Source organism: Streptomyces sp. NBC_01635 (assembly GCF_045209715.1).
GTDB classification, from domain to species: domain Bacteria; phylum Actinomycetota; class Actinomycetes; order Streptomycetales; family Streptomycetaceae; genus Streptomyces; species Streptomyces hirsutus.
In genome coordinates, this window is record NZ_CP109277.1 from 5,073,146 (window position 1) to 5,122,500 (window position 49,355).

Annotated in this window: 46 protein-coding genes (1 of these 46 cut by a window edge); 28 read left to right on the forward strand and 18 right to left on the reverse strand. The window is 72.2% G+C overall.

The features are described 5' to 3' along the window. On the reverse strand, window positions 1-573 hold the 5' portion of the coding sequence (locus OHB56_RS23680; RefSeq protein WP_406355523.1) for a PH domain-containing protein. 762 nt of this gene lie to the left of the window's left edge; only the first 573 of its 1,335 coding nucleotides appear in the window; it begins with the start codon at window positions 571-573; its stop codon lies off the left edge, out of view. Then, window positions 570-980, reverse strand: coding sequence for a PH domain-containing protein (locus OHB56_RS23685; RefSeq protein ID WP_326757110.1), 411 nt, complete (start codon window positions 978-980; stop codon window positions 570-572). The genes OHB56_RS23680 and OHB56_RS23685 overlap by 4 nt, the downstream gene beginning before the upstream one ends. A 280-nt stretch (window positions 981-1,260) precedes the next feature. Here OHB56_RS23685 and OHB56_RS23690 point away from each other — a divergent pair, with 280 nt between their 5' ends. Then, window positions 1,261-2,412, forward strand: coding sequence for an NADH-quinone oxidoreductase subunit D (locus tag OHB56_RS23690; RefSeq protein ID WP_326754039.1), 1,152 nt, complete (start codon window positions 1,261-1,263; stop codon window positions 2,410-2,412). Window positions 2,413-2,483: 71 nt separating this feature from the next. On the opposite strand, the gene OHB56_RS23695 is transcribed toward OHB56_RS23690, so the two are convergent. Further along, a complete protein-coding gene (locus OHB56_RS23695) occupies window positions 2,484-3,611 on the reverse strand; it encodes an SAM-dependent methyltransferase (RefSeq protein ID WP_406355525.1) in 1,128 nt (375 codons plus the stop codon). A gap of 190 nt (window positions 3,612-3,801) precedes the next feature. Between OHB56_RS23695 and OHB56_RS23700 the strand changes: the two genes are divergently transcribed. The 3 genes from OHB56_RS23700 (at window position 3,802) to OHB56_RS23710 (ending at window position 6,453) form a co-directional block, all read left to right on the forward strand. Then, window positions 3,802-5,004, forward strand: a complete 1,203-nt coding sequence (locus OHB56_RS23700) for a sensor histidine kinase (RefSeq protein WP_326754041.1) — start codon at window positions 3,802-3,804, stop codon at window positions 5,002-5,004. A 68-nt stretch (window positions 5,005-5,072) separates the two neighbouring features. Further along, window positions 5,073-5,744, forward strand: a complete 672-nt coding sequence (locus OHB56_RS23705) for a response regulator transcription factor (protein ID WP_326754042.1) — start codon at window positions 5,073-5,075, stop codon at window positions 5,742-5,744. A gap of 49 nt (window positions 5,745-5,793) precedes the next feature. After that, window positions 5,794-6,453 carry an AAA family ATPase gene (locus OHB56_RS23710; protein WP_406355527.1) on the forward strand — a complete coding sequence of 220 codons (660 nt, stop codon included), beginning with the start codon at window positions 5,794-5,796 and terminating at the stop codon, window positions 6,451-6,453. Between the two features lie 61 nt (window positions 6,454-6,514). On the opposite strand, the gene OHB56_RS23715 is transcribed toward OHB56_RS23710, so the two are convergent. Both OHB56_RS23715 and OHB56_RS23720 read right to left on the reverse strand, forming a co-directional pair. Beyond that, window positions 6,515-7,657, reverse strand: a complete 1,143-nt coding sequence (locus OHB56_RS23715) for a DUF5937 family protein (RefSeq protein ID WP_406355529.1) — start codon at window positions 7,655-7,657, stop codon at window positions 6,515-6,517. A gap of 201 nt (window positions 7,658-7,858) precedes the next feature. Continuing rightward, a complete protein-coding gene (locus tag OHB56_RS23720; protein WP_406355531.1) occupies window positions 7,859-9,190 on the reverse strand; it encodes a threonine aldolase family protein in 1,332 nt (443 codons plus the stop codon). Window positions 9,191-9,356: 166 nt separating this feature from the next. On the opposite strand from OHB56_RS23720, the gene OHB56_RS23725 reads away from it, so the two are divergent. From OHB56_RS23725 to OHB56_RS23770, 10 genes are all read left to right on the forward strand, one after another. Continuing rightward, a complete protein-coding gene (locus tag OHB56_RS23725; RefSeq protein WP_406355533.1) occupies window positions 9,357-10,370 on the forward strand; it encodes a Rossmann-like and DUF2520 domain-containing protein in 1,014 nt (337 codons plus the stop codon). Further along, entirely contained in the window at window positions 10,367-11,362 is a 996-nt protein-coding gene (panC, locus tag OHB56_RS23730; RefSeq protein WP_326754047.1) for a pantoate--beta-alanine ligase, read from the forward strand. The genes OHB56_RS23725 and panC overlap by 4 nt, the downstream gene beginning before the upstream one ends. Next, window positions 11,359-13,146, forward strand: a complete 1,788-nt coding sequence (locus OHB56_RS23735; RefSeq protein WP_326754048.1) for an L-aspartate oxidase — start codon at window positions 11,359-11,361, stop codon at window positions 13,144-13,146. Before panC ends, OHB56_RS23735 begins: the two co-directional genes overlap by 4 nt. A 52-nt stretch (window positions 13,147-13,198) precedes the next feature. Then, window positions 13,199-14,188: a carboxylating nicotinate-nucleotide diphosphorylase gene (gene nadC / locus OHB56_RS23740; RefSeq protein WP_406355535.1), complete on the forward strand. Its 990-nt coding sequence runs from the start codon at window positions 13,199-13,201 to the stop codon at window positions 14,186-14,188. A 9-nt stretch (window positions 14,189-14,197) separates the two neighbouring features. Beyond that, window positions 14,198-14,995: a type III pantothenate kinase gene (locus tag OHB56_RS23745; RefSeq protein ID WP_055598097.1), complete on the forward strand. Its 798-nt coding sequence runs from the start codon at window positions 14,198-14,200 to the stop codon at window positions 14,993-14,995. Between the two features lie 463 nt (window positions 14,996-15,458). Further along, window positions 15,459-16,130: a hypothetical protein gene (locus tag OHB56_RS23750; protein ID WP_406359201.1), complete on the forward strand. Its 672-nt coding sequence runs from the start codon at window positions 15,459-15,461 to the stop codon at window positions 16,128-16,130. A 101-nt stretch (window positions 16,131-16,231) separates the two neighbouring features. Then, on the forward strand, window positions 16,232-16,411 hold the full coding sequence (locus tag OHB56_RS23755; RefSeq protein WP_326754050.1) for a hypothetical protein: 180 nt from the start codon (window positions 16,232-16,234) through the stop codon (window positions 16,409-16,411). Between the two features lie 151 nt (window positions 16,412-16,562). After that, complete coding sequence (locus OHB56_RS23760; protein WP_326754051.1) at window positions 16,563-17,072, forward strand: BlaI/MecI/CopY family transcriptional regulator; 510 nt, start codon at window positions 16,563-16,565, stop codon at window positions 17,070-17,072. A 9-nt stretch (window positions 17,073-17,081) separates the two neighbouring features. After that, entirely contained in the window at window positions 17,082-17,615 is a 534-nt protein-coding gene (locus OHB56_RS23765) for an amino-acid N-acetyltransferase (RefSeq protein ID WP_055595396.1), read from the forward strand. A 284-nt stretch (window positions 17,616-17,899) separates the two neighbouring features. Beyond that, window positions 17,900-18,235, forward strand: a complete 336-nt coding sequence (locus OHB56_RS23770; RefSeq protein WP_326754052.1) for an Lsr2 family protein — start codon at window positions 17,900-17,902, stop codon at window positions 18,233-18,235. On the opposite strand, the gene OHB56_RS23775 is transcribed toward OHB56_RS23770, so the two are convergent. Further along, window positions 18,214-18,987, reverse strand: a complete 774-nt coding sequence (locus OHB56_RS23775) for an SCO3374 family protein (protein WP_406355538.1) — start codon at window positions 18,985-18,987, stop codon at window positions 18,214-18,216. The two genes, OHB56_RS23770 and OHB56_RS23775, sit on opposite strands and share 22 nt — an antisense overlap. Before the next feature lie 429 nt (window positions 18,988-19,416). Between OHB56_RS23775 and OHB56_RS23780 the strand changes: the two genes are divergently transcribed. After that, window positions 19,417-21,942, forward strand: coding sequence for an ATP-dependent Clp protease ATP-binding subunit (locus tag OHB56_RS23780; protein ID WP_326754054.1), 2,526 nt, complete (start codon window positions 19,417-19,419; stop codon window positions 21,940-21,942). A gap of 84 nt (window positions 21,943-22,026) precedes the next feature. On the opposite strand, the gene OHB56_RS23785 is transcribed toward OHB56_RS23780, so the two are convergent. Further along, window positions 22,027-22,677, reverse strand: a complete 651-nt coding sequence (locus tag OHB56_RS23785; protein ID WP_326754055.1) for an HAD family acid phosphatase — start codon at window positions 22,675-22,677, stop codon at window positions 22,027-22,029. A gap of 445 nt (window positions 22,678-23,122) precedes the next feature. On the opposite strand from OHB56_RS23785, the gene OHB56_RS23790 reads away from it, so the two are divergent. Continuing rightward, window positions 23,123-23,821: a M23 family metallopeptidase gene (locus OHB56_RS23790; RefSeq protein WP_326754056.1), complete on the forward strand. Its 699-nt coding sequence runs from the start codon at window positions 23,123-23,125 to the stop codon at window positions 23,819-23,821. Between the two features lie 52 nt (window positions 23,822-23,873). Here the strand turns inward: OHB56_RS23790 and OHB56_RS23795 are convergent, their stop codons facing one another. From OHB56_RS23795 to OHB56_RS23815, 5 genes are all read right to left on the reverse strand, one after another. Beyond that, entirely contained in the window at window positions 23,874-25,400 is a 1,527-nt protein-coding gene (locus OHB56_RS23795; protein WP_406359202.1) for an ATP-binding protein, read from the reverse strand. Continuing rightward, a complete protein-coding gene (gene cseB, locus OHB56_RS23800) occupies window positions 25,397-26,095 on the reverse strand; it encodes a two-component system response regulator CseB (protein ID WP_406355541.1) in 699 nt (232 codons plus the stop codon). The genes OHB56_RS23795 and cseB overlap by 4 nt, the downstream gene beginning before the upstream one ends. A gap of 210 nt (window positions 26,096-26,305) precedes the next feature. After that, the gene (locus OHB56_RS23805; RefSeq protein WP_406355542.1) at window positions 26,306-26,968 is read right to left on the reverse strand and encodes a hypothetical protein; all 663 of its coding nucleotides are present in this window, start codon (window positions 26,966-26,968) and stop codon (window positions 26,306-26,308) included. After that, window positions 26,956-27,495, reverse strand: a complete 540-nt coding sequence (locus tag OHB56_RS23810; RefSeq protein WP_326754060.1) for a SigE family RNA polymerase sigma factor — start codon at window positions 27,493-27,495, stop codon at window positions 26,956-26,958. The genes OHB56_RS23805 and OHB56_RS23810 overlap by 13 nt, the downstream gene beginning before the upstream one ends. 380 nt (window positions 27,496-27,875) lie before the next feature. Next, window positions 27,876-28,811, reverse strand: coding sequence for an A/G-specific adenine glycosylase (locus OHB56_RS23815; protein WP_406355544.1), 936 nt, complete (start codon window positions 28,809-28,811; stop codon window positions 27,876-27,878). 339 nt (window positions 28,812-29,150) lie between these two features. Here OHB56_RS23815 and OHB56_RS23820 point away from each other — a divergent pair, with 339 nt between their 5' ends. Beyond that, the gene (locus OHB56_RS23820) at window positions 29,151-29,999 is read left to right on the forward strand and encodes a hypothetical protein (RefSeq protein ID WP_326754062.1); all 849 of its coding nucleotides are present in this window, start codon (window positions 29,151-29,153) and stop codon (window positions 29,997-29,999) included. Window positions 30,000-30,093: 94 nt separating this feature from the next. On the opposite strand, the gene disA is transcribed toward OHB56_RS23820, so the two are convergent. Further along, window positions 30,094-31,218: a DNA integrity scanning diadenylate cyclase DisA gene (gene disA / locus OHB56_RS23825; RefSeq protein WP_326754063.1), complete on the reverse strand. Its 1,125-nt coding sequence runs from the start codon at window positions 31,216-31,218 to the stop codon at window positions 30,094-30,096. Window positions 31,219-31,460: 242 nt separating this feature from the next. Beyond that, complete coding sequence (radA, locus tag OHB56_RS23830; RefSeq protein ID WP_326754064.1) at window positions 31,461-32,870, reverse strand: DNA repair protein RadA; 1,410 nt, start codon at window positions 32,868-32,870, stop codon at window positions 31,461-31,463. A 196-nt stretch (window positions 32,871-33,066) separates the two neighbouring features. Here radA and OHB56_RS23835 point away from each other — a divergent pair, with 196 nt between their 5' ends. Next, window positions 33,067-34,917: a BACON domain-containing protein gene (locus OHB56_RS23835; RefSeq protein ID WP_326754065.1), complete on the forward strand. Its 1,851-nt coding sequence runs from the start codon at window positions 33,067-33,069 to the stop codon at window positions 34,915-34,917. An 87-nt stretch (window positions 34,918-35,004) separates the two neighbouring features. Here OHB56_RS23835 and OHB56_RS23840 read toward each other — a convergent pair whose 3' ends face one another. Beyond that, window positions 35,005-35,850, reverse strand: coding sequence for a hypothetical protein (locus tag OHB56_RS23840; protein WP_326754066.1), 846 nt, complete (start codon window positions 35,848-35,850; stop codon window positions 35,005-35,007). A 95-nt stretch (window positions 35,851-35,945) separates the two neighbouring features. Here OHB56_RS23840 and OHB56_RS23845 point away from each other — a divergent pair, with 95 nt between their 5' ends. The 4 genes from OHB56_RS23845 (at window position 35,946) to ilvD (ending at window position 40,860) form a co-directional block, all read left to right on the forward strand. Next, window positions 35,946-36,878 (forward strand): Ppx/GppA phosphatase family protein, encoded by a 933-nt coding sequence (locus OHB56_RS23845; RefSeq protein ID WP_326754067.1) that lies wholly within the window; start codon window positions 35,946-35,948, stop codon window positions 36,876-36,878. A gap of 371 nt (window positions 36,879-37,249) precedes the next feature. After that, a complete protein-coding gene (locus OHB56_RS23850) occupies window positions 37,250-38,113 on the forward strand; it encodes a sugar phosphate isomerase/epimerase (RefSeq protein WP_326754068.1) in 864 nt (287 codons plus the stop codon). Then, window positions 38,110-38,838, forward strand: coding sequence for a TetR family transcriptional regulator (locus OHB56_RS23855; RefSeq protein ID WP_326754069.1), 729 nt, complete (start codon window positions 38,110-38,112; stop codon window positions 38,836-38,838). Before OHB56_RS23850 ends, OHB56_RS23855 begins: the two co-directional genes overlap by 4 nt. Window positions 38,839-39,006: 168 nt before the next feature. Next, complete coding sequence (gene ilvD, locus OHB56_RS23860; protein ID WP_055597192.1) at window positions 39,007-40,860, forward strand: dihydroxy-acid dehydratase; 1,854 nt, start codon at window positions 39,007-39,009, stop codon at window positions 40,858-40,860. An 84-nt stretch (window positions 40,861-40,944) separates the two neighbouring features. On the opposite strand, the gene OHB56_RS23865 is transcribed toward ilvD, so the two are convergent. Then, window positions 40,945-43,035, reverse strand: coding sequence for a protein kinase domain-containing protein (locus OHB56_RS23865; RefSeq protein WP_406355550.1), 2,091 nt, complete (start codon window positions 43,033-43,035; stop codon window positions 40,945-40,947). 182 nt (window positions 43,036-43,217) lie between these two features. On the opposite strand from OHB56_RS23865, the gene OHB56_RS23870 reads away from it, so the two are divergent. The 6 genes from OHB56_RS23870 to proC all read left to right on the forward strand — a co-directional run bounded on the left by OHB56_RS23870 (window position 43,218) and on the right by proC (window position 47,404). Continuing rightward, the gene (locus OHB56_RS23870; protein WP_326754071.1) at window positions 43,218-43,538 is read left to right on the forward strand and encodes an SH3 domain-containing protein; all 321 of its coding nucleotides are present in this window, start codon (window positions 43,218-43,220) and stop codon (window positions 43,536-43,538) included. 85 nt (window positions 43,539-43,623) lie between these two features. Beyond that, window positions 43,624-43,905 (forward strand): SH3 domain-containing protein, encoded by a 282-nt coding sequence (locus OHB56_RS23875; RefSeq protein WP_406355552.1) that lies wholly within the window; start codon window positions 43,624-43,626, stop codon window positions 43,903-43,905. 93 nt (window positions 43,906-43,998) lie between these two features. Then, a complete protein-coding gene (locus tag OHB56_RS23880) occupies window positions 43,999-44,514 on the forward strand; it encodes an EamA/RhaT family transporter (RefSeq protein ID WP_326754073.1) in 516 nt (171 codons plus the stop codon). A gap of 351 nt (window positions 44,515-44,865) precedes the next feature. Beyond that, entirely contained in the window at window positions 44,866-45,678 is an 813-nt protein-coding gene (locus OHB56_RS23885; protein WP_406355554.1) for an ABC transporter ATP-binding protein, read from the forward strand. Continuing rightward, the gene (locus tag OHB56_RS23890; RefSeq protein ID WP_055598005.1) at window positions 45,675-46,460 is read left to right on the forward strand and encodes an ABC transporter permease; all 786 of its coding nucleotides are present in this window, start codon (window positions 45,675-45,677) and stop codon (window positions 46,458-46,460) included. Before OHB56_RS23885 ends, OHB56_RS23890 begins: the two co-directional genes overlap by 4 nt. Window positions 46,461-46,591: 131 nt before the next feature. Then, entirely contained in the window at window positions 46,592-47,404 is an 813-nt protein-coding gene (proC, locus tag OHB56_RS23895) for a pyrroline-5-carboxylate reductase (protein ID WP_055596064.1), read from the forward strand. A gap of 54 nt (window positions 47,405-47,458) precedes the next feature. Here the strand turns inward: proC and OHB56_RS23900 are convergent, their stop codons facing one another. Both OHB56_RS23900 and trpS read right to left on the reverse strand, forming a co-directional pair. Continuing rightward, the gene (locus OHB56_RS23900) at window positions 47,459-48,046 is read right to left on the reverse strand and encodes a cysteine hydrolase family protein (RefSeq protein WP_326754075.1); all 588 of its coding nucleotides are present in this window, start codon (window positions 48,044-48,046) and stop codon (window positions 47,459-47,461) included. A gap of 134 nt (window positions 48,047-48,180) precedes the next feature. Beyond that, a complete protein-coding gene (gene trpS, locus OHB56_RS23905; RefSeq protein ID WP_326754076.1) occupies window positions 48,181-49,203 on the reverse strand; it encodes a tryptophan--tRNA ligase in 1,023 nt (340 codons plus the stop codon). Window positions 49,204-49,355 lie beyond the last annotated feature (152 nt).

Sequence of the window (49,355 nt, forward strand, 5' to 3'; positions counted from 1 at the left end):
GGAGAGAGCGAGGACGCCGGGCGGCACGCGCAGCAGCTGCCGGGACGGGGCCTCACCCACCTCGTGCGCTGTCTCGGGTGCGAAACCGGCCGCCCGCGCGAGCAGTTCGGCACGCAGCGCGCGGGCGTCGTCGGCGCCCAGGAAGGCCAGCTCGTCCTTCTTGTCGGTCCCTATGACGTCGAGTTTGAGCTTGGACACGCCCGCGACCCGCGCGAGCAGCGGCTGGGTGACGTCGACGGCCTGGATCCGCTCCAGCCGGATGTGCGCGGTACGCCGGAACAACAGCCCGGTGCGGATGCGCAGTTCGCTGTCGGTCACCGCGAAGTGGGTGAACCACCAGGTCAGGAAGCCGTAGAGGGCGGCGGCCGGGATGAGGACGCCGAGACCGATCAGCAGGGTGGTCGTCGTCAGCCGGGTCAGCTGGCGCTGCGCCTGGTCCGGGTCGTGCAGCGCCCACCCGATGACGACCGCGACGGGCGCCCACGCCCGCCTGAGCGGCGTGACGGGGTGCAGCCGCCGCTCGATCACGGGCCGCCGCTCGCGTACGGCCCCGGGAGCCTGCGGGGCGGTCACAGCCCCGCCGATCGGGCTTCGCCCAGCTCGGTGAGCCGGTCGCGCAGTCGTTCCGCCTCGGCCGGGACGAGACCGGGGATGGTGGCGTCGGTCGCCGCGGCCGCCGTGTGCAGTTGCACGCTGGCCAGCCCGAAGTGCCGTTCCAAGGGCCCGGACGTCACCTCGACCAGCTGCATCCGCCCGTACGGCACGACCGTCTCCTCACGCCACAGGACACCCCGGCTGATCAGCAGGTCGTCGGAGCGCTCGGCGTACCGCCAAGAGCGCCAGTTGCGCTCCAGCATCACCCAGCCCCAGACCAGCAGGGCCAGCGGCAGCAGGGCGAACGCGGCCCATCCGGGCCCGGCCAGCAGGCCCGGGACCAGCCCGGCGGCCAGCGTGAGCAGCCCCAGCCACACCACCAGCATCAGCCGGCGCACCTTCAGCAGCCCCGGCGGCAGCGCGATCCACTTCGGCTCGCCCCCGGGGGCCGCCGGCGCGCCGGAAGGGACCACCGGCTCCACCGCTTCCGTCGTCGCGGCCGGTCCCGCGGCCGGTCCCGCCGCCGGTCCCGCCGCCGGTCCCGCCGTCGTCCCGGTGATCGCCGTGGCCGCCGTCGCCTCAGCGGGCCGTTCCTGCCCCGCTGTACCCGCGTCGTGCGGGTTCCCCGTCTCCATGGCCCCAGCGTACGTAGGGGAGACTGTGTTCATGACTCCCACGACGGAGACCATGGTCGGCATCGGCGGCGCCGCGGAGAGCACCGACATGGTGCTCAACATCGGGCCCCAGCATCCGTCCACGCACGGTGTGCTGCGGCTGAAGCTCGTCCTGGACGGCGAGCTCATCACCCGTGCCGAGCCCGTGATCGGTTACATGCACCGGGGCGCGGAGAAGCTGTTCGAGGCGCGGGACTACCGGCAGATCATCATGCTGGCCAACCGCCACGACTGGCTGTCGGCGTTCTCCAACGAACTGGGCGTGGTCCTCGCCGTGGAGCGGATGCTCGGCATGGAGGTCCCCGAGCGCGCGGTGTGGCTGCGCACGCTGCTCGCGGAGCTGAACCGGGTGCTGAACCACCTGATGTTCCTCGGTTCCTATCCGCTGGAACTCGGCGGCATCACACCGGTGTTCTACGCCTTCACCGAGCGCGAGGAGCTCCAGCACGTCATGGAGGAGGTCTCCGGCGGGCGCATGCACTACATGTTCAACCGCGTGGGCGGCCTCAAGGAGGACCTTCCGGCGGGATGGACCACACGCGCGCGCGGCGCCGTCGCCGACGTGCGCTCCCGCATGGACCGCTTCGACGACCTGGTGCTCGGCAACGAGATCTTCCGCGGCCGCACGCGCGGTGTCGGCGTCCTCTCCCCGGCGGCCGTGCACGCGTACGGGGTGAGCGGGCCGATCGCCCGGGCCTCGGGCGTCGACCTCGACCTGCGCCGCGACGAGCCGTATCTCGCGTACGGCGAGCTGGCGGACGTCCTGAAGGTCGTGACCCGCGAGGAGGGCGACTGCCTCGCCCGCTTCGAATGCCTCCTGGAGCAGACGTACCACGCCCTCGACCTCGCCGAGGCCTGCCTCGACCGGCTCGCCGACCTGCCCCCGGGCCCCGTCAACCAGCGGCTTCCGAAGGTGCTCAAGGCGCCCGAGGGACACACGTACGCGTGGACCGAGAACCCGCTCGGCATCAACGGGTACTACCTGGTCAGCAAGGGCGAGAAGACGCCGTACCGGCTGAAGCTGCGCTCGGCGTCGTACAACAACGTCCAGGTGCTCACCGAACTGCTGCCGGGGACGCTGGTCTCGGACATGGTGGCGATCCTGGGGTCGATGTTCTTCGTGGTGGGGGACATCGACAAGTAGGGCGGCAGGCGAGCGGGGCAGCGGGGCAGTAGGGCAGCGGGGCAGCGGGAGAAGGCAGTGGGGGAGCCGTCTCAGGCGGCGTCCGCGAGCACGTCCGGGATCCCGACCGGCTGCAGCAGCCACCCGAAATCACCGAGCCCGCCCGGCGCGACGAGCTCGGCGGCCTCCGAGGCGGCGGCCAGGGCCCGTACGTAGCCGGCGGGGTCGGTGGACGCGAGGGCGAGCGGGGGGCGCGAGCCGGTGAGGCCCAGGGCGCGCAGGGCGGCCCGCTGGGGGAGCAGCCGGGTGCCGGGGAGCGGGCAGGCCGCCGCGCAGGCGTCCAGGGCGACGTGCGCGGTGATGTCGCACGACCCGTCCGGTACGGGCGTCGTCCCGCGCCCCTCCCGGAAGCCCGTGAGCGTCCCGAACGGCGGGCGCGCGCCCGCCGTGTGCGCGTAGTCCACGGCGACCGCGAGCCCCCGCGCGAGCGTCCCGACCGCCGACGCCCAGGCCAGGTCCCGGGGCAGCCCGATCTCCGCCCGCAGTCCCGCTCCGCTCGCGGCCTCCGGGGCGGATCCCGGGGTGGCCTCCCCCTCCGTCACGGCCTCCCCCTCCGTCACGGCCTCCCCGCCGTCCGTCACGGCCTCCCCGCCGTCCGTCACGGGTCGCTCGCCCGCCAGGGGCCACCACCGTGCCAGCCACTCCGCCTCCGGGCCCGTGACCGGCGGCCCGAGCCGTTCCGTTCCGTCGTCGCCCACCAGGACCAGCCGGGGGACGCCCTCCGGGTCGACCTCGGCGACCTCCAGGGGCACGTTGTCCAGCCACTCGTTGGCGAACAGCAGCCCCGTGGTCCGCTCCGGGGGCTCGGCCCGCCACTCGATCCGCCGGTCGAGACCGCCGGGACGGCCGGCGAGTTCGACGGCGCACGCCCGCGTGCGCGCCGCCACGTCGGCGGGCAGCGCGGCGAGCACACCGGCGGCCAGTTCGCCCCGTCCCGCCGCCATGTCCACGAAGTCGAGCACCGCGGGCCGGCCCAGCGCCTCGTCGACCCGGCACAGCAGACGCGCCACGGCCTCCGCGAACAGCGGTGAGGCGTGCACCGACGTGCGGAAGTGCCCGGCGGGGCCCTCCGGCCCGCGGTAGAACCCGTCCGGCCCGTACAGAGCCGCCCGGGTCGCCGCCCGCCACCCGCGCGGGCCGCCTTCCGTCCCTGCCGTCACCGGTTCCCCCGCCCGTTGTCGCCCATGTCACCGGCGCCGCCGGCTCGTCGCCGCCGCCGCTGCCGTCGTCATCGGCCCAGGTTACGTGCGGGGACACGCCGGGCCTCCACCTTGCGGAGTACGCGTACGGACCGGGGATCGGCCCTCCGGTTGACCCCTGCACGCAGTTCGCTTCCCTACGCTGGGCCACGTGCACCGCCTCTACGATTTTCTCCGCAGACACCCGGCATGGGTCGACGGCTTCTGGGCCGTGGTCCTGTTCGGGATTTCGTTGCTCAGCGGAGCACCCGTCGAGGAGGGCCACGGGACCCCGCCGACGGCCGTGGCCGTACCGGTCATGCTGCTGCTGTCCCTGGTCGTCGCGCTGCGCCGCCGGATGCCGGAGCGGATGCTGGTGCTGGCCCTCGTGGTGGCCCTGCTCCAGGTGGTCCTGAACGTGGCGACGGTCCCGGCCGACTTCGCCCTGCTGGTGATCGTCTACACGGTCGCCGCCGTCGGCGCCCGCTGGGCCTCCCGTCTCGCGCTCGGCGCCGGCCTGTGCGCGGCGCCGGTGGCGCAGGCGCGCTGGCCGATCGAGGACGTGAGCGCGGCGGGCAACATCGCCATGGTGATATTCCTGACCGTGCCCTTCGTCCTCGCCTGGGTGCTCGGCGACTCCATGCGCACCCGGCGTGCCTACTTCGCCCAGCTCGAGGAGCGCGCCGCGCGGCTCGAGAAGGAGCGCGAGGCACAGTCGAAGGTCGCGGTCGCCGCCGAGCGCGCCCGCATCGCGCGCGAACTGCACGACGTCGTCGCGCACAACGTGTCGGTGATGGTGGTGCAGGCCGACGGCGCCGCCTACGTCCTCGACGCGGCGCCCGACCAGGCCAGGAAGGCGCTGGAGACGATCTCCTCCACCGGCCGCCAGGCGCTCGCCGAGATGCGCCGCCTGCTCGGCGTGCTGCGCACCGGCGAGCACCAGGAGGCCGGGGAGTACGTGCCGCAGCCCGACGTGCGGCAGATCGAGGACCTCGTCGAACAGTGCCGGGAAGCCGGGCTGCCGGTGGACTTCAAGGTCGAGGGCACCCCGCGTTCCCTGCCCAGCGGCCTCGAACTCACCGCGTACCGCATCGTGCAGGAAGCGCTCACCAACACCCGCAAGCACGGCGGGCCCAACACGGGGGCCAGTGTGCGCCTGGTGTACTTCGACGACGGTCTCGGCCTGCTCGTCGAGGACGACGGCAAGGGCGCCCCGCACGAGCTGTACGAGGAGGGCGGGTTCGACGGCCAGGGGCACGGTCTGATCGGCATGCGCGAGCGGGTCGGTATGGTCGGCGGCACCCTGGACGCGGGTCCGAGGCCGGGCGGAGGATTCCGCATCAGCGTCCTGTTGCCCCTCAAACCCGCTCATTGACACCTGAACGTTTGCGCACGCCCTTTATTGACACCTGTAACACCTTCTGGATGAGGGAAGAGGCCCCGATGGCGATCCGTGTGATGCTCGTCGACGACCAGGTGCTGCTGCGCACCGGGTTCCGGATGGTGCTCGACGCCCAGCCGGACATGGAGGTCGTGGCGGAGGCGGGCGACGGCGTGGAGGCCCTCCAGGTGCTGCGCTCCACCGCCGTCGACGTGGTGCTCATGGACGTCCGGATGCCGAAGCTGGACGGGGTGGAGACGACCCGCCGGATCTGCGAGGACACCGACCCTCCCAAGGTGCTGATCCTGACCACCTTCGACCTCGACGAGTACGCCTTCTCCGGGCTGAAGGCGGGCGCCTCCGGCTTCATGCTCAAGGACGTGCCGCCCGGCGAACTGCTCACCGCGATCCGCGCGGTGCACAGCGGCGACGCTGTGGTCGCACCCTCCACCACCCGCCGGCTCCTGGACCGCTTCGCCCCCATGCTGCCGAGCACCACCAAGCAGCCCCAGCACAAGGAGCTGGAGCGGCTCACCGAGCGGGAACGGGAGGTCATGGTGCTGGTCGCGCAGGGCCTGTCCAACGGTGAGATCGCGGCCCGCCTGGTGCTGTCGGAGGCCACCGTGAAGACCCACGTGGGCCGCATCCTGACCAAACTGGGGCTGCGGGACCGGGTGCAGGTGGTGGTCCTCGCCTACGAGACGGGGCTGGTACGGGCCGGCGGACAGAGCTGACCGTGCGCACAGGGCTGACCGGGCGTCCTCGCGTCGGTAGGGTCTGCGCATGCTGCTGTGGATCAACGGTCCCTTCGGGGGCGGCAAGACGCAGACCGCACACGAGATACGGCGCCGGCTGCCCGGCAGCGTCATCTGCGACCCCGAGCACGTCGGCTTCGGCCTGCACCGGATGCTCCCGCCGGAACTCCGGGGAGCCCGCGGCCGGAGGCCGCTGATAGACGACTTCCAGGATTTGGCCTCCTGGCGGCAGGGTGTCGTCGAGGTCCTCGACCTCGCCCTGAACCGGCACGACGGCGTCGTGATCGTGCCCATGACGGTCACGGACCCGGGCTGCTTCGCCGAGACCGTCGGCCGGCTGCGCGAACTCGGCCACGACGTACGTCACTTCGCCCTGCTCGCCGAACGGGAGACGGTGCTGCGGCGGTTGCGCGAACGCGGCTTCGGGCGCCTCCTGAAGTACGTCGGCGGGAAGAACGCGGGCCTGCGCGGGGAGAGCTGGGCGGTGCGGCGGCTCGACCACTGCCTGGAGCGGCTGGGCGAGCCGGAGTTCGCCGAGCACCTGTGGACCGACCACACGACCGTCCCGAAGACGGCGGACCGCATCGCCGTCCTGGCCGGACTGACCCTGCGCCCCAACCACGAGGGCCCGCTGCGGACCCGGCTGCGGCAGGCGGGCGTCGGCATCCGCCACATCCGCTTCGACTGACCCGCTGCACCACCTCCGCTCCGGCCGGTCGGCGCCGTCCGGCCCGTGTCCGGGGCCGCCGTCAGCGCAGAATGCCCTCCAGGAAGTCGCTGCCGAGCCGGGCCACGACCGTCACGTCCAGCTGGTGCAGTACGTACCGGCCGCGGCGGCGCGTGGTGAGCAGGCCCGCCTTCTTCAGCACGCCGAGGTGACGGGATATCTCCGGGGCCGTCATGCCGTGCACCTGGGCCAGCTCACCGGTGGTGTACGCGCTGCGCGCGAGGTGACGGCACAACCGCATGCGGACGGGGTGGGACAACGCCGTCATCCGCAGGGCCAGCTGCTCGACCGTCGGCGGCGCGGCGAGCTCGGGGGAGCCGACCGGGTAGTGCAGCACCGGCTGCCAGCCGTACCGGTGCAGGACCATCAGGTGCGGCCGGCCCAGGCTCGTCGGGATCAGCAGCAGGCCGGTGTCGGCCGTGGCCGTACGGGTGTCACCGAGTTTGTCGACCGTGACCAGGCCGGCGTCCAGGTCGACGGTGACCGCGGGGGACACCGCGGCCAGTGCCTCGGCCAGCCCTTTGTGCCGCAGCAGGTCCGTCTTGAGCCGGGTGTCGGCGGCGAGCTGATGACGCAGCCGGGACCAGGCCTCGGCGAAGAACGCCTCGTCGCAGTCCTGGAGGAACTCCCTCAGCCAGGCCCGGATCCGGGGCGGCTCGGCCAGCAGTCCTTCCGCGAACCGCACCTGCCGGGGCCCCCGCGCGGCGGCCAGTTCCAGCGCCCGGTGGCGCATCCTCTCGTCGGTGAGCGGGCCGGGGCCCGGCGTGCCGTAGGGGAACGCGCAGGTGAACTCCAGCGCGGCGGCCACGAACTGCTCGTCCGACAGTTTGTCCAGCAGCTCCAGCTCCTCGGCGAGGTCCGCGCCGGGGAGCGCGCCGCCGGGGACGCCCGCGCACGCCAGGAACAGGTCCGAGAACGTCGTACGCCACAGGAAGTCGGCCTCGCACATCCGGTCCGCCAGATGCGGGTCCAGGCGTGCGGTCACGCCCGTCACCCAGCTCTGGAGCCCGGGGTGGTGGGCCGGCTCGGACAGCGCGTGCAGCGCCATGCCGAGCTCGGCCAGCGGGGACGGCACGACGGCGATCCTCTCCCGGGCTCCCGGCTCCGCCCGGGCAGGGGCCGGCCCCGTCGGTCTCAGCCCCGAGATGTCGATGCGCACACTCATGCCCTCATCGTGCACTCCGCCGCTGACGGCGCCGCCCCGATTGACGGCCGCCGTCAATCGGGGCGGCGCTCGGGAGCCCCTGCCCCCGCGACGCCCCTGCCCCCGCGACGCCCCTCGGCCCCGCGACGCCCCGCGGCTCCTCGGCCCTGCGACGCCCCGCGGCTCCTCGGCCTCTACGCCTCTACGCCGGTCTCCGTGCCCCTACGCCTGCGCTTCCGGCGGCAGCCGCCGTACGAAGTCCGCGGCCGCGGTCCGTACGTCGTCGGCCGTCCACTCCAGGCCCGCCGCCCGCACGTACACCTCGGTGAGGGCCAGACCCGGTCCCTTCGGATCCCAGTGGTTGGCGAACAGCGCGGCCCCCGTCTCCTCGGCCGCCCGGACGGCCGCCTCGGCCAGGACGTCGGCCCCGTACGGCAGCCACACCTGGAAGTCGTGGGTGTGCGGCACCTCGGGGTGGACGCGCGCCCACGGCACCCCGGCCTCCGCCAGCCCCTCGCGCAGGGCGGCGGCCACCACACGCGCGTGGGTGACGTACTCGGGCAGCCGGGGCAGCTCACGCTCCAGACCGATCAGCGCCGACAGCGCGGTCGGGAACTGCTGGAAGACATTGCCTCCGTACCGGTGCCGCCAGGCCCTGGCCTCCTCCACCAGCGTCGCCGGACCGGCGAGCGCCGCACCGCCGAAACCGTCGAGGGACTTGTAGAACGACACGTAGACGCTGTCCGCCAGGGCGGCGATCTCCTCCAGCGGACGGCCGAAGTGCACCGTGCACTCCCACAGCCGGGCCCCGTCGAAGTGGACCACGGCCTCGCGCTCCCGCGCGGCGTCCACCACCTCGGTCAGCTCCTCCCAGGTGGGCAGCACGAAACCGGCGTCCCGGAGGGGGAGTTCCAGCATCAGCGCGCCGAAGGGCTCCTCGAAGTCCCGCACCTCGGCGGCGGTCGGCATCCGGGGTTCACTGGTCACCCGCACCGGAGACAGGCCGCTGACCCGGCTGAACGCGTTCCGCTCGTGCACCTCGGGATGGCCGAGCCCGTGCAGCGCGACCACCGGGTTGCCGGTACGGCCCGCCCAGCAGCGCAGGGCCACCTGCTGGGCCATCGTCCCGGTCGGGAAGAACGCGGCGGCCTCGGTGCCCAGGAGTCCGGCGACCCGTTCCTCCAGCGCCTCGACGACGCCGTCGCCGTAGAGGTCGGCCGTCTCGTCCAGGTCGTACACGTCCGACGCCGCGTCCAGCAGGGCCAGCCGCTCCCGGAGAGGGCCGAGGAAACCGAGGCGCGCGAGCGCGCGCGGGGCGTCGCGGCAGGCGGCGATCCGCCGCTCGCGGAGCTTCAGGCCCCGTTCCCGATCCGTCCCTTGCTCCGTCCCTTGCTCCGTCCCTTGCTCCGTCCCTCGATCCGTCCCTCGATCCGTCCCTTGCTCCGGCTCTCGAGCCGGCTCCCGGTCCGGCTCCCGGTCCGGGCCCGGTTCCGCCCCGGCCCGCCGCCCGTCCCCGTCCTGTGCCGCAGTGCCGTTCTCCGCCGTATCACCCATGCCCGGGATCATCCCGCGTACGGACGCGCGCGGGCACCCGGGTTTTCGCCGCGGAGTCCACACCCTGTGGACCACCGCGCGCCGGGGAACCGGCCGCGTTTCGCGTTAACATGACGAAAAAACGTCCGGTACCCCGAGCGGACTGGAACGGGAAGGCCGTCGTCGCGTGAACACAAGCCCACAGCCAGATCCCAGGGACCGCCCCGCGCGGCTCAGCGTCGGTGTGGTCGGCGCCGGGCGCGTCGGACCGGCCCTGGCGGCGTCCCTGCAGCTCGCCGGACACCGTCCGGTGGCCGTGTCCGCGGTCTCCGCCGCCTCCCGGAAGCGGGCCGAGCAGCTGCTCCCCGACGTGCCGGTGGTCGCGCCCGCCGAGGTGCTGGAGCGGGCTGAACTGGTGCTGCTGACCGTCCCGGACGACGCGCTGCCCGAGCTGGTGGCCGGGCTCGCCGAGACGGGTGCGGTACGGCCGGGACAGCTCCTCGCGCACACCTCCGGGCGGTACGGCGCGAAGGTGCTGGACCCCGCCCTGCGGGCCGGCGCGCTGCCGCTGGCCCTGCACCCGGCGATGACGTTCACCGGCACCCCCGTGGACGTGCAGCGGCTCGCCGGATGCTCCTTCGGCGTCACCGCGCCCGAGGAACTGCGGCTGGCCGCCGAGGCCCTCGTGATCGAGATGGGCGGCGAACCGGAGTGGATCGCCGAGGAGAACCGCCCGCTCTACCACGCGGCCCTCGCCCTGGGCGCCAACCATCTGGTCACCTTGGTCGCCCAGTCCCTGGAACTGCTGCGCGCCGCCGGGGTCGAGGCCCCGGACCGGATGCTCGGCCCGCTGCTCGGCGCCGCCCTGGACAACGCCCTGCGCTCCGGCGACGCGGCCCTCACCGGCCCCGTCGCGCGCGGTGACGCGGGCACCGTCTCCGCCCATGTCACCGAGCTGCGCCGGCACGCCCCGCAGACCGTCGCCGGCTATCTGGCGATGGCCCGCGCGACCGCCGACCGCGCCCTCGCCCACGGCCTGCTGAAGCCGGAGCTCGCCGAGGACCTCCTCGGGGTACTCGCCGACGGGACGACGAGCCCCGGCGGTCCGGGAAACCGGGGCGCCCGGGGCAATCCCGGTGACCCCGGTGACCCCGGTGGCCAGGGCGATCAAGGCGGCGAAGGCGAAGAGGACCCCCGATGACCACCACCCTGCTGCGCACTGCGGCCGACCTGCACGCACGCGTGCGCACGGGCCGCCGAGCCGTCGTGATGACCATGGGCGCCCTGCACGAGGGCCACGCCGCCCTGATCCACGCCGCGCGCGACCTCGCGGGCGCCGAGGGCGAGGTCGTGGTCACCGTCTTCGTCAACCCGCTGCAGTTCGGCGAGGGCGAGGACCTCGACCGGTATCCGCGCACCCTGGACGCCGACCTCGAGCTCGCCGGGCAGGCGGGCGCCGACGTGCTCTTCGCCCCGTCGGTCGACGAGGTCTACCCGGGCGGCGAACCCCAGGTCCGCGTCAGCGCCGGACCCATGGGCGAACGCCTGGAGGGCGCCGCCCGCCCCGGCCACTTCGACGGTGTGCTCACCGTCGTCGCCAAACTGCTGCACCTCACCCGCCCCGACGCCGCCCTGTACGGCCAGAAGGACGCCCAGCAGCTCGCGCTGATCCGCCGCATGGTCCGCGACCTGAACTTCGGCGTCGACATCGTCGGCGTCCCCACCGTCCGCGAGCCCGACGGACTGGCCCTCTCCAGCCGCAACCGCTACCTCTCCGCCGCGGACCGGCGCACCGCCCTCGCCCTGTCCGGCGCCCTGTTCGCCGGCCAGGACCGGCACGCCGCGCAGGAGGCGCTGCGCGCGCGGGCCCGCGAAGTGCCCGCCACGCACGCGCGCGTCGAGGCGCTGAACGCGCTCGGGGAGTCCCGCGCGGCGGCCGACGCACACGCCGTCGCCACGGCGGGCGGACCCGAGGCCGTCCGCACCGCCGCCCGCCAGGTCCTCGACGGGGCCGCCCGCTTCACCCCGCCGCTCACGCTGGACTACCTGGCCCTGGTCGACCCCTCGGACTTCACCGAGATCGGCGACGACTTCACCGGCGAGGCCGTGCTCGCCGTGGCCGCCCGGGTCGGCACGACCCGCCTGATCGACAACGTCCCCCTGACCTTCGGCACCCTCGGAGCCGCCTCGTGACCAGCACCGGCATACGACTGCACGCTCCCGCGCCCGGGTGGTCCATCACCGCGGACGTCGTGGTCGTCGGCTCCGGCGTGGCCGGACTGACCGCCGCGCTGCGCTGCGAGGCCGCCGGACTGGCCACCGTCGTCGTCACCAAGGCCCGGCTCGACGACGGCTCCACCCGCTGGGCCCAGGGCGGCATCGCCGCGGCCCTCGGCGACGGCGACACCCCCGAGCAGCACCGGGACGACACCCTGGTCGCCGGCGCGGGCCTGTGCGACGAGGAGGCGGTCCGCATCCTCGTCACCGAGGGCCCCGACGCCGTACGCCGTCTCATCGCCACCGGCGCCCACTTCGACGAGTCCGAAGAGGGCAGCCTGGAACTCACCCGCGAGGGCGGCCACCACCGTCGGCGCATCGCGCACGCGGGCGGGGACGCCACCGGCGCGGAGATCTCCCGCGCGCTGGTGGAGGCCGTACGCGCGATCGGGAGCGGCGAGCGCGCAGCGCTCCCGGGCGAGGGCGGTGGTGGGCGACGGGCGGGACTGCGCACGATCGAGAACGCGCTCGTCCTGGATCTGCTCACGGACGCCGAGGGGCGCAGCGCGGGTGTGACGCTGCACGTCATGGGGGAGGGCCAGCACGACGGCGTGGGGGCCGTGCACGCCCCCGCGGTGGTGCTGGCGACCGGTGGCATGGGCCAGGTCTTCAGCGCGACCACGAACCCCTCCGTCTCGACCGGCGACGGGGTGGCGCTGGCCCTCCGTGCGGGCGCCGAGGTCAGCGACCTCGAGTTCGTGCAGTTCCACCCGACCGTCCTCTTCCTCGGTCCGGACGCGGAGGGCCAGCAACCCCTGGTCTCCGAGGCGGTCCGCGGCGAGGGCGCCCACCTGGTCGACGCCGACGGGGTGCGCTTCATGGTGGGGCAGCACGAGCTCGCCGAGCTCGCCCCGCGGGACATCGTCGCCAAGGGCATCATGCGCCGGATGCAGGAACTGGACGCCGAGCACATGTACCTCGACGCCCGGCACTTCGGCGCCGACATGTGGGAGCACCGCTTCCCGACGATCCTCGCCGCCTGCCGCGCCCACGGCATCGACCCGGTCACCGAGCCCGTCCCGGTCGCCCCCGCCGCCCACTACGCCTCCGGCGGCGTCCGCACCGACTTCCACGGCCGCACCACCGTCCCTGGCCTCTACGCCTGCGGGGAGGTCGCCTGCACCGGCGTGCACGGAGCCAACCGGCTCGCCTCCAACTCGCTCCTGGAGGGCCTGGTCTACGCCGAGCGCATCGCCGCCGACATCGCCGGGAGCCGGACCGGGAACGCCCTCCACGCGCGCACGCCGCAGCCCCTCCCGCCCGCCGAGCGCCCCGGACACCCCCTCCTCCCCGCGGAGGCCCGCTTCACCATCCAGCGGATCATGACCCGGGGAGCCGGTGTCCTGCGCTCCGCAGCCTCCCTCGAGCAGGCCGCCGACGCGCTCCAGCGGCTGCACGCCGCCGCCCGCGACGCCCTCGACGAGCAGGGCAAGACCGCCGAGCCCGGCGTCGACACCTGGGAGACGACCAACCTCCTGTGCGTCGCCCGCGTCCTGGTCGCCGCCGCGCTGCGGCGCGAGGAGACCCGGGGCTGCCACTGGCGCGAGGACCGGCCCGAGCGCGACGACACCGACTGGCGCCGCCACATCGTCGTACGGCTGAATCCGGATCGCACGCTGGCGACGCACACCACCGACACCACAGACTTCCCCCCGACCCTCCCCGATGCCCCGGCCCTCCCCGACGTCGAGCTTCTCTGACGTCCCGGACTCCCCGACCCTCCCGCACCAGGCCCCAGGAGCAGTGACAGCAGTGACCACCCCAGACCTTCCCCTCGCCCCGTCCGGTGGCTGCGGCGACGGCTGCGCCTGCGGCGCGAACGGCGACGAGAGCCATGACGAGACCTACCTGGAGTGCGGCCTCGACCCCGCGCTCGCCCAGCTCCTGGCCGACGCCGGTCTGGACCCGGTGGAGGTCGAGGACATCGCCAACGTCGCCCTCCAGGAGGACCTCGCCCACGGCGTGGACGTGACGACGGTCGCGACCATCCCCGAGGACGCCGTCGCCACCGCCGACTTCACCGCGCGGGAAGCGGGCGTCGTGGCGGGCCTCAGGGTCGCCGAGGCGGTCCTCTCGGTGGTCTGCACGGCGGAGTTCGAGGTCGAACGGCACGTGGAGGACGGCGACCGGGTGGAAGCCGGCGACAAGCTCCTCTCCGTCACCGCCCGCACCCGCGACCTCCTCACGGCGGAACGCAGCGCCCTGAACCTCCTGTGCCGCCTCTCGGGCGTCGCGACGGCCACGCGCGCGTGGACCGACGTCCTGGACGGCACGAAGGCAGAGGTCCGCGACACCCGCAAGACCACCCCGGGCCTGCGCTCCCTGGAGAAGTTCGCCGTGCGCTGCGGCGGCGGTGTCAACCACCGCATGTCGCTCTCCGACGCCGCCCTGGTCAAGGACAACCACGTCGTCGCCGCGGGGGGCGTCGCCCAGGCGTTCCAGGCCGTCCGGGAACGCTTCCCCGACGTACCGATCGAGGTCGAGGTCGACACCCTGCACCAGCTCCGCGAGGTCGTGGACGCGGGCGCCGACCTGATCCTGCTGGACAACTTCACCCCCGGCGAGTGCGAGGAGGCGGTGGCTCTCGTCGCCGGCCGCGCCACCCTGGAGGCGTCCGGCCGGCTCACCCTCGACAACGCCAGGGCGTACGCCGAAACGGGGGTCGACTACCTCGCCGTGGGCGCCCTCACCCATTCCTCGCCGATCCTGGACATCGGCCTGGATCTGCGAGCGGCTGAGTAGGGGTCCGCCATGCTGCTGACGATCGACGTGGGCAACACGCACACCACCCTGGGCCTGTTCGACGGCGAGGACATCGTCGAGCACTGGCGGATCTCCACGGACGCGCGCCGCACCGCCGACGAGCTCGCCGTTCTCCTCCAGGGCCTGATGGGCATGCACCCCCTGCTCGGCGACGAACTGGGCGACGGGATCGACGGCATCGCCATCTGCGCGACCGTCCCCTCCGTCCTGCACGAACTCCGTGAGGTGACCCGCCGCTACTACGGCGACGTCCCCGCGGTCCTGGTCGAGCCGGGCGTCAAGACCGGTGTGCCGATCCTCACCGACAACCCCAAGGAGGTCGGCGCGGACCGCATCATCAACGCGGTCGCCGCCGTCGACCTCTACGGCGGGCCGGCCATCGTCGTCGACTTCGGCACCGCCACCACCTTCGACGCGGTCAGCGCGCGCGGGGAGTACGTCGGCGGCGTCATCGCCCCCGGCATCGAGATCTCCGTCGAGGCGCTCGGCGTCCGCGGCGCGCAGCTCCGCAAGATCGAGGTGGCCCGGCCCCGGAGCGTGATCGGCAAGAACACGGTCGAGGCGATGCAGTCCGGCATCGTCTACGGCTTCGCCGGCCAGGTCGACGGCGTCGTCCGCCGGATGGCCCGCGAGCTCTCCGACGATCCCGAGGAGGTGACCGTCATCGCGACCGGCGGCCTCGCGCCGACGGTCCTGGGCGAGAGCTCGGTCATCGACGAGCACGAGCCGTGGCTGACCCTGATCGGCCTGCGCCTGGTCTACGAACGGAACGTGTCGCGGATGTAGCGCATCCCGCACGTGGTGCTTCGGGACCGGCTTCGGACGCGGCGCTTCGGGGCCGGCTCCGGACGCGGCGCTTCGGGACCGGCTCCGGATGTGGTGCTTCGGGACCGGCCGCCCGTGGCCCGCGGGCCACGGGCGGCCGGTCCCGAGCGGTGGGGGAGGGTCCGGCCCGCACGCCTCGTGGAGCGGGCCGGGCCCTTCGCGGAGCGAATGCCGTCGGCCGGTTCCCCGCCGGTCCCGGTCCCGGGCCCGCGAGCCCGCACCCCGGGGCACCGGGCGGCCCTCGCCGAACGGCACCCGCTCCTCGCCGGGGCGCCCGCCCGGGCAGGTCCACTCGGCCGGGCAGACCCCCACCCGGGTGGACTCGTGCGTCGTACCCGCGCGCCACACCCGTGCACTATGCGTTGTTTGTCTGATTAGCGCGTATCGTCGCCGCATGCCCACGCCCTACGGATCCCGCGGCGGCATGGCGTTCGGCGCGGAGGAGCTGCGTGTGCTCCGCCGCGCCCTCGCCCTCGCCCTGCACCCCACGTCCGCCTCGGCCGAAGACGTCCAGGACTGCCTCCGCCTCGCCGATTCCCTGGACGAGGCGACGCGGGAGAGCACCCGCCTGCGCGCCTTCCTGGTAGCCGACCTCGGCCGCTACCGCGCCGCCCTCCCCGGCACCGTCGCCGGCTACCTCACGCTCCTGGAGGAGGCGCTGGGGGCCGGCTACCGCCCCGACGCCGACGACCTCGCCGCCCTCCGGGCGCTGCGCGGCAACCCCACCGCCGCCGCCCTCCTGGACCGCTGCCGGCTCCTGGCCGAGCAGGACGTACGGGCCCGCCTCGCCGGCCGCACGGTCCACGCGGCCGCCGTCGACTCCCCGCCCGGCGCCCCGTCCGCCGCCCCGCCGTCCCCAGGCCCCCTGTCCGTCGTCCTCGCCTCCCGCCCCCGCCTCCTCGCCCTGCAGGGCGGCCAGGCCGCCGACGGCTCCGAGAAGGAGCCGGAGCGCAAGCCGTCCACCCCCCGGCCCGAACCCGCCACCCCCGCTCCCGGCGCCCCGAAGCCCGGCCGCCCCGTTCCCACTCCGGGCGAGGTCTTCCCCCGCCGCAAGCCCACCCGGCCCCCGCAGGGCCGGCGGCTCGCCGCGGGCTGAAGCGCCGCCGCGGGCCCGCCATGCCCGCGTACACCCGCACGCCCGGCCGTGCACCCGCCCCGCTCGGCCGTCCGCCGGGCCGCCCTGGCTACCCTGGACCCATGGACTACGTCTCCGCGCTCCTGCCCCCGGTCGTCATGGCCGTCCTCTTCATCGGTGTGATCCGGGTGATCGTGAAGACCCAGGGCGGCGCCAACAAGGCCAAGGAGGACGCCGCCGTGGACGCGGCCCTCGACCGCGCGGAGGCCACCCACCAGGCCACCGCCAAGACCGACAGCTGACCCGCCCGCCGCCCGGCCGACCGCGGGCGGCACAGGGGACGGACCCGGCGTACGACTCGATGACGAGTCGTACGCCCTTTTTGTTCACGTTTGCAGATTTTCGTACATGTTCAGCACGCCGCAGGTGTGATGGAGCACTATTGTCTGATGTGTGCCTCGCCCCCTGGGAGAACTCGAAGACACGGTCATGACGCGGGTGTGGAAGTGGAACCGCCCGGTGACCGTCAGGGAAGTCCTCGAAGATCTGCAGAAGGAACGGTCCATCGCGTACACCACGGTGATGACCGTTCTGGACAATCTCCATCAGAAGGGCTGGGTGCGCCGTCAGGCGGAAGGCCGGGCCTATCGATATGAGGCGGTCTCCACCCGCGCCGCGTACGCCGCCGCGCTGATGAACGAAGCGTGGTCGCAGAGCGACAACCCCGCTGCCGCCCTCGTCGCCTTCTTCGGCATGATGAGCGAGGAACAGCGTCAGGCCCTCACGGATGCCGTACGCGTTGCAGGGCTTCCGGAAACCGGGGAACAACGCCGGCCGGTGGAGCGAGCGGGATCGCCCGAACAAGCGGGATCACCCGAACAAGTGGGCTCGCCGGAACAGTCCCCGCCCGCGGAACCCTCTGTCGAGAACCCCGCTGCGGGCGAGGGCCCGCGCGGGCGATAACGTCCGTTCATGTCAGCAGACAGCCCGGATGTCACCGCAAAAGCCATCACCGTCCGGCGGGCCCGCACCGGCGATGTCCCCGCCGTGCGCCGCCTCCTTGACGCCTACGTCCGCAAGGGCATCCTGCTCGACAAAGCGACGGTGACTCTTTACGAGGCCATCCAGGAGTTCTGGATCGCGGAACGGGACGACAACGGTGAGGTCGTCGGCTGCGGCGCGCTGCACGTGATGTGGGAAGACCTCGCGGAAGTCCGTACTCTCGCCGTGAAGCCCGGGCTGAAGGGCGCCGGTGTGGGACATCGCTTGATGGAGAAGTTGCTGCAGACCGCCCGCCGGCTCGGTGTTCGCCGTGTTTTCTGTCTGACCTTCGAAGTCGAGTTCTTCGGCAAGCACGGCTTCGTGGAGATCGGTGAGACGCCCGTCGACGGGGATGTGTACGCCGAGCTGCTGCGTTCCTATGACGAGGGTGTCGCGGAGTTCCTCGGTCTCGAACGCGTGAAACCGAACACTCTGGGCAACAGCCGGATGCTTCTGCATCTGTGATCGTCGGCGTTCCGTACCCGACGCCTTGCGGCGGAGGTCTCGGTGTGCCGCCTCAAGGCATATTCCGTACTGCTTCCGTACCGTGGGCCTTGCCCGGTTCCCTATGTCCGAAACGCGCACGTTTCCGGGCTGTGTGCGGCAGTGGGTCCGTCCCTGGGGTTTGTGTTTTTCCGGCAAAAGCGGTTTGCTTTCCGACGTACTGCAGTAGTGCATATAACAGGGGACGGCGATACGGCGGATGCCGTTACACCCAGGCCCTGACGTTATCGATGAAAGGAAATCCGGTGGCACAGAAGGTTCAGGTCCTTCTTGTCGACGACCTCGACGGCGTCGAGGCGGACGAGACCGTGACGTTCGCGTTGGACGGCAAGACATACGAGATCGATCTCACCACCGCCAATGCGGACAAGCTCCGCGGCCTTCTCGAGCCTTACCTGAAGGGCGGCCGCCGTACGGGAGGCCGTGCTTCGGGCGGGCGCGGAAAGGCGCGTGCCACTTCCGGCGGCAACCAGGACACCGCGGCGATCCGCGCCTGGGCGAAGGAGAACGGGCACGAGGTCAACGACCGCGGCCGTGTCCCCGCGGCCATTCGCGAGGCCTACGAGCGGGCCAACGGCTGACTGTCGGCCCGTACCGCCTCGCGCACCCCGGCCGGCGGCCGGCCGCAGGTGCGCAGGAGCCGGACCCGGTGGCACTGCGTGGCCACCGTGTTCACCAGCCGCACGAGATCGGGGGCGTCCCCACGGGCCCCCGTCGCCGACAGTGTCGGCAGCGAGGCCTCGACCTCGCGCCCCGGCCCGGGGGGCCGCAGCCACACGGCGGCCCCCTGTGAACCGACGCCTGCCGGGGAGACCGGCCGGACGGCACCGCGGCCGGAGGTCCCAGGGGGCGGCGGAGCGTCGATGAGACCGCCCGTGCCGATCGCGGCCAGATCGAGGGTCAGCGTGCCCCACTCCAGCCAGACGAGCAGCCCCGGCAGTTCCTCCGCGCTGCCCGCGGCCACCAGCAGCAGCATCCGGCCGCCCTGCAGGGCCACCGGAAATCTCCCGGCGCCGGGTCCGGCCCGCCGAGGACCCTTCGGATACTCCGCAGACCCCTGACGCCCCGGGCGTTCCAGGCGTCCCAGCGCCGCACGGCCCGCCTCGGCGGGGACGTCCAGGACGTCGAAGCGCACCCCCACCGACAGGCGTACCGGAGAACCGGGCACCGTCGGCCACCCTTGTTCGTTCTCGTACCAGCGCCGGACCGGATCGCCCGGATCACCCGGATCACCCGGATCACCCGGGGCGTCCGCCCCGGCCGGATCGAGCGGACCGAGGGGCCTGCGAAAGCCCGAGGGGCCCGCGGTGACGGAGGAGACGGTGCCGGCCATGCAAGCGCAACCGCCGGAAGGCCGTTCGGGTTACGCTGGGTGTGCGTGTGCATGCACAGGGTGTCGAACAGGGGGGCGTGAGGGAGCCCGGGGAGGCGCAAGGTTGTTCGCCCGTAGCGGAGGGAACCCCTGCCCATGGCATGGACTGTCGGTCGCAGCGGGTAAGACATCCCTAGTGGGAGGGGACGACACGCAGGGCAGCGCATCTCACGTTCGCCATCGGCGTACTGGCGATGGGGGTAACTGCCTGGCCTGCGGGAACATCGTCTCGCACCATCGGGTTGGAGAAGATGTCGGCGTTCGGGGTCAGGAGGCCATCGACGGTGTCGGCAGTTGGAATGAGCGGTCCCCGCTTGCGGGACTAAGCTGCGGAAGGACAGGGAGGGGAAGTTCCCCCCACTGCCTGACCGCTCTGAGGAGCGATTAACGATGTTCGAGAGGTTCACCGACCGCGCGCGGCGGGTTGTCGTCCTGGCTCAGGAAGAAGCCCGGATGCTCAACCACAACTACATCGGCACCGAGCACATTCTCCTGGGCCTGATCCACGAGGGTGAGGGTGTCGCCGCCAAGGCCCTTGAGAGCCTCGGGATTTCGCTCGAGGCGGTCCGTCAGCAGGTGGAGGAGATCATCGGGCAGGGCCAGCAGGCCCCGTCGGGTCACATCCCCTTCACTCCCCGTGCCAAGAAGGTGCTCGAGCTGTCGCTCCGCGAGGCGCTGCAGCTGGGTCACAACTACATCGGTACGGAGCACATCCTGCTCGGCCTGATCCGCGAGGGCGAGGGCGTCGCCGCCCAGGTCCTGGTCAAGCTGGGCGCAGATCTGAACCGGGTGCGGCAGCAGGTCATCCAGCTGCTCTCCGGTTACCAGGGCAAGGAGACCGCCGCCGCCGGCGGTCCTGCCGAGGGCACCCCCTCCACGTCCCTGGTCCTCGACCAGTTCGGCCGGAACCTCACCCAGGCCGCTCGTGAGTCCAAGCTCGACCCGGTCATCGGGCGCGAGAAGGAGATCGAGCGGGTCATGCAGGTGCTGTCCCGCCGCACCAAGAACAACCCGGTGCTGATCGGTGAGCCCGGCGTCGGCAAGACCGCCGTCGTCGAGGGCCTCGCCCAGGCCATCGTCAAGGGCGAGGTGCCCGAGACCCTCAAGGACAAGCACCTCTACACCCTGGACCTCGGCGCCCTGGTCGCCGGCTCCCGCTACCGCGGTGACTTCGAGGAGCGCCTGAAGAAGGTGCTCAAGGAGATCCGCACCCGCGGCGACATCATCCTGTTCATCGACGAGCTGCACACGCTGGTCGGTGCGGGTGCTGCCGAGGGCGCCATCGACGCGGCCTCCATCCTGAAGCCGATGCTGGCTCGCGGTGAGCTGCAGACCATCGGCGCGACCACGCTGGACGAGTACCGCAAGCACCTGGAGAAGGACGCGGCCCTCGAGCGCCGTTTCCAGCCGATCCAGGTCGCCGAGCCGTCCCTGCCGCACACCATCGAGATCCTCAAGGGTCTGCGCGACCGGTACGAGGCGCACCACCGTGTCTCGATCACCGACGAGGCGCTGGTGCAGGCCGCCACCCTGGCCGACCGGTACATCTCGGACCGCTTCCTCCCGGACAAGGCGATCGACCTGATCGACGAGGCCGGCTCGCGGATGCGCATCCGCCGGATGACCGCGCCGCCGGACCTGCGCGAGTTCGACGAGAAGATCGCCGGTGTCCGCCGGGACAAGGAGTCCGCGATCGACTCGCAGGACTTCGAGAAGGCCGCCTCCCTGCGTGACAAGGAGAAGCAGCTCCTCGCCGCCAAGGCCAAGCGCGAGAAGGAGTGGAAGGCCGGCGACATGGACGTCGTCGCCGAGGTCGACGGCGACCTGATCGCCGAGGTCCTCGCCACGGCCACCGGCATCCCGGTCTTCAAGCTGACCGAGGAGGAGTCCTCGCGTCTGCTGCGCATGGAGGACGAGCTCCACAAGCGGGTCATCGGCCAGAAGGACGCCGTCAAGGCGCTGTCGAAGGCGATCCGCCGTACGCGTGCCGGTCTGAAGGACCCGAAGCGTCCCGGTGGTTCGTTCATCTTCGCCGGCCCGTCCGGTGTCGGTAAGACCGAGCTGTCCAAGGCCCTCGCCGAGTTCCTGTTCGGTGACGAGGACGCGCTGATCTCCCTCGACATGTCGGAGTTCAGCGAGAAGCACACGGTCTCGCGTCTCTTCGGTTCGCCCCCCGGCTACGTGGGCTACGAGGAGGGCGGTCAGCTGACGGAGAAGGTGCGCCGCAAGCCGTTCTCGGTCGTCCTCTTCGACGAGGTCGAGAAGGCCCACCCGGACATCTTCAACTCGCTGCTGCAGATCCTGGAGGACGGTCGCCTGACCGACTCCCAGGGCCGGGTCGTGGACTTCAAGAACACGGTCATCATCATGACGACCAACCTCGGCACCCGGGACATCTCCAAGGGCTTCAACCTGGGCTTCGCCGCCGCGGGCGACAAGAAGAGCAACTACGAGCGTATGAAGAACAAGGTGTCGGACGAGCTCAAGCAGCACTTCCGTCCCGAGTTCCTCAACCGTGTCGACGACGTGGTCGTGTTCCCGCAGCTGTCCCAGGAGGACATCCTCGAGATCGTCGACCTGATGATCGAGAAGGTGGACGAGCGCCTGAAGGACCGGGACATGGGCATCGAGCTCTCCCAGCCCGCGAAGGAGCTGCTGTCCAAGAGGGGCTACGACCCCGTGCTGGGCGCCCGGCCGCTGCGCCGGACCATCCAGCGCGAGATCGAGGACTCGCTGTCGGAGAAGATCCTCTTCGGCGAGCTGCGCCCCGGCCACATCGTGGTCGTGGACATCGAGGGCGAGGGCGAGAGCGCGATCTTCACCTTCCGTGGTGAGGAGAAGTCGGCCCTGCCCGACGTCCCGCCGATCGAGCAGGCGGCCGGCGGAGCCGGACCGAACCTCAGCAAGGACGTGTAAGCGTCGACGTGTAAGCGTCACGGCAGCCGAAAGGGGCCGGTGCCCGGGAAGGGCACCGGCCCCTTTCGGCTGCCCGGGGCCGGATCAGGAGAGCTGACCGCCGTAGTCCGGCAGCTTGTAGGTCCTCTCGGCGTGCCCGCCCGACAGGTCGGTGGTGTTGTTGCCGATGTTGGCGATGATCGTGTAGCCCTTCGACTCGATGTGGACGCGCTGGGCCGTCTTGTACTCGGCCACGTTCCGGAACAGGTCGAGGAATCCGCGGACGTACAGTCCTGCGGACTCGTATCCGGCGTGGTCCAGGTTGTACTCGGTGAAGACCTCGACGATGCCCGGCCGGGCGGTCACGAAGAACACCGCGACCCCGCGCTCCTGGGCGTACTGCGCGACCTCCAGGACCGGCTCGTTGGCCGGCGCCGGGAAGCTGAACCCGAAGTCGGACTCCAGGGCGGTGTTGTCGATGTCGAGGACGATCGCCTGCTTCTCGCCCGGCCGCGGGTTCGCGATCCGCTGCGTCAGCTGCGGCAGCGCCTGGTCCATGACCGCCTGGCAGTCCCGCTGCCAGGTGTCGTAGTCGACCGCTGCGGCGGCTGCCGTAGCCGTCACGGTGGCCGTCGTGGCCGTTGTGGAGGTGCCGGGGGTGGTCGCTGCCTGGGCGGGGACGGCCAGGGCCACCAGGGCCGTGGTGGAGACGGCGGTGACCGATGCGCGGCGCAGCCAGGGACGTCGGCTTCTCATGGGGTGGGGGGTCCTCTCGGGCTCGTGACGCTGCCGATGTGTCGTGTGCATGCTCGTCTTCGAGGGTGACGCGAGGTGAACCGTAGGGTTGCCGCGCGGTGGGCGGCCAGAGAGGCGCACGCCACATTTATGGAATGTCCGAACCCGCCCTCCGGTGACATGCTGCACATCCGTTTTGTCCGTTACGAGCCGTAATAGTAGTGAAGTGCCGAAACGCAAAACGAACATTCAGTGTGAAGTTCTGATCGATCAGCCTTAAATAGGGCTTTCGTCCGGTACGGGCCAAGTGTCAAGAGACGTGCATCTCACTCCAGAAGTACGAACTTGCCTCGTAGATCACCCTTTTTGTGGCTTTGTGGGTGAAGGGGTTACCAAGGGATAGCCACTGCGGCGGGGACCGACTCGCCCGGTGGCTTTCCTCCGCCCCCTTCCTCACGAGGTTCAGATGTCCCAGCGCGTCACGCCCCGTTCCTTCCTCACGTCCCACCTCCGCACCCGTGCGGCCGTCCTGGCCGCCGGCATGGGAGTCACGGCCGTCGTGGGAGCCGGGATCGCGGCCGCCGCCGACACCACGGCCGTCACCGGCAACACCGCCAAGGCCGTGCAGGCTCAGGCGGACGCCCAGGCCAAGGCTGCGAAGACCAAGACCGTCGAGGCCCAGAAGGCCGCCGAGGTGAAGAAGGCCGCGAAGGCCGAGAAGCCGGCTCAGCCCGCCGAGAAGAAGGCGTCCTGGGTCAGCCCGGTGAAGAACTACACGGTCTCCGCGACCTACGCCCAGGCCGGCGGCATGTGGCAGTCCGCCCACAGCGGGCAGGACTTCGCGGTGCCGAGCGGCACCAAGGTCATGGCCACGCACGGCGGCACGGTCGTCAAGGCGGGCGGCAACGGCGCCGGCGACGGCCCGGCCTACGGCAACGCCGTGGTCATCAACCACGGCAACGGGATGTACTCCCAGTACGCCCACCTCTCCCAGGTGAACGTGCAGCCCGGTCAGGTCGTCAAGGCCGGCCAGAAGATCGCCGCGTCCGGCAACACCGGCAACTCCAGCGGCCCCCACCTGCACTTCGAGATCCGGACCGGCGCCAACTACGGCACCGCGATCGACCCGGCCAAGTTCCTGAGCGGCAAGGGCCTGCACTTCTGAGGATTCCGGGCCGGGCGGACGTCCCGGCCCCGGGCTTCCCCGGCCGGCCGCCCTACGGCAGCATCGGATAACTTCCCGTGTCCGTCGGTGCGTGCTCCGGCAGCCACAGCACGGCGACCGCACCCTCGGCCGGCGCGTCCTCGGACGCGCCGGCCGGCCGTACGTTGCGGAAGGTCAGCCGCGCCCCCAGGACCCGGGCCTGCCCGGCCGCGATGGTCAGGCCCAGACCGTGACCGCGTCCGGCCCGGTCCGCGCTCCCGGTGCGGAACCGGCTCGGTCCCTCGGCGAGCAGGTTCGCGGGGAAGCCGGGCCCGTGGTCGCGGACCCGGACGACCCGCCCCTCGACGGAGACCTCGATGGGCGGCCTGCCGTGCCGGGCGGCGTTGGCCAGCAGGTTGAACAGCACGCGTTCCAGACGCCGCGGGTCGGTGGTGACCTCCGACTCGCGCACCACGCGCACCGTGACGTCCGGGTCCCCGGGCACTCCCGTCCGGATCGGGCCGGGCTCGCGGGGTCCGGCCCGATCCGGACGGGAGGACCTCGCCGCGACCCGCCGGGCGACGAACTCGCCCAGCAGGATGTCCTGCAGTTCGGCCCGCTCCGAGGCACCGTCCAGCCGGGCCACCTCCAGGACGTCCTCGACCAGCGTGCGCATGGCTTTCGCCCGGTCCAGCACCAGTTCGGTCGGCCGGCCCGGCGGCAGCAGTTCGGCGGCGGTCAGCAGACCGGTGACCGGGGTGCGCAGTTCGTGCGCGATGTCGGCGGTGACCCGGCGTTCGGCCTCCAGCCGCTGGCGCAGCGCGTCCGCCATCGCGTCCACCGCGCTGGCCAGGTCGTCGGTCTCGTCCCGGACGACCCCGCCGATGGCCTCCCGCACCCGGACCTCCGTCTCCCCCTTGGCGACCCGGTTGGCCGCGATCGCCGCCTTGCGCAGCCGGCGGGACAGATGCCCGCCGATCAGCACCCCGAGCGCGCTGCCGCCCAGGACGACGGCGATGGAGCCGATCACCAGGGCCTGGTCGAGGTCCTTGAGGATGTTCGAACTGCGGTCCGTGAAGCCCGAGTGCAGGGACATGACATGGCCGTTCTTCAGCGGTACGGCCGCCCAGATGTCCGGCGACCCGCCCGGCCGGTTCGCCACGTAGGTCGCCCGCCTACCCTCCTCGACCTTCGCCCGCAGCTCCGCCGGCAGGTCGGGGTCGTCGACCTTGGTGTTGGGGAAGTTCAACCGCCCCGACAGTTCGTAGCTGCGCTGGGCGATCATGATGCGTTCGTCGGCGAGGTCGCGCGCGTTGTCCAGCATCGACACCCGGGCCGCGTTGTGCACGACCAGACTCAGCGCGACCGCCACCAGCGCACCGACCAGGGCGATGGCGGCGCTGAGCTTCCATCTCAGCCCGGTGAGCACACCCGCCCGCTCGAGCCCCGCGCCCACCAGCCGCCCGAACCTGCCCTGCGCGCCGGAGCCCACCGGCGGCCCGAATCCCTCCCGGACGTCCGTGCTCGCCGGCTCCCCGGAATCCCCTCGTGTCCCCGCGCTCACCAGGCGCCCGAAGTACCGCCGCATGTCCGTGCTCAGGCCTTCAGTTTGTAGCCGAAGCCGCGGACCGTCTCGATGCGGTCCTGGCCGATCTTCCCGCGCAGCCGCTGCACATGGACGTCGACGACGCGGGTGTCGCCGCCCCACCCGTACTCCCACACCCGTTCGAGCAGCCGGTCGCGGGAGAGGACGGTGCCCGGCGCCGAGGAGAACTCCAGCAGCAGTCGCATCTCGGTCGGTGTCAGCGCCACCGGCACCCCGGCCCGCCGCACCTCCATGCCGACGGTGTCGATCTCCAGTTCGCCGAAGGCCAGCGCGCCGGCGGGAGTCCCGTCCTCCGCTCCCTCCCGGCCGCCGTTCGCCCGGTCGAAGCGGCGCAGGACCGCGCGGATGCGGGCGACCAGGACGGCTCCGTCGAACGGCTTGGTCACGTAGTCGTCGGCGCCCGCCTCCAGACCCAGGACCACGTCGATGGCGTCCGCGCGCGCCGACAGCATGATCACCGGCACCATCGACTCGTCGCGGATGCTCCGGCACAGGCTGACGCCGTCGAGGCCGGGCACCATGACGTCGAGGAGGGCGATGTCCGGCCGGTCGGCGCGGAACGCCTCCAGGCCCGACAGCCCGTCGGGCATCGCGGTGACCGCGAAGCCGTCCCGCTCCAGGGCGAGTTGGGTGGCCTCACGGATGACGTCGTCGTCCTCGACGAACAGGACGTGGTTCTGGTCTGCCATCCCCGTCTCTCAGCTCTCGGCTCTCGGTTCTCGTGTGCTCTCGGGTCGGTGGGAGCGTTTCACCCGCCCACCGGACGAACGCGGGGAGCGCGCGAAGGGTTCATCCTCTTCATCGGACCGCGCGGCCCGCCGGTTCACGCCACGCGCCACGAAACGTGGTGCGTGGCGTGAACCCGAACCTTCGGGGCCTCGGGTTCCGGGCCCCGGATCTCAGCCGTCGGGCCCCGGGGCCGGCTCCGCGCCGGACACCTTGCCGTAGTCGTTGTGGGTGCGGAACTCCTCGGCGAACCGGCCCGCGGTCCAGCGGTAGGTGATCACGTTCTCGCCCGACGGACTCGACACCGGGTCGCCCCGGTCGTACACCTGCATCGTCACCACCAGGTCCCCGCGGTCGATCTCCGCGTACACGGGGGGCTCCTCGGCCCGGAACGCGTTCACGTACGCACCGTCCTGGTCGCGGTACACGTACGAACCGACGCCCACCGCGTCTCCGCAGGTCAATACGTTGACGACGACGTCGTTCGCGGTCCCTCCGGTGAGGTTGCCGTAGCTCACGTCGACGGGGTACTCGTCGGCGACACACGGCTTCAGGAGCCGCTTGACCTCGGCCGAGACCAGGGGATCGTCCTTGATCAGCCGCACGGCGTCCACCCGGCTGGCAGCCGAGACCGGCGCTTTCGAGCCGGTGGCCGTGGACGTGGGGGGACTCGCCGCCGAGTCCGCGTGCGCGGGGCCCTCGTCGCGGGCGCCGGTGCCGCCCGTTCCGCAGGCGGTGACGGAAAGGGTGAGGGCGACGAGCACGGACGTCGCCGTGGTCGCCGCCCGGGCGGGTCTTTGGACCCGCATGGTTTTCGCGCCGGTCAGGCCGCGCAACGCTCCCGCTCCTCACGCTCCAGCGCGCGTGCGTCCAGCTCGCGGGCCTCCAGCTCCTCGCGGAGCCGGGTGAGGGCCCGGTGCAGCGTGCTCTTGACCGTTCCGGCCGACATGCCGAGTGCGGCGGCCGTCTCCTCCGTGGACATCTGCTCCCAGTGTCGCAGCACCACCACACTGCGCTGCTTCGGGGCGAGCACTTTCAGCACGTCCATCAGGAGGGCACGGTCGGCGTGCTGCTCGGTGGCGTCGTCCACGCAGGCGTCCGGGAGCTGCTCGGTGGGCACCTCCTCCAGCCTGCGGGCACGCCACCACTCGGTCCGGGTGTTGATCATGACGCGGCGCAGGTAGGCGTCGGCCAGCCGCTTGTCGGCGATCCCGTCCCAGCGGCCGTACGTCCGGGCCAGCGCGGTCTGCAGCAGGTCCTGCGCGTCGACGGGGTCCGGCACCAGACGACGGGCGCTGCGCAGCAGCGCGTCCTGCCGGGTACGGACGTACTCCTCGAACCCGAGCACCTCGCCCTGCGCCATGGTGAACCGCCTTCCGCTCCCCGTACCGGCCCGCCCGTGCGGCCCGGTCCCCCTGCTGTGGTCCGTGCTGGTCGTGCCCCTGCGCGCCGTGTGCTGCGCGCTGCGTGCGGGGCATGGGAACGAAGGTACGGAGGCGTTGTCACGGCACTGTGCGGAGCAGCCTGCGGCCTGCCCTCGGCTGTCCGTCGGTTGTGTAACGGAAGTAGGGACGAGGTAAAGCGGTGGGAGAGTTGGGGAGCCTATGGGGTGATGTGTGCCGCACGGGCGGGTGCACGGGTGCGGCGGACGCGCGGACAGGTGTGACGACACGGCCCGTCCGCAGGTGAGCAGGCCGGCGCCGGCCCGGTCGGCGGGTACGGCCGTCGGGCACGGCGGCCGGGTCAGGTCATCGGCAGCCGGTAGAGGCCGCCGGGCAGCGGCTCGACCAGACCGTCGGCGACCAGGCCGTCCAGCGCGCGGGCGCGCTGCACCGGCTCCTGCCACACCCGGTCCAGGATCGCCTGCGGTACGGGACTGTGCGCCTCCCGGAGCACGGCCAGCAGCCGCCCGCGGACTTGGCGGTCCGTGCCCGCGTACGTCTGCCCCCGGCGCGGCGGGCCGTCGTGCGCCGGCTTGTCGGCGAGCCGCCAGGCGCACTGCGCGGCGATCGGGCAGCGATGGCACGACTCGTTCTTCGCCGTGCACACCAGCGCCCCCAGCTCCATGGAGGCTGCCGCCCACCGTGCGGCGGTCCGCTCGTCCTCGGGCAGCAGCGCGCGGGCGAGCCGGCGCTCGGCGGCCGTGGTGGCGTTCGGCGGGTACTGGACACCGGTCACCGCCCGGGCGAACACCCGGCGCACATTGGTGTCCAGCACGGCGTGCCGCTGCCCGTACGCGAACGACGCCACGGCGGCGGCCGTGTACTCGCCGATGCCGGGCAGCGCCAGCAGCTGCGCGTGGTCGGCGGGTACGTCGCCCCCGTGCCGTTCCGTTATGGCGGCGGCGGCACCGTGCAGCCGCAGCGCACGGCGCGGGTAGCCGAGCCGGCCCCAGGCGCGGACGGCCTCACCGGGCGCCTCGGCGGCGAGGTCGGCGGGGCGCGGCCAGCGGGCCAGCCACTGCTCGTAGACCGGCAGGACCCGGTTCACCGGGGTCTGCTGGAGCATGAATTCGCTGACCATCACCCCCCATGCGCCGGCCTCCGGGCGTCGCCACGGCAGATCCCGGGCGTGCTCGTCGAACCAGTCGATGACGGGGGAGTGGAGCTGCGCTCCGGGAGCGTGCTCGGACGAGGGATCGGCGGTGCCGTCGGGCTGGGGCTTCGTGAGAGCAGTCATGGCCTCTCGATCCTGCCACGACCACCGGCGTGAACGGGGAATCCGCCACCCCGTCGTGCCGCAATGACGGTCGGAGCCATGGCCAGAGCTGCAAGGGACGCGATCGCGAACACGGGAGTGTCGGAGTGCGGAGCTCCCGGCGGCGAGGGCCGCCCCCGCACCCCTCGGTCACGGACCGTAGATGAAGCGCTCGTATGATCACACTCCGCGACGGTCGCGTGCCGTGCCTGAGGGAGAGCGGGAACTGGCAGCCGTTTCCGGGATGATGATCCGGAAAAGTTGAGCTCTCGGCGGCGGGTGGGATCTGCGAAGGCCCGGATCTCTCGTAGAGTTTGCGCCGTGGGATCTCTGCGCAATCCGGTCGGGCCGCTTCCCTCCTCCATCTACTGGCGCAGGAGGGCCGTACTGCTGTCCCTGCTGGGCGTGTTGGCGTTGCTGATCACCTGGGTCGTCGTCTTCCGCGGCGGGGACAGCGGCGGACACGGCAACGGGGCCAACGGCAAGAACCCCGCACCCTCCACCATCGCTCCAGGACCGTCGAGTTCGGGGCCGGCGATCAGTCAAGCACCGGGCGGCCGGGACGAGTCCGGTGGCGAGGGCTCGGGCGGCTCCTCGAGCGGCACCGGCACGGGGGACGACGGGGCGAACGGCGACCCCGGTGACTCCGGTGGTGGCGGATCGGACGGCGGCGGCGACGGCGGGAGCAGCGTGGGCGGCGGCTCCGAGGGCGGTACGACGGCGGGGGTCGGCGCGGGTGACGCGCTGCCGGCCGGGTCCGGGCTCCCCAACTGCACCGCGGCCGCAGTCAAGTTCAGCCTGCGCAGCGTCCGCAACTCCTACGAGCCCGACGAGACGCCCACCTTCCGGCTGACCGCGCGGAACATCTCCGGAAGCGACTGCAAGGTCGATCTCGGCCCGAAGAGCACAGTGTTGACGATCACTCAGGCGGCCGCCGACGACGACACGTACTGGGCGTCGGACGACTGCCCCAAGGACGCGGGGAGTCTGATGTTCCGGGTGCCCGCGGGCGACGGCATCACGTATACCGTGAAGTGGGACCGCAAGCCGAGCGCCCCGCAGTGCGCGACGCCGCCGGCCGGGTCGGCCAAGGCGGGCACGTACCTGGTCGAGGCGAAGGCGCCGGGGTTCGCGAAGGTGCAGACGTCCTTCGTGCTGAAGAACGCCTGACGCGCGACGCGCCCTGCGGGCCCCGGGCCCCGGGCGCAACACGTCCCCGTGCACCGGCCCGGTCGTACCGGGAGTCCTGGTCGTACCGGGAGTCCTAGACGTACCGCTCCAGGATCGAGCTCTCCGCCAGCCGCGACAGGCCCTCCCGGACGCTGCGGGCGCGGGCCTCGCCGACGCCGTCCACCGTCTGGAGGTCGTCCACGCTGGCGGCCAGCAGCTTCTGCAGGCCGCCGAAGTGCTCCACCAGGCGGTCGATGATCGCGCCCGGCAGCCTCGGCACCTTGGCGAGCAGCCGGAAGCCGCGCGGGGACACGGCCGAGTCCAGTGTCTCGGGGGAGCCGGTGTAGCCCAGGGCGCGGGCCACCGTGGGCAGATCCAGCAGTTCCGCCTGGGGGAGGCCGTTCAGGTCGTGCAGGGCCTGGTCGACCGTGCGGGAACGCTTGGCGGTGGGCTCGGGCACGTAGTCCCGCACGACCAGCTCGCGCTCCGGCTCCACGCCCGCGATCAACTCGTCCAGCTGAAGGGCGAGAAGACGGCCGTCGGTGCCCAGTTCGACCACGTACTCGGTGATCTCGGTGGCGATGCGGCGCACCATCTCCAGCCGCTGCGCGACCGCCGAGACGTCCCGCACGGTCACCAGGTCCTCGATCTCCAGTGCCGACAGCGTGCCGGCCACCTCGTCGAGGCGGAGCTTGTAGCGCTCCAGTGTCGCGAGAGCCTGGTTGGCGCGGGACAGGATCGCCGCCGAGTCCTCCAGGACGCGGCGATGCCCGTCCACGTAGAGCGCGATCAGGCGCATCGACTGGGAGACCGAGACCACCGGGAAGCCGACCTGCTTGGAGACCCGGTCGGCGGTGCGGTGCCGGGTGCCGGTCTCCTCGGTCGGGATCGTCGGGTCCGGCACCAGCTGGACACCCGCCCGCAGGATCTTCGACAGGTCGGACGACAGGACTATGCCGCCGTCGAGCTTGCACAGCTCGCGCAGCCGGGTCGCGGTGAACTCGACGTCCAGGACGAAACCGCCGCTGCACAGCGTCTCGACGGTCTTGTCGGAACCGAGGACGATGAGGCCGCCGGTGTTGCCCCTCAGTACACGCTCCAGGCCGTCACGGAGGGCGGTGCCGGGTGCCACGGCACTCAGCGAGGCGCGCATCAGGCGGTCGGAACCGGCGCTCCCGCCGGACTTTCCGGGAGCTGCTGCCCGGTCGTTGGCTGCCACTGCACTCCTCCGGTCGCGATGTCTGGGCCGCCCCCGCTCAGGGTCTCCCGTGGGGATCATGCCGGGCTCGCGGGGCCGGGCACGCGCATCTGCGGCGTGGTCGTCGGTCGCCGACGCTCCGCGTCGACTCCCTCCTCCGCCCTACAGTTGCACGCATCCGGCCCCGCTCCCTGTCCGGCAAGATCCAAACGGGAGACCCTCACGCACTCGGTTCGTACGGACGGGCGAGACCAGGGCAAAGTCTACCGGCGGTCCTCCTCGTCCCGGGGGGCGTCCCGGCGACGCGAGCGCGGAAGGACACGCAGGGCGTCCCCTATGTCCGCGACTTCCAGAACCTTCATTCCTGACGGGATTTTGCCCGGATCGCCCGGCACGAGCGCGTGCGTGAAACCCAGGCGGTGCGCTTCGGAAAGCCGGCGCTGTACCCCCGTCACCCGCCTGACCTCACCCGCGAGCCCGACCTCGCCGATCGCGACCAGGTTCTTGGGCAACGGGGTGTCGCTCGCCGCCGACGCGAGGGCGAGCGCGATCGCCAGATCCGCCGCCGGCTCGGAGAGCCGCACCCCGCCGACCGTCGCGGAGTAGATGTCCCGCTTGCCCAAGGCGCTGATGCGCCCGCGCTGTTCCAGCACCGCGAGCATCATCGAGACACGCGAGGTCTCCAGCCCGGAGGTGGTGCGGCGGGGGGAGGGGATCTGCGAGTCGACGGTGAGCGCCTGCACCTCGGCGACCAGCGGGCGGCGGCCCTCCAGCGTCACCGTCAGACAGGTGCCCGGCACCGGCTCCGCACGGCGGGTCAGGAACAGCCCGCTGGGGTCGGCCAGGCCCGTGATGCCCTCGTCGTGCAGCTCGAAGCAGCCGACCTCGTCGGTGGTGCCGTAGCGGTTCTTCACGCCCCGGACCAGGCGCAGCCGCGCGTGCCGGTCGCCCTCGAAGCTCAGGACGACGTCCACCAGGTGCTCCAGCAGGCGCGGCCCCGCGATCGAGCCGTCCTTGGTGACATGGCCCACCAGCAGCGTGGCCATCCCGCGCTCCTTGGAGGCGCGGATCAGCGCGCCCGCCACCTCGCGCACCTGGGCCACGCCGCCCGGCGCGCCGTCGAGTTCCGGGGAGGCGATCGTCTGCACCGAGTCGAGGATCAGCAGGGACGGCTTCACCGCGTCCAGATGGCCGAGGACGGCGGACAGATCCGTCTCGGCGGCGAGGTACAGGTGGTCGTCGATGGCGTGGATCCGGTCGGCACGCAGCCGGACCTGGCTCGCCGACTCCTCGCCCGTGACATAGAGCGTGCGGTGCTCGTCGCTCGCCGACTTGGCCGCGACGTCCAGCAGGAGCGTGGACTTGCCGACGCCCGGCTCGCCCGCGACGAGCACCACCGCGCCGGGGACGAGCCCGCCGCCGAGCACCCGGTCCAGCTCGGGAACACCGGTGGAGCGGGCCGTGGCCTGACGGCCGTCGACCTGGCCGATGGGCACGGCGGAGGTGGTGACCCGCCCCGGAGCCGTCGTACGGACCGCGGGCACGCCGTACTCCTCGACCGTCCCCCAGGCCTGGCACTCGGGGCAGCGGCCGAGCCACTTGGCCGTCTGCCAGCCGCACTCGGTGCAGCGGTAGGACGGTCGGTCCTTGGCGGTTTTGGTACGGGCAGCCATGGTGGGAACGGTAGCGCCCGGCACTGACAGCCGGACGCGCAGTGCCCGGTCGCCGGTCCCGGGACCGGGCCGATTTCCCCGTCCCACCCGTGGGGCGAGGGGTTCTCACCCCCGATTGAGGGATCGTTTCACCCGTACGGATTAAAAGTGCGCAGGGCTCCGGGAGGGGTCGGCTCCGGCCGCCTACGGTCGCCGAATGACGAGCAGTGGCCCGGAGATCCCGACCCGCACGACCGGCACACACCGGGCGCACCGGGAGGTGCGCGACCGCGGGGCCGCGCACACGCCGGCACACCGGCCGTCCACCTGCCACGAACCGTGTCTGGACGGTCTGTTCACCTACTGCCTGTCGGTGCTGTGCGACCACGACGCGGCGATCGCCGCCCTGGCCGACGTCCTCACCCTCGCGGAGCGCCGCGGCCGGCACCTCCCGGACGCGTCCGGGGACCGCAGGGCCTGGCTGTACGCGCTGGCCCGCTGGGCCTGTCTGCGCAAACTGGCCGAGGTCCGGCAGAAACCCCAGGTCACCCACGCGGCGGACCGGGTGGTCCGGCAGCGGGCGGCGCGGACCGCCACCGCCCCGGCCGTCTCCGAGGAGGTGCGGGAGCAGCGCCGCCGTGAACTGGCCCTGCTCGCCTGGCCGGAGGCCGCGGGCACCACGCCGGAGCAGCGTGAGGCGCTCGAACTCGCCGTCCGGCACCACCTCGGAGTCCCCGAGGTCGCCGCCGTGCTCGGCATGGAACCGGGCGCCGCCCGCGAACTGCTCGCCTCCGCCGCCTGCGAGGTCGAGCGCACCCGCGCGGCGCTCGCCGTCGTCGAGACCGGCGCCTGCCGGGGAGTGGCGCATCTCACCGGCGACAGCCGGCTCGTGCTCAGCAGCGCGCTGCGCCGCGAACTCGTCCGGCACGTCGACGACTGCCCGCGCTGCCGCCGCACCGCCGGGCGCGCCCTCCCCGGCCGCTGGCCCGGCGCCGGCGTCGCCCCCGAGACCCTGCACGTCCTTCCGGCTCCCGAAGCGGCCCTGCGCACCGCCCTGGCGCACCACCCCCGCGCGCGGGGCGGCGTGCCCCGCTTCGACCGGCGCGGCTTCCCGATGGACCCCAAGGACCGTGTCGCCCGCCGGAACCGGCTGCGCGCGCGTGCGGTCACGACGACCGTCGTCGCCACCGTCGTCGCCGCTCCCGTGCTCGCGCTGTACGCCGCCTACCGGGGCACCCCCGTCGGCGAGGCCCGGGACGGCAGGTCGGCCTCCGCGCGGGAGGCCGACCTGCCCCTCGACCTCTACGGCGAGGGCTCGGGCGGCTACGAGAACACCGGCAACGCCGACACCCGGCCCGGGGGCGGCTCCGGCGAGGACGGCGGGAACGACAGGGCGGACGTGTCCGTGGAGGTCGTCGGGGTCACCGGCGCAGGCCACAAGGGCGCCGCCGTGCTGGGTGTCACCGCCGGTCACAGCGGCGACACCACACTGGTCACCCTCACCGCGCGGGGCGCCGCGCCGGTCCGCTGGTCCGCGTCGACGGGGGCGCCCTGGCTCTACCTGAGCCAGTCGTCGGGGACGCTCCGGCCGGGGCAGTCGCTGAGGATCAAGGTGTACGTCGACCGGCTGCGCGAGCCGTCCGGCCCCTGGAGCGCGCGGGTGGCGGTCTCGCCCACCGGCGCCGTGGTGACCATCGACGGACACGGCAACGCCCCCGGCTCCTCCTCCGGTACCCCCCTTCCCGGTCACTCCGGGGCTCCCGGTCGTCCGGGCAGCCCGGGAACCCCGCACCCCGGCCCTCCGGGCACGCCGCCCCCGAGCTCCGGTGACCCGGGCGGGCCCCCGCCGTCGTCCCCCGCCCCGGACCCGACGCCCACGTCACCGCCTCCGTCGGAGCCCGCCCCGAGCGACCCGCCCCGGTCGCCCGACCCGGAGCCCACGGATTCGGCCCCCGGCGGCCCGGCGGCCCCCGCCCGGCCGACGGACCCGGCGTCCCCGCCCGCAGAGAAGGGCGGCGGGGACATCGGCGATGACATCCGCAGCGCCCTGAGCCCGTCCGCTCCGTGACTGCCGTGACTGCCGTGACTGCCGTGACTGCCGTGACCACCGTGACCCGAAACCGGTGACCCGTGTGTCCCGCGCCGGGGAGGCGGGTCAGGCGGGATCCGCCGGATGCGGTGCCAGCAGCGGGAGCTGCGAGGCGAGCCGCTCCTCGCACAGCTCGGCCAGCCGGTCGTAACCGGCCTTGCCCATCAGCTCGGTCAGCTCCGCCCGGTAGGACACGTACACGGGGTCGCCCGCGCCGTGCGCCGAGGTCGCCGACGTGCACCACCAGTGCAGGTCGTGGCCGCCCGGACCCCAGCCCCGGCGGTCGTACTCACCGATCGACACCTGCAGCACGCGCGTGTCGTCGGGCCGGTCGATCCAGTCGTAGGTCCGCCGGACCGGCAGCTGCCAGCACACGTCCGGCTTGGTCTCCAGCGGCTCGCGGCCCTCCCGCACGGCGAGGATGTGCAGCGAGCAGCCCATGCCGCCGGCGAAGCCCGGCCGGTTCTGGAAGATGCACGAGCCCTGGAAGGGGCGGGTCTGACGGTCGCCGTCCTCGTCCTCGGAGACCCAGCCGTTCCGGGTGCCCTCGTCGTGGTTCTGCCAGATGTCCGGCGTCAGCCTCGCCACATGGCCCGCGACCCGCTTCTCGTCGTCCTTGTCCGAGAAATGCGCCCCCAGGGTGCAGCACCCGTCGTCCGCGCGGCCCGCCTGGATGCCCTGGCAACCGCTGCCGAAGACACAGTTCCAGCGAGAGGTCAGCCATGTCAGATCGCAGCGGAACACCTGCTCCTCGTCCGCCGGATCGGGGAACTCCACCCACGCCCGAGCGAAGTCGAGGCCCTTCTCGTCGTTCGGCGGCACCTGCGACGGACCGTCGACCGGTTTGGCCTTCTTGGCCTGCTTGGTCATTTTGTCCGCCTTTTCAGCCTTCGCCTTTTTCGTCTTTGGCACTCGTCCAGGGTAAGTCGCCCGGATCGTTGTCCTGTACCGGACCTACTGCGACGGAGCGGACTTTTGACCGTGTCGCGCGCAGTAGCGTGCCGTACATGAGACTCGGTGTCCTCGACGTGGGTTCGAACACGGTGCATCTGCTGGTGGTCGACGCGCACCCCGGGGCGTGCCCACTGCCCGCGCACTCGCACAAGGCGGAGCTGCGCCTGGCCGAGCTGCTGGACGCCGACGGAGCGATCGGACCCGGCGGGACGGACCAGGTGATCCAGATCGTTCACGGGGCGCTCCAGGCCGCCGAGGACAAGGGTGTCGAGGAGTTGCTGCCGTTCGCGACCTCGGCGGTGCGCGACGCCCGCAACGTGGGCGAGGTCCTCGAGCGTGTGCGGGCGGAGACCGGAGTCGATCTCCAGGTCCTCACCGGTGCCGAGGAGGCCCGGCTGACCTTCCTCGCCGCCCGCCGCTGGTTCGGCTGGTCGGCGGGAAAGCTGCTGGTCGTCGACATCGGCGGGGGTTCCCTGGAGATAGCCTTCGGCATCGACGAGGAGCCCGACGCCGCGGTGTCGCTGCCGCTGGGCGCCGGCCGCCTCACCGGCACCTGGCTGCCCGGCGACCCGCCGGCACCGGACGACGTGCGGGCACTGCGCCGGCACGTCCGCGCGGAGATCGGCCGTACGGTCGGCGAGTTCAGCCGTCTCGGTCCGCCCGACCACGTGGTGGCCACCTCCAAGACCTTCAAGCAGCTCGCCCGCATCGCGGGCGCCGCCCGCTCCACCGAGGGCCCGTACGTCCCGCGTGAGCTGAAGCACCAGTCCCTGGAGGGATGGGTGTCGAGGCTGTCCGGGATGACCACCACCGAGCGCGCCGCGCTGCCCGGTGTCTCCGAGTCGCGCGCCGGCCAGCTGGTCGCCGGGGCGCTGGTCGCGGAGGCCGCGATGGACCTCTTCGGGGTGGAGTCCCTGGAGATCTGTCCCTGGGCGCTGCGCGAGGGCGTCATCCTGCGCCGCCTGGACCACATGGGACCCGCGTAGCCGCGCACCACGTGACGCGACCGCCCGCACCACGTGACGCGACCGCCCGCACCACGTGACGCGACCGCCCGCCGCGCGGGGATCGACGAGCCGGGACCGTGCGGGGATCGACGAGCCGGACCGTGCGGGCCTGTGAGCCGGATCGCGCGTGGGTGGGTGAGCCGGGACCGTGCGGGCTTCGACGGACCGGAACCGTACGGCCGCCGTCCGGTTAGCTCGCTCACACGGCGGCCTCCGGACCGCGGCGCCGCCGGACGGACGAAAAGTGCCCCGTGCGCTGCGGTCATGTGCTCGTGGCCGCGGCGGACGCCTCCGGCCGAAGCCCGTCGTCCGCGTCCCACCCGTCGAACGCACCCCGTACGCTGTCCCTCGTGGCAGATCCAGCGGTGCGCATCCCGGATGCGAAGGTCGCTCTGTCGACGGCCTCCGTCTATCCGGAGTCGACGGCGACGGCCTTCGAGATCGCCGCACGCCTCGGGTACGACGGTGTCGAGGTCATGGTGTGGACCGATCCGGTCAGCCAGGACATCGAGGCGCTGCGCCGCCTCAGCGACTACCACCGCATCCCCGTCCTGGCCGTGCACGCCCCCTGCCTGCTCATCACGCAGCGCGTGTGGTCCACCGACCCCTGGACCAAGCTCCAGCGGGCCCGTACCGCCGCCGAGAAGCTCGGTGCCGCCACGGTCGTCGTTCATCCGCCGTTCCGCTGGCAGCGCCAGTACGCCCGCGACTTCGTCGACGGAATCTGGCGGATGGCCAACGAGACGGATGTGCGGTTCGCCGTCGAGAACATGTACCCGTGGCGCTACCGCGACCGCGAGATGCTCGCCTACGCCCCCGACTGGGACGTCACCAAGGACGACTACCGCCACTTCACGATCGATCTCAGCCACGCCTCGACCGCCCGCACCGACGCCCTCGGGATGCTCGACCGCATGGGCGACCGCCTCGGTCACGTCCACCTCGCCGACGGCCGGGGCTCGGCCAAGGACGAGCACCTCGTGCCCGGCCGCGGCGACCAGCCCTGCGCCGAGGTGCTGGAGCGCCTGGCCCTCAACGGCTTCGACGGCCATGTCGTCATCGAGGTCAACACCCGCCGTGCCATGTCCGGCGCCGAGCGCGAGGCCGATCTGGCGGAGGCGCTGGCGTTCACCCGCCTGCACCTGGCGTCGGCGAAGTCCGGGGCCCTCGGGTCCTCGACGGCGACCTCGGCGCTGCGGTCGCCTCGCCGATGACCGGCGGCACCGGGCCCGGCAGCCCGGAGGCGTCTCCCGGAGGTCCCGGCAGGGAGTCCGGCGGCCCGGCCGAGTCGGTCCCGGACACGTCTGCCACCGCCCCGGACCCGCCGCCCGACCGCCCCGGCGCCGCTCCCCGGCGCCGTGGCCGGCCCCCGCGCACGGAGTCGGCCGACACCCGGGACCGCATCCTGGACGCTGCCCGCGAGGAGTTCTCCGAACGCGGGTACGACAAGACATCCGTACGGGGCATCGCCAAGTCGGCCGGGGTCGACTCCGCACTGGTGCACCACTACTTCGGCACCAAGGAGCAGGTGTTCGAGGCGGCCGTCGAGGTCGCCTTCGCCCCGGTGCTCAAGGGCCGGCGAGCCGTCCTCGACGCTCCGTTGGAGGAGGTCGGCGAGCGGATGACCCGGATGATCCTCGGCCTCTGGGAGAACCCGGTGACCCGGACCCCGCTGCTCGCGATCATCCGGTCCGCCGTGAACAACGAGACCGCCGCCGGTGTCTTCCGCCGCCTGGTCGCGGGCCAGCTGCTGCGCCGTATCGCCGGGCGGCTCGACCTGCCGGACGCCGAACTGCGCGCCGAGCTCGCCGCGGCCCAGCTGGTCGGGATCGCGATGGTCCGGTACGTGATCAAGGTCGAACCGCTGGCCTCGGCGGACGTCGAGCAGATCGTCGAGCGGGTGGCGCCGGTGGTCCAGGGCCATCTCACCGGCCGCTGAAGCGCCGCGCCCCCGCGCGTACCGCGGTCTGCGTACCGCCCCCGCACTGAGACACGTATCCCGCATCGCGGACACCCTGTCCCGCCCACTGGATGACGGGCGTACGCTCGACGACAGTCAGGAATCTCTGACCCCGCACCCCGAGAAGGTCTGAAGGAGCGAGCGACGATGCCCGAGCTGAGGTCCCGCACAGTCACCCACGGCCGCAACATGGCGGGTGCACGCGCCCTGATGCGAGCCTCCGGTGTACCGGGTGCGGACATCGGCCGGAAGCCGATCATCGCCGTGGCCAACAGTTTCACGGAGTTCGTCCCCGGCCACACCCACCTCGCGCCGGTCGGCCGGATCGTCAGCGAGGCGGTCGTCGCGGCCGGCGGCATCCCGCGCGAGTTCAACACGATCGCCGTCGACGACGGCATCGCGATGGGCCACGGCGGCATGCTGTACTCCCTGCCCTCCCGCGACCTGATCGCGGACAGCGTGGAGTACATGGTCGAGGCCCACTGCGCGGACGCCCTGATCTGCATCTCCAACTGCGACAAGATCACCCCGGGCATGCTCAACGCCGCCCTGCGGCTGAACATCCCGACGGTCTTCGTCTCCGGCGGCCCGATGGAGTCCGGTCGGGCGACGCTGGTCGACGGCACGGTCCGCACGCTGGACCTGGTCGACGCGATGGTCGACGCCGCCAACGACAAGATCTCCGACGCCGACGTCCTCCGTATCGAGGAGAACGCCTGTCCGACCTGCGGCTCCTGTTCCGGCATGTTCACCGCCAACTCGATGAACTGCCTCACCGAGGCCATCGGCCTGTCCCTCCCGGGCAACGGCTCGGTCCTCGCCACCCACACGGCCCGCAAGGCGCTCTACGAGGACGCCGCCCGCACGGTCATGGACATCACCCGCCGCTACTACGAGCAGGACGACGACACGGTCCTGCCCCGCTCCATCGCCACCGTCGCCGCCTTCGAGAACGCGATGACGCTGGACATCGCCATGGGCGGCTCCACCAACACGATCCTGCACCTGCTGGCCGCCGCCCAGGAGGCGGAGGTCCCCTTCGGCCTGACCGAGATCGACGCCCTCTCGCGCCGCGTGCCCTGCCTGGCGAAGGTCGCGCCGAACGTCGCCAAGGACCGCACGTACTACATGGAGGACGTGCACCGCGCGGGCGGCATCCCCGCCCTGCTCGGCGAACTGCACCGCGCGGGCCTGCTGAACGAGGACGTGTACTCCGTCCACAGCCCGACCCTGGCCGACTGGCTGAAGACCTGGGACATCCGCGGCGGCTCCCCGTCCCCGGAGGCCGTGGAGATGTGGCACGCGGCCCCCGGCTGCGTGCGCTCCGCCGAGGCCTTCTCCCAGTCCGAGCGCTGGGACACCCTCGACGAGGACGCCGAGGGCGGCTGCATCCGCTCCGCCGAGCACGCCTACTCCAAGGACGGCGGCCTGGCGGTGCTGCGCGGCAATCTCGCCGTGGACGGCTGCGTCGTCAAGACGGCCGGTGTCGACGAGTCGATCTGGACCTTCGAGGGCCCGGCGGTCGTCTGCGAGTCGCAGGAGGAGGCCGTCGAGAAGATCCTCACCAAGCAGGTCAAGGAGGGCGACGTCGTCGTCATCCGCTACGAGGGCCCCAAGGGCGGCCCCGGCATGCAGGAGATGCTCTACCCGACGTCGTACCTGAAGAGCCGTGGCCTCGGAAAGGCCTGCGCCCTGATCACCGACGGCCGCTTCTCCGGCGGTACCTCCGGTCTCTCCATCGGCCACGCCTCCCCGGAGGCGGCCTCGGGCGGCACCATCGCCCTGGTCGAGGAGGGCGACCGCATCCGCATCGACATCCCGAACCGCTCGGTCGAGCTGCTGGTCGACGAGGCCGAGCTGGCCCGCCGCGAGCAGGCACTGGACGGTGCGTACGCCCCGAAGAACCGCGAGCGCAAGGTCTCGGCGGCGCTGAAGGCGTACGCGGCGATGGCCACGAGCGCCGACAAGGGCGCGGTGCGGGACGTGTCGAAGCTGGGCTGACGCCTTTCGCACGCACCAGGGCCGCCCTCCGTAGCACCGGGGGCGGCCCTTGTGCGTGCGGCGATCCGTGTGTGCCGCGCTCCGCTACCAGCCCGCCGGCTCCCGTCCGTCCACGGCGAACACGGTGCCGTCAGGTGCGGACGCGTAGACGCGACCACCCGCGACCACCGGCTCGGGCAGTGAGGCGACCACTCGATCCGCAGCTGCCCCGAGCCGGGGCGCGGTCTGCCCGAGCAGCCGTCCGGTTCGGGCGTCCACGGCGAGCAGGCGGCCGTCGGGAGCGGTGACGTACACGTGCCGCCCGTCGGAGACGGGCGCGGATCCGTGACTGATACCCGTTTCCAGGTGCCACACCCGCTTGCGCGCCTTCAGGTCCACGGCCTCCAGCGAACCGCCCTGGGCCAGGAGATGGACGACGTTCCCGCGCACGGTGGCACGAACGTCGTGGCGAGGAACCGGCAGAGGGACTCGGAGCGACGCTTTGGACTTCGGGGAGTAGCGGACCAGGCCGGTAGTGGTGCCGTCCCGCGGATCGCCGGAAAGGAAGAAGACGGATCCGCCCCCGACGCCGATGGGCTGCAGCGCTCCCTCCATCCGGACATCCCACCGCGGTTCCCCTGTGCCCGGGTCGACCGCCGTGACCCGCGTGTGCGACCCGTCGTACGACGTGCTCGTCGCGTAGGCCAGCGGGTCTGCGGCGAACGAGGCGAGGGGCGTGCCGCTGTGGCCCGGTAGGGAGCGGTTCCACTTCGTGGCACCCGACGAGCTGTCCACACCGGTGACCGTTCCGTCCACGCCGGTGAGCAGCAGCATGTCACCCACGTACCGGACCGAACCGCCCTCGGGCACGTCCCGTTGCCAGACCTGTGCGCCCGAGGCGGGATCCAGCCCCTCGACGAACCCGTCCCCGCCCACGGACGACTGGACGATTCCGCCCGAGACGACCGGAGGGCGACTGACGGCCCGGTCGGATGTCGTGCGTTGCCACATCAGACCTCCGTCGGCCGGGTCCAGGGCGAAGGCCACATCGCGCTGAGCGCAGAGCAACTCGTCTGCGCCGTAGGAGCAATGCGGCATGCCCCCGTTCCCGGACACCGGCTCCGCCTCCCACGCGCCGAACGTGGCCGACGGGGTACGGACAGGCGCCTCTGCGGGGGAGTCCTCTTCCGAGCCGGCCAGTTGGACGGAGGCGGCTCCCGATGCCACGAGCACCAGCGCGGCGCCTGCCATCAGGACGTTGCGGCTCAGCCGTTTCCGGGACGGTCGTCGTGGTCGCCGAGGAGAGGGAGCCGGTGCCGCCTCCGCACCCGTCCTCTGCGCCGGTATGAACGCCTGGGTGTCATAGGACGCCGCCATCGAGCGGAGTTCCCGCATCAACTCGTCCGGTGTCGGCCGGTTCTCGGGCTCCTTGGCGAGACAGCGCAGCACGAGCGTCGCCAGCTCTTCCGGTATGCCGGTCAGATCGGGCTCGTCGTGCACCACCTGATAGGCGACGACATAGGGGCTGTCGGAGTCGAACGGCCCTCGCCCGGTCGCCGCGTGGACCACCACCGATCCCAGTGCGAAGATGTCCGCGGCAGGTCCGACCTCCCGCGGCCGCCGGAACTGCTCGGGCGCCATGAACGGCGGCGTGCCGATCAACTTCCCCGTCTCGGTGCGCAGTTCACTGTCCGTCGGCCGAGAGATACCGAAGTCGATGACCTTCGGTCCGTCCTCGGCGAGCAGCACATTGCTCGGTTTCAGGTCCCGGTGCACCACCCCGACCCGGTGGATGTCGCGCAGTGCCTCGGCCAGCCCCGTCATCAGGCGGCGCAGCTGCGCCGGTGTCATCGGGCCGTTCCGCTTCACCTGCTCCGCGAGCGTCGGTCCGGGAATGAACAGGGTCGCCATCCAAGGCCGTTCCGCCTCCGGATCGGCGTCGACCACGGGCGCGGTGAACGCACCGCTCACCCTGCGGGCCGCCGCCACCTCCTGCCGGAACCGTCCCCTGAACTCGCGATCCCGGGCGAACTCGGCGTGTACGACCTTCACCGCGAGCTTCAGACCGGAGGTGCTGCGGGCCAGGTGCACCACACCCATGCCCCCGGAGCCAAGAAGGGACTCCAGCCGGTAGTGACCGGCGTACTCCGGAAGTTCCGCTTCCGCACCCGCTCCGGCCTTCCGCTGTGGCGCCATGGGACCACCCCCGTGCTGTTCGTCCGCGCGCGCGACGCACGGAGCCTAGTCGATGTCTCGTACGGGACCGAGGCGGCTTGCCGGTATCTGTGTGCGAGTTGAGAACTGGTGTTTCATGGAGTGATTCAGGGGAATCAAAGTGATCCCATCGCAGTCATGGGGTTCAACGGGGGAGGTTTTTCATGTCTGTTGACCGCATCGAAGAGGTCGAGTCGGGCACGGAGGAAGCCGTCACGACGGCGGCGGCCGCAGCTGTCCGTTATTACCCGGTCGCCCCGGGCGTCCAGCTGAATGTCCGCAGCGGTCCGGGAACGAGCTACGGCATCGTCCGCACCCTGCCCGTGGGCGCGCAGGTGCCGATCTACTGCCAGACGCCGGGTACGACGGTGACGGGCCCGTACGGCACGTCGAACATCTGGGACAACATCAGCAACGGCCAGTACGTCTCGGACGCCTACGTGAAGACCGGCAGCGACGGCTACGTGGCCTCGCGCTGTGCCTGACCGACCACCACCACCACTGTCAGGAGCACTCACGATGTCCGGAAGAGGCAGATCTGTTCTGCTCGCAAGCGCCGGAGCTTTCCTCATGCTGCTGGGAACGGCGTCGGAAGCCGCAGCCCTGCCGTACTACCCGGTCGCCCCGGGCGTCCAGCTGAATGTCCGCAGCGGTCCGGGAACGAGTTACACCATCGTCCGCACCCTGCCCGTGGGCGCGCAGGTGCCGATCAACTGCCAGACGCCGGGTACGACGGTGACGGGCCCCTACGGCACGTCGAACATCTGGGACAACATCAGCAACGGCCAGTACGTCTCGGACGCCTACGTGAAGACCGGCAGCGACGGCTACGTGGCCCCGCGCTGCGGCTGATCCCGCCCGATCCCGGGTGATCCCGCCCGGGACCGGGTGATCGCGGCCGATCCCGCTCGGAGCCCGTGGGGGCGCCGGAGCCATAATCGAAGCGTGAGCGCAGAGAACGGTACCCCGGACGACCACCCCGCGGGCTCCCCGGGAACCCCCGTCGGCCCCCGCCCCGAGCCCATCCGCTTCTTCGGCACGACCTGGGTCGACCACGACAGCGGCTACGCGGCCCGCCGCATCGGCGTCGCCGTCGGCTCGCTCGCCGCCGCGGCCGCCGCCTGCTTCGTCCTGCGCATCGCCTACCAGGGCTTCCGGATCGCCGAGGTCGGCGGTTTCGTCACGCTCCTCATGGTCGTGATGTTCGCGGTCTGCAGCGCCCTCGCGTTCGGGCACACCTGGGAGGCGTTCAAGCGCCGCCCCGACCCCGACCGCCAGCGGTCCCTCCGCGGCCTGCTCACCGTCGGCTTCGTCGGCTCCCTCCTCGCCTACTTCTTCCGCTCCCTCGCCGAGGCCCCCGGCGAGAAGCTCCACCGCGAGGAGTACGAAACGGCCCGCGCCCAGTACGCGAAGCGGATGTCCCGCCGCTCCGGCAACCCCAAGAAGCGCCGCCGCTCCTGACCGCCGCAGGGAAACCGCCGGCCTGCACCGAACGGTTCCCTCCCTCCACCACCGCGTGCTTCCCCGCGTCCTCCGCGCCGGCCCGCCTCCGCGCCGGGCTGCCGCCCCGCGCACCGGTTCGCCCCGTGCCGACGCCCTTCGCGGGCCGCTGCCGCCGCGCGCCGCGCCGTGCCTTCCACCTCGTGCCTTCCACTTCGCGCCGCGCGCCGTACACCGCGCCGCGTCTCCCTTCGGCATGCCCGTTCGCCCCGCGCGGTCGTCCTCCGCCCCCGCGCGGCCGAACCCTGCCCCCAGCGTGAACCGCCCCGTCACCGCTTGACGTGTCCCGCCCCCGAGAGGATTATTCATCACATGATGAATTACTCCTCCGGTGCTCCGCACCCGGACACCGGCGAGGGAGAACCTCCCGCCGTCCGCGCCCAGGACCTCACCGTCGTCCGAGGCCCCCGCACCGTCCTGCGCGACCTCGACTTCACCGTCCCGCGCGGGCAGGTCACCGGTCTCCTCGGCCCCTCCGGCTGCGGCAAGTCGACCCTGATGCGGGCCATCGTGGGCACCCAGGCCAAGGTCACCGGCACGCTGGACGTGCTCGGCCTCCCCGCGGGCCACCCCACCCTGCGGACCCGCATCGGCTACGTCACCCAGGCCCCCTCGGTCTACGACGACCTGACGGTCCGGCAGAACCTCGACTACTTCGCCGCGGTCCTCGACCCCGGCCGCGCCGCCGCCGACCGCCGCCGGGACAACGTCACCCGGGCCATCGCCGACGTCGACCTCACCACCCACTCCGACGCCCTCGCCGGCAACCTCTCCGGCGGCCAGCGCAACCGCGTCTCCCTCGCCGTCGCCCTCCTCGGCACCCCCGAGCTGCTGGTCCTCGACGAGCCCACGGTCGGCCTCGACCCCGTCCTGCGCCGCGACCTCTGGCAGCTCTTCCACGCCCTCGCCGCCGACCGGGGAGCCAGCCTGCTGATCTCCTCCCACGTCATGGACGAGGCCGAGCGCTGTCACCGCCTCCTGCTCATGCGCGAGGGCGAGATCCTCGCCGACGACACCCCCGACGCCCTCCGCACCGGCACCGGATCCGACACCGTCGAGGCGGCCTTCCTGCATCTGGTGGACGCGGCCGCCGCAGCAAGCCGCACGAAGGAGACCTCGCGATGAGCACCCCCCGTACGACGACACGTCCCTCCGTGCCGACGAGCTCCCTGAACGCCTCGCGCACCCTCGCCACCGCGGCCCGGGTCCTGCGTCAACTCCGCCACGACCCGCGCACGATCGCGCTGATGCTGCTCGTCCCCTGCCTGATGCTGCTCCTGCTCCGCTACGTCTTCGACGGCAGCCCGCGCACCTTCGACAACATCGGCGCCTCGCTCCTCGGGATCTTCCCGCTGATCACGATGTTCCTGGTCACCTCGATCGCCACCCTGCGCGAGCGCACCTCCGGCACCCTGGAACGCCTCCTCGCCATGCCGCTCGGCAAGGGCGACCTGATCGCCGGCTACGCCCTCGCCTTCGGCGCGATCGCGATCGTCCAGTCCGCCCTGGCCACCGCACTGGCGGTCTGGTTCCTGGGACTCGACGTCGTCGGCAGCCCGTGGCTGCTACTCCTGGTGGCCCTGCTCGACGCCCTCCTCGGCACCGCCCTCGGCCTCTTCGTCTCGGCCTTCGCGGCCTCGGAATTCCAGGCGGTCCAGTTCATGCCGGCAGTGATCTTCCCCCAGCTCCTCCTGTGCGGACTCTTCACCGCGCGCGCCGACATGCACCCCGTCCTGGAGGGCATCTCCGACGTCCTCCCCATGTCCTATGCCGTCGACGGCATGAACGAGGTCCTCCGGCACACGGACATGACCGCCCCCTTCGTACGCGACATCCTGATCGTCGCCGGCTGTGCCCTGCTGGTGCTCGCCCTCGGCGCGGCGACCCTGCGCCGCAGGACAGCCTGACCCGCCCCCTCCGGAGCCCCTGGCGCCTGCGTCCGCCACCGTCCGCCCATCGGACATCACCCCGCCCCCACGCCCCCCGGGTGCGAGGATGAACCAGGACGACGCGCCCACTCCGGAGGACATCCCCAGTCATGGCTCAGAAAGTCGCAGTCCTCGGCACCGGCAAGATCGGTGAAGCCCTGCTCAGCGGAATGATCCGCGGCGGCTGGGCCCCCGCCGACCTCCTGGTCACCACCCGCCGCCAGGAGCGGGCCGACGAACTCCGCGCCCGCCACGGAGTCACCCCGGTCTCGAACCTCGAAGCCGCCAAGACCGCCGACACCCTGATCCTCACGGTCAAACCGCAGGACATGGGCACCCTCCTCGACGAGCTGGCCCCGCACCTCCCCGCCGACCGCCTGATCATCAGCGGCGCCGCGGGCATCCCCACCTCCTTCTACGAGGACCGCCTCGCCGCCGGCACCCCGGTCGTCCGCGTCATGACGAACACCCCCGCCCTGGTCGACGAGGCCATGTCGGTCATCTCCGCCGGCAGCCACGCCACCCCGGAGCACCTCGCCCACACCGAGGAGATCTTCGGCGCCGTCGGCAAGACGCTCCGCGTCCCGGAGTCGCAGCAGGACGCCTGTACCGCCCTGTCCGGCTCCGGCCCGGCGTACTTCTTCTACCTGGTCGAAGCCATGACGGACGCCGGCATCCTGCTCGGCCTGCCCCGCGACAAGGCCCACGACCTGATCGTCCAGTCCGCGATCGGCGCCGCGACCATGCTCCGCGACAGCGGCGAGCACCCCGTACGGCTCCGCGAGAACGTCACCTCCCCCGCCGGCACCACCATCAACGCCATCCGCGAACTCGAGAACCACGGCGTACGCGCCGCCCTCATCGCCGCCCTCGAGGCCGCCCGTGACCGCAGCCGCGAACTGGCCTCCGGCACCAAGGACTGAGGACGGGCCCCGCCCGGGGCGCCCCTGACCGGGCGCCCCGTCGGCCACTGCCCCTCACGTCGCTCCGGCGAGCACGTCTGCCGCCCTCACCACGCGCGCGAACCCGCCCCCGTGCAACGTCACCGCCGACGCCTGCGCCACCTCGTCCGCGTCGAGCTGCCAGCCGAACGGCCCCTCCACGTCGAAGGTGTACGTCGCGTCGAACACGACCACCACGTCGTACCCGAGGTTCCCGCCCACCCGGGCCGTCGTCTCCACACACATGTTGGTCTGGATCCCGACCAGCACCACCTGGGCGATCCCCGCGTCCTTCAGCCAGGCGCCGAGATCCGGGGTGCCGTGGAACGCCGAGTTCACGCTCTTCGTCACCAGCAGCTCGGCGCCCCCGCCTCCCTTTCCGCGCCGCTGTTCCACGTACTCCTTGAACCCGTTGCCCGGCTGTCCCGGACGAAGGGGTGAGGCCGGCTCGACCGAGTCGTGCCGCACGAACACCACCGGCCGCCCCGACGCCTGCCACACATCGATCAGCCCGGCGATGTTCCCGTCCGCTCCGGGATGGTTCCGCCGCCCCCAGAAATCGAGGTCCTCGAAGCCCTGCTGCACGTCGACGACCACCAGCGCCGCGTTCTCCGCAATGTCCATGACCCCGATCGTGCCGCCCCCGCACCCCGCCTCCCAGAGGTACGGGGGCCAACGACCGACGACTTACTGCCAAGCGAGCCGGCCGCCCGGCACGGACGCGGGGGCCGGCACGGACACCGAAGTCGGCGCCGGCGCTACCTCCCGGAGCCTGCCCCGGTTCCGGACGCGGGGAGCAGGCCGATGGCCCGATAGGCGGCGTCCACGACCGGCCGCGCCATGGCGCGAGCCCTTTCCGCTCCGTCCCGCAGGACCCCCTCCACATGACCGGGGTCCGCGCACAACTCCTTGTGCCTTTCGCGCAATGGCTTCAGCACCTCGACCACGGCCTCCGCGGTGTCCTTCTTCAAAGCCCCGTACGACTCGTAGGCATCGCCCAGCGTCTCCGGGTCCCCGCCCGAGCACGCCGCCAGAATCTCCAGCAGATTCGCCACCCCGGGCCGTTCCTCCCTGTCGTACACGACGTCGCGTCCGCTGTCGGTCACCGCCCGCATGACCTTCTTCCGCACCACGTCCGGTTCGTCCAGCAGATAGACGATCCCCGGCCCGACGTCGTCGCTCTTCCCCATTTTCGACAGGGGGTCCTGCAGATTCATCACCCGCGCCGCCACGGCCGGATGGGTGGCCCGGGGCACCACGAAGGTGTGCCCGTACCGCTGGTTGAACCGCACGGCCAGATCCCGCGTGAGCTCCACGTGCGGCGCCTGGTCGTCCCCCACCGGCACCTCGTCCGTCCCGTACGCCAGGATGTCCGCCGCCATCAGCACGGGATACGTCAGCAGCGACAGTCGCACACTCCCGCCCCGCCGCTGCTCCCGCGCGGCCTTCTCCTTGTACTGGACCATCCGCCGCATCTCGCCGTCGGTCGCCACGCACTCCAGCACGTACGACAGGCGGGTGTGCTCGTCCACATGGCTCTGCACGAACACGGTGCACAGCTTCGGATCCACCCCGGTGGCCAGCAGCAGCGTCGCCGCCTGCCGGCTCAGTCTGCGCACCCGTGCGGGATCGTGGTCCACGGTCAGCGCGTGCAGATCGACGACGCAGAACAACGCGTCGGCCCGGTGCTGGTCGACCGCGGCCCACCGCCGCATGGCCCCCAGGTAGTTCCCCAGCGTCAGATGCCCGGTCGGTTTGATCCCACTGAAGACCCGTGTCATCGCTTCCTGTCTCCGTCTCCTGGTTGTGCCCGCCGCCCCGGCCGGCCGCTCCCGGAGTCCTGAGGGCCGGAGCCCTGGAGGGAGAAACGAAAACGGCCACCGGAGCGGCGGCCGTTGAGCGCATACGTACGGACGGCCGCTGTCAGGCGGCC

Bases quoted from the DNA above. Each gene is read 5' to 3' on its own strand.
- OHB56_RS23685 (WP_326757110.1), bottom strand. From the start codon at position 980: ATGCTGGTGGTGTGGCTGGGGCTGCTCACGCTGGCCGCCGGGCTGGTC.
- OHB56_RS23690 (WP_326754039.1), top strand. From the start codon at position 1,261: ATGACTCCCACGACGGAGACCATGGTCGGCATCGGCGGCGCCGCGGAG.
- OHB56_RS23705 (WP_326754042.1), top strand. From the start codon at position 5,073: ATGGCGATCCGTGTGATGCTCGTCGACGACCAGGTGCTGCTGCGCACC.
- OHB56_RS23710 (WP_406355527.1), top strand. From the start codon at position 5,794: ATGCTGCTGTGGATCAACGGTCCCTTCGGGGGCGGCAAGACGCAGACC.
- OHB56_RS23715 (WP_406355529.1), bottom strand. From the start codon at position 7,657: ATGAGTGTGCGCATCGACATCTCGGGGCTGAGACCGACGGGGCCGGCC.
- OHB56_RS23720 (WP_406355531.1), bottom strand. From the start codon at position 9,190: ATGGGTGATACGGCGGAGAACGGCACTGCGGCACAGGACGGGGACGGG.
- panC (WP_326754047.1), top strand. From the start codon at position 10,367: ATGACCACCACCCTGCTGCGCACTGCGGCCGACCTGCACGCACGCGTG.
- OHB56_RS23745 (WP_055598097.1), top strand. From the start codon at position 14,198: ATGCTGCTGACGATCGACGTGGGCAACACGCACACCACCCTGGGCCTG.
- OHB56_RS23750 (WP_406359201.1), top strand. From the start codon at position 15,459: ATGGCGTTCGGCGCGGAGGAGCTGCGTGTGCTCCGCCGCGCCCTCGCC.
- OHB56_RS23755 (WP_326754050.1), top strand. From the start codon at position 16,232: ATGGACTACGTCTCCGCGCTCCTGCCCCCGGTCGTCATGGCCGTCCTC.
- OHB56_RS23765 (WP_055595396.1), top strand. From the start codon at position 17,082: ATGTCAGCAGACAGCCCGGATGTCACCGCAAAAGCCATCACCGTCCGG.
- OHB56_RS23775 (WP_406355538.1), bottom strand. From the start codon at position 18,987: ATGGCCGGCACCGTCTCCTCCGTCACCGCGGGCCCCTCGGGCTTTCGC.
- OHB56_RS23780 (WP_326754054.1), top strand. From the start codon at position 19,417: ATGTTCGAGAGGTTCACCGACCGCGCGCGGCGGGTTGTCGTCCTGGCT.
- OHB56_RS23785 (WP_326754055.1), bottom strand. From the start codon at position 22,677: ATGAGAAGCCGACGTCCCTGGCTGCGCCGCGCATCGGTCACCGCCGTC.
- OHB56_RS23790 (WP_326754056.1), top strand. From the start codon at position 23,123: ATGTCCCAGCGCGTCACGCCCCGTTCCTTCCTCACGTCCCACCTCCGC.
- cseB (WP_406355541.1), bottom strand. From the start codon at position 26,095: ATGGCAGACCAGAACCACGTCCTGTTCGTCGAGGACGACGACGTCATC.
- OHB56_RS23810 (WP_326754060.1), bottom strand. From the start codon at position 27,495: ATGGCGCAGGGCGAGGTGCTCGGGTTCGAGGAGTACGTCCGTACCCGG.
- OHB56_RS23815 (WP_406355544.1), bottom strand. From the start codon at position 28,811: ATGACTGCTCTCACGAAGCCCCAGCCCGACGGCACCGCCGATCCCTCG.
- radA (WP_326754064.1), bottom strand. From the start codon at position 32,870: ATGGCTGCCCGTACCAAAACCGCCAAGGACCGACCGTCCTACCGCTGC.
- OHB56_RS23835 (WP_326754065.1), top strand. From the start codon at position 33,067: ATGACGAGCAGTGGCCCGGAGATCCCGACCCGCACGACCGGCACACAC.
- OHB56_RS23845 (WP_326754067.1), top strand. From the start codon at position 35,946: ATGAGACTCGGTGTCCTCGACGTGGGTTCGAACACGGTGCATCTGCTG.
- OHB56_RS23855 (WP_326754069.1), top strand. From the start codon at position 38,110: ATGACCGGCGGCACCGGGCCCGGCAGCCCGGAGGCGTCTCCCGGAGGT.
- ilvD (WP_055597192.1), top strand. From the start codon at position 39,007: ATGCCCGAGCTGAGGTCCCGCACAGTCACCCACGGCCGCAACATGGCG.
- OHB56_RS23865 (WP_406355550.1), bottom strand. From the start codon at position 43,035: ATGGCGCCACAGCGGAAGGCCGGAGCGGGTGCGGAAGCGGAACTTCCG.
- OHB56_RS23870 (WP_326754071.1), top strand. From the start codon at position 43,218: ATGTCTGTTGACCGCATCGAAGAGGTCGAGTCGGGCACGGAGGAAGCC.
- OHB56_RS23875 (WP_406355552.1), top strand. From the start codon at position 43,624: ATGCTGCTGGGAACGGCGTCGGAAGCCGCAGCCCTGCCGTACTACCCG.
- OHB56_RS23885 (WP_406355554.1), top strand. From the start codon at position 44,866: ATGATGAATTACTCCTCCGGTGCTCCGCACCCGGACACCGGCGAGGGA.
- OHB56_RS23890 (WP_055598005.1), top strand. From the start codon at position 45,675: ATGAGCACCCCCCGTACGACGACACGTCCCTCCGTGCCGACGAGCTCC.
- proC (WP_055596064.1), top strand. From the start codon at position 46,592: ATGGCTCAGAAAGTCGCAGTCCTCGGCACCGGCAAGATCGGTGAAGCC.
- OHB56_RS23900 (WP_326754075.1), bottom strand. From the start codon at position 48,046: ATGGACATTGCGGAGAACGCGGCGCTGGTGGTCGTCGACGTGCAGCAG.
- trpS (WP_326754076.1), bottom strand. From the start codon at position 49,203: ATGACACGGGTCTTCAGTGGGATCAAACCGACCGGGCATCTGACGCTG.